Raw genomic sequence first — 57,671 nt, 5'->3', positions numbered from 1 at the left:
TGTGACAGTACCGTAACAACGCATACACACAGCCATCATAAAAGGTGGAGCTAAAACTACGCCCATATCAGGTTGTGGGCATACATGAGCGCCCATGAAATAAATAATATTTCCAATCACCGACAAAATTGGTAGGCTAGACGCAGCTAGAAACGGTGCTACAAGTGGTCCTATTACCATTCCTGAAAGAATGATATCAGCGATCGCACTCACCCAACGAATTTGTAACCGTCTTCTAAAAACGACTTCTTGCATATCAGATCTTGAGACTTGGTAGTTCACTCAAATTGTACATATGAACCGATTTATCTTATATTGTGAACGGTCACGAACAATGATGAATTTGGTAATCGTAGCCGTTGACTAAAGGAAAAGAATGAGTCTCAACAACACAGCCGTTAAGTTCCACTGGTGCATGAAAGTTGACTAGCCACACATCCAAAGGTCGTGGTAACTTTGCTAAAGTCTCTTTCAGAGTAGTTGTTGAAGTATTAGAATCTTGATCTTGATGGGCGAGAAGAAATAGAGGAGTTGTGGCTGAACCTGAAAGCTTGAAGACACGAGCTAAGCCCATCATTTCTCCAGTCTGTACATGGGTTTTATGGGTTGTAGCAATAAGCATAGGTGAATGGGACACCTTTTGCATCACTGGAACTAAAAGATCAGGACGGTAATATTTTGGGTAACCGAGATTGGAAACAACACATAGCCCGCTGATAAGTCCCATCGATAAAATTATCGCAACAGAGGTTTTCCCTGAGAATGAAAAGAATTTTTGCTTAATCGTTGGAGTTTTCCAGCAAACTGCAAGGCTTGTGCCAAGTAAAACTATGATTGATGGGAAGTAAACAAAGTAGTATCTTGCACCACGGGTGAGGTCAATATCAAGAGCGTATGTAAAGAAGAAGAATAAAGCGATCGCTCCTAAAACCAACACGCCAAACATCTGAGTCATCAACCTGGTTGCTGGTTGTTTGATTTGAGTCACAATACCCCGTTTCAGAATCGGGAACAACCAGATAAAGAAAAAGAGCATTATTAACCCAGAACCAATGACAACTACCAGTGACGACACAGAAACTGGCAGTAAATACAACATACTAATCCATATGCCTAAAGCCTGTAACAGAGGGCTGAACAACTTTAAGAACCCGTCGTCATTACCAATTTGAATCCAATTTGTCAACTCACCTCCACGGTTTGCCTGGAAAAATAATGGTACCCAGACCAAACATGCTATTATGGTGCCAATAGCAGCTACCAAGATTTGCCACCAAGGGAGGTAATTAAGATATTGTTTTGGGTTGGCGTTAGCTCTTAGCTTTCCTCGGAACTGAGAAAAAGCAAGAACAATTAACCATAAAGCTTCTGTGCCAAGGGTGAGAGCAAAAAAATAATGTGTCGAAACACCCAGAGCATTTATACAAATCCAAATAACTATCAGCCAGTTAGGTATGGGTATGAGGCGTTGAATTCGTTTTGTAGCAATAAGCAAACAACTAACCGAAGCAATCACCCACAAAATACCCAAAGTGTAATGACGGGCTTCTTGAGCAATAAAGACGCCGTAGGGAGAGACTGCCATAATAGCAGCAGTTAGTTGACTTACTAACGTCGAGCGAAAGGCAAGCCAGGTTAACCCATAGATAGCTGGTATGGATAAAGAACCGAATAAAACACTCAGCGATCGCGCCGCCCATACAGAAGCTAAATCTCCAAAGCCAGGAGGAAACAGCCGCATCCACCAGTGAGATAACACAAAATATAAAGGTGGATGATTCGTCTCACTAAATAAATGCTGAAGTACATCGCTAACTCCAGCATTTTGGTTGGGTTGTATTGGTTGTAAAAGGGTATCAAGAGCGATCGCGCGATCTAACGGTACACTGCGAAAACTATTGCCAAGACTAAAAACGATAGTAGAAAATTCATCAGTCCAAGGTGGCTTTGCCTCCAACTGAGTTAAGCGCAAAGCAGTACCAATTAATAGCCACAACGATAGCAACAGCCACTGCTTTTGCCTCACCTTTTACCTTCTGTCAATTTTCTTGCTTTTACACTCCAGTTGCCATCCTAACACACACAATTAGCACTCCCTTCTCTAACTTTAGACGTGAATTCTTAACAATTCGTTTGAGGACTGGTCGCACCTATCTGTGAAGGGGCAAGCCCATGCTGCTGCTGTCGGTGTTGTAAAATACGTTTGAGGAAGAGGAAAACACACAAATGAGTATGTGGTATCAGCTCGGCTTGAGTCAAAGTCTTCTATCAGAACTCCCAACTGACCAGAAATTAGAGGTCTTGAAGCGATTTTGCCAAGCATATAATGTACCTGAACTTGCTGAGGTTATTGATAGTAAGGTATACATGTTCTGCTACGATGAGAGCCAAAACATAATTCCAATGTCCTACAATGAATATTTTGACGGTGATGTAGGTAACTTCATCAGTAAAAGTTATCATGACTGGTGTGGAAGTGTGCCATACGGGCTTGATATTTTACCAGACATGAATGCTCATATCTTAATTCCGTTTTGGCAAAGGGCTGAAATTAAGATCGAATTGCCTAACACTCCACTGGATGGCTTATTTTGCTCTGGAGTGGAATGTTATCTCTTACCCCAAGTCCGAGAAAATATTGAACTTATGGAACAAACGTATCCCTTTTCTCGTGTTAGGTATACACAACAGGAGTATATCGAGATTAATTCGTCGCTTGAACAGATTTGTACAATCGCACAAAACTATAGGATGTGTATATGTTGGTCATACTAAAGTATAATGACGCGCTTCTTGAGCAATAAACACTCCGTAGGGAGAGACTGCCATAACAGCAGCAGTTAGTTGACTTACTAACGTCGAGCGAAAGGCAAGCCAGGTTAACCCATAGATAGCTGGTATGGACAAAGCACCGAATAGAACACTTAGCGATCGCGCCGCCCATACAGAAGCTAAATCTCCAAAGCCAGGAGGAAACAGCCGCATCCACCAGTGAGATAACACAAAATATAAAGGTGGATGATTCGTCTCACTAAATAAATGCTGAAGTACATCGCTAACTCCAGCGTTTGGGTGGGGTTGTATTGGTTGTAAAAGGGTATCGAGGGCGATCGCTTGATCTAACGGTACACTGTGAAAACTATTCCCAAGACTAAAAACGATCGTGGAAAACTCATCAGTCCAAGGTGGCTTTGCCTCCAATTGAGTTAAGCGCAAAGCAGTACCAATTAATAGCCACAACGATAGCAACAGCCACTGCTTTCGCCTCACTTTTTACCTTCTGTGAATTTTCTTGCTATCTTAACACCTGGCTATTTTGAATCGCTTATCTGCGTATCTGCTGGATGAGGGTTTGCACTTGTTGATAACCTGCAATATTTCCTTGTTCTTGAAAGAGTTTCGCCGCCACTTGTAGATCGTTGACAGCATGTGTACTGTTTCCTAGAGCATAGAAAGCAAGTCCCCGGTTACTGTAAGCATCAGCCCGATTCGCATTGATTTTTAGTGTTTGGTTAAAGTTGGCAACAGCCAGCTTGTGTTTTCCTAATTTCAGGTTAGCAAGTCCCAGGTTATAGTACCCGTCTTCAAACTGTGGATCTACCTTGATCGTCTGATTGAAATCAGCAACGGCTGCTGGGATATCTCCTGTTTCAGCATAAGCAGTTCCCCGACCATTATAAGCTTCTGCATGGTTGGGATTAAAATGTAGAGCCAAAGTAAAATCAGCAATTGCTGTTTTTGAGTCTCCTGATTGGGCTCGTGCCAAACCTCTGAGACAGTAGCCTTCGTAATATTGAGGTTTCAATCGTACTACTTGATTGAAATCGTTAATAGCGCTGTTAAAATTACCGATTTTAAGTTTTTCTAGCCCTTGATTATAGTAGTCCTGAAAATTGACTGGCTTGGTAGATATTTGTGGAAGTTGCGCATGAACGACAGCAGGTATTCCTCCTAAGACACTTGTTATTCCCAGAATTGCGATCGCCTGCTTAATATAGTTCATAACTTTGCCCTCCTCAAGCAACTTTCTCTATTGTAATAGAGCAAAAGTTACCCCACCCAAGTTTGGTACTACGAGTGGGGTGCGTAAGTTAATGTCTTGTGGGAGAGATTTCAACCTACATCGTCATGAGCAAAGCGGTTAAAGAGGAAATCTAGAGCGTAGTTACGGAGTTGATAATATTGTGGATCTTCCATGATGCGAGCGCGATCGCGAGGACGGGGGAAAGGAATTCTCATAACCTCCCCAATTTTCGCATGAGGACCATTGGTCATCATCACCAATTTGTCTGCTAAAAACAACGCTTCATCAATATCGTGAGTAATCATTAAGACAGTGCAACGGTTCTGGTTCCAGATTTTCAGCAATTCTTCCTGTAACTCTTCTTTTGTGATAGCGTCTAATGCCCCAAAAGGTTCATCTAAAATCAAAACTTTAGGACGAATTGCCAAAGCACGGGCGATAGAAACACGTTGTCTCATCCCACCCGATAATTGAGTTGGTTTTTTATCACCAGCATCCGCTAGTCCTACCATTGCCAGATGCTCCCTCACAATAGCCCTTTTTTGAGCTATTGGCTTTTCAGGGTAAACAGCATCAACAGCCAAGTATATATTTTCAAAAGCCGTGCGCCAAGGCAGAAGCGCATAGTTTTGAAACACAACCATTCTATCTGGTCCTGGCTTAGTGATGGGTTGTCCTTCTAATAAAACTTGTCCAGAAGTTGGAAAATTAAACCCTGAAACCATGTTCAGCAGAGTTGATTTACCACAACCAGAGTGACCAATCACACAAATAAACTCACCCTGGTTTACAGTAAGATTAACTCCATCAAGTACAGTAAAAGGTCCTTTCTTTGTAGGATAAATTTTTGAAACGTTCTTAATTTCTAGGAATGCGTTTGGAATTTGAAGTGTAGTTGCCATTTTTTTTGGGATTGGGGATTGGGGATTGGGTATTGGGGATTGGGTATTGGGGCATCCCTTCGGCTTCGCTCAGGGCAAGGGGGCATGGAGGACTGAGTATTATTCGCTCCTCTGCTCCTCTGCTCCCCTACTCTCTCTTTAAGCTACAAGCCTTCTAGGTTGATCGATAACTACTTCTGCAATTGAAAAATCGCATTTAATTTTTAGATTGTTGAGATAGGTGATTGGATCGTCAGTGTTGAAAGGAGCTTCGTCAAATAGTTGGATCGGTTGACGGGTGTAGCTAATATCTAATCCTAGTTCTCGTGCTGCGGTACTGAACACACCTACTCGGCAGACTCTTTCTACAATTTCAACCCAGTTTCTAGGGAAGGGTGTGTCACCCCAACGGGCGAGTTGAGTCATCAACCAAATTTGTTCAGTTCTACTAGGACGGTTTATTGCTGAGTCTGCATAAAACTGGTGGTGGGCGTATTCTCGCATTGGATGATCCAAACTACACGTGGTGTTGTTCGGATCTTCTATTTGGATGTAAGAGATATCTGTACTCACATACTCTCGCTCAGCAAGGATGTGCCTAATTTCTTCGGCATTTTCTGGAAGCGAACAGTAATAGCAAGCTTCTAGCAAAGCTTTTGTTAAGGCGATGTGGGTGTTAGGATAAGCTGCTGCCCAATCTTCTCTTACACCAAGAACTTTACCGGGGTGTCCTAACCAAACTTCCAAGTCAGTAGCTATGGTAAAGCCTATTTCTTCAACGGCGGCGCGGATATTCCAAGGCTCACCCACACAATAACCATCAATACTTCCTGCTTTTAAATCAGCCACCATTTGCGCAGGAGGAATAGTCTTAATGTCAACATCTCTATCAGGATCTATCCCACCCGCCGCAAGCCAATAACGTAGGAGTAAGTTGTGCATTGAGCTAGGATGTACTACCCCCAATGTGTGTCTTTGGTCGCTTGTACGAAGCAGATACTGTTTAAAATCAGCAAGAGTGCGCACCCCTCGATCATAGAATTTCCTTGATAGAGTGATAGCGTTACCATTGCGTGTCATAGTAAGGGCTGTTACGACAGGCAAGGATTGGTTTTGGTGTCCTCCCAATGTCAACCACATTGGCATCCCTGAAGGCATTTGAGCAGCATCTAAATACCCTCCACTCATACCATCAACAATACCACGCCAGCTGGTTTCTCGTACCAAGTTAACTTCATCTAAACCATGCTTAGTGAAGAACCCTTTTTCTTTTGCTATTGCTAGGGGTGCGCAGGCAGTTAACGGCACAAAGCCTATTTCCAAATTGACTTTTTCTAAACCATGACGAGCAATGTCTGCCGTTTTTCTCGCCCTAATTTTTTTGACACGTTTTTGCTGATTGAGGAAATAAATCATTTCGCTGCGCAAGCTGTAGTAACTTGGATGTTCTACAACTTCCATGCGCTTACGTGGTCTGGGTATATCTACTTCTAAAATATCACCGATTTTGGATTCTGGTCCATTAGTTAACATCACGATTCTGTCAGAAAGCAGCACCGCTTCATCGACGTCGTGTGTTACCATCACGGCGGTAACTTGGTTTTCGTCGCAAATTTGCATTAACTGCTCTTGCAAGTTACCACGTGTCAGAGCATCTAACGCACCAAATGGTTCATCTAATAGTAACAACTTAGGACGAGTTGCTAAAGCGCGCGCGATCGCCACCCTCTGTTTTTGTCCACCTGATAACATTCCAGGTTGTTTGTCAGCATGGGGGCGTAATCCCACCATATCAATGTGTCTTTCTACAATTGATCGACGTTCCCCGGCTGGTAAATCCTTCATCACTGCATCCACAGCGAGGGCAATGTTTTCCCGTACAGTTCGCCAAGGTAACAGCGAATAATTCTGGAACACGACCATTCTATCTGGTCCAGGCTTCGTGATTCTTCTTCCTTCAAGAGTTACCAATCCTTCAGTTGGTAAATCTAAACCGGCAATCATATTTAATAAAGTCGACTTACCGCAACCGGAATGACCAATCAGGGAAATGAATTCTCCCTTTTTAATATCCAGATCAATTCCTTTAAGGGCAATATATTTGCCGCCACCTTTCAACTCAAAAACTTTTTCAATTTGGTCAACTGCAACGAATATAGACATAGGTATTGGGGATTGGGGATTGGGGATTGGGGACTGGGGATTGGGGATTGGGGTGTGGGGCGCGGGGTATAAGTCTATAGATGGGGAAATTGCAACCATTACTTATTGCCCGTTGCGCATTGCCCTATGCCCTATGCCCTATGCCCCATGCCCCCTAATTTATTTTTGTTCTGCTGGTAGAATCAGTGTTTGAATCCAAACCATGAATTTGTCTAGTAGTAGACCAACAACACCGATATAGACGAGAGCTAAAATGACTTCACTTACAGCGTTGTTTTGATACGCGTTCCAGATAAAAAAGCCAATTCCGACGATACCAGACATGACGATTTCTGCTGCAATAATTGCCAACCAAGCTAAGCCAATTGCGATTCTTAAACCTGTAAAGATGTAAGGAAGAGCAGCAGGAATCAAAATGTTGAGGAAATATTCCTTCTTGCTGAGTTGTAAAACTTTGGCGACGTTATTATAGTCTTGAGGGATTTGAGTAACGCCGACAGCAGTGTTGATTAAAATCGGCCAAATTGCTGTGATGAAAATCACGAATAAGGCGGCTGGTTCGTTTTGTCGTAAAGCGGCTAAAGAAATCGGAACCCAAGCCAAAGGTGGTACTGTTCTCAGTAGTTGAAAAATAGGGTCTAGAGCTTTGGACATTGTTTGATTAACACCGATTAAAATGCCCAGACCGATACCAACAATTGCTGCTAGCGAATAACTGATTGCTACCCGTTGTAAGCTAGCTAAAATCTGCCAAAATAAACCTTTGTCAATACCACCTCTATCATAAAAAGGCCAGAAGATTAAGATCCAAGTATCTTGGATAACTTTAATAGGACCTGGTAGCGTAGCGCCTGGAGTCCAAGAAAACAGTTGCCATACAACTAAAAAAATCAGAATTGCAATAGCTGGAGGTATAAAATTAGGGAGTTGTTTTTGGAGACGAGATATGAAACCGTTATCAAAAGTGTTTACTGCAGGGCGTTTTTGAACCGTTGTCATAGATTTTGTTATTTTTTATTTGTTTAGTATTGTTGAACTAAAAATCACTTAAACACTGACTTTTTTGATTTTCAAACTTCTCAGATATTCTTCTGGTTTTTCTGGGTCAAACTTAATGCCGTCAAAGAATTCTTCTACTCCACGAGATGTGCTAGTGGGAATGTCAGCAGCAGCAATACCTGCTTCTTTTGCTGCTTGTTTCCAAATATCTTCGCGGTTGACTTTATCAATCAGTGCCTTAGCATTTTTCAAGTAATCTTTTGGCAAGAATCCCCAACGGACACTTTCGGTTATAAACCACAAATCATGGCTCTTGTAGGGATATGAAACGCTACCTTTTTCATCTTTCCAATAATAAGGAGCTTTTGATTTATCATTAATAGTACGACCATCACCCATATCATACTTACCAGCGAATGGTTCTATTAGGATATCTGGTGATGACAAGTTGAAGTAGTTGCGTTTAGCAAGAATTTGTGCTGCTTCTTTGCGGTTGTCAAAATTATCCAACCATTTTTGTGCTTCCATAATCCCTTTCAACAGTGCTTTGGTCGCTTTGGGATTTTTATCCGCCCAATCCGCCCTTAAAGCAAAGTATTCTTCTGGATGATTTTTCCAAATTTCTGCGGTTAATGCAGCCAAGAAACCAATCTTATCTTTGACGATTCTATAAGGCCAAGGATCACCTGTGCTAAAGGCATCCATTGTACCTGTCTTCATATTGGCAACAGTTTGTGCTGCTGGTACAGTGGCTAGCTTGATATCAGCATCTGGATCGATTCCACCAGCAGCTAGCCAGTAGCGAATCCAAAAATCTTGATTTACGTGTGGAAAGGTGTATGCTGCGGTAAAAGGGCTTTTTGAGGATTTGAGTCCAATAAATAGTTCCTTTGACTTTGCTGTGTCTACAGAAAGGTTTTTTCCTAAATGCTTGTTTGCGATCGCAATACCATTACCATGAGTAACTAACTGCGCCAATAGATAAAGAGGAAGCTTCTTATTACCCTTGGTGATTAAACCTTCAGTAATCAGATGTGGCATTGGCATCTGATATTGACCACCGTCAACTCCACCACCGGCTGAACCGATTTCAGTGTTATCTCGCATTGAACCCCAAGAAGCCTGTTTAGAAAGGTCAACTTCGGTCATGCCATACTTAGCAAAGAACCCTTTTTCTTTAGCAATGATAAAAGGAGCTGATTCAATAATAGGGATATATCCTAATTTGACTTTAGGAGTTTCTGGCTTTTGTTCTGGGGGAAGGTTTGCACTTTCCTGTGCCGTCTGCTGAGCTTGAACGCTAGTACCACCAGTCAAATTGTCAGGGGGATTACCTAAGCAACCCTTTAAAAGTACAGCACTTGCAGATACTCCTGCCGTTAACAAAAACTTACGACGAGAAATTTGATTCAAAAATTCATCCATAGTATCTCCTTAAGTACTCACTGTTAGCACAATATTCAATCTTGATGTCTTGATCGGGAATTACCATCTGTAAAAACAGAAGCAATAGTTTCATGATTTGGATCACTGGAATGGTCTGTTAACTCAGATGATGTATTTGTTGATAAAACCTGAGTTTTACGAGAAAAGTAACGTTCTGGATCAATACCCTCGAAAGTTGGTGGTAACCAAAATCGAACTACTAGTAAGACTCCCATCACCAGTAAAAAGGCACATGCCGATAAAATCTGGCTCCAGTGTGCTTCTAACACTCCTCGGACAATTACTTCTCGAAGTACGGAGACAATAGATACCTCGACAGCTACACCAATAGATACTCGTTGCTCCTGTAAGTAAATTATCAGTAATCGAAATAACTCGACTAAAATCAACAAAAAGAGGATATCGGAGGTAACAGCTTTAAAGTCAAGTGGAGGCAGCAGCGAGTAAAACATTGCTCGCAGCTGAATCACCATAACACTGAATAACCCAATACACAGCGAAATAATAATTAGGTCCTGCACAGTTTCAAGACACTGCACAAGTCGATTTCGACTGATCCATTGGTGCCGATTATTTAATGAGTTCTTAATAAATTCTTGCATGTTTGATGTCCTTTTACAACCAGAATTCAAAAATTAAATATTACGAGTCAGTATGAATTCTGTAAGAATTATCGATAGATAAATGGTCAAAAACCGTAGTAAAATCCAAGACGGTGGCTTCTATGGGGTGTAGGACATTCATTTCATAGAACGCTTATGTTGGGTTTAGGGAAGTTCAATTCCGATTTCCCCTACCCCCTACACCCTGTTTTTAATACTGCCCACCCGATTTCCGGTGATAAACTGCTGTCATACCTCCAGGTTGTAGGACTTTACCACTGTCTACCACTGCATAAACTACCCAATGGTCGCCACATTCTACCCGGCTTTCAACAGTGCATTCCAAGTAAGCAAGGGCATCGCTGAGGATAGGACATCCATTTTCTGCTTCTTCAGTTTTCAAACCTGCAAAGCGATCTGCCCCTGGAGCGAAAGATTTGAGGAAGTGTCGCCGCAGGTTCATACCTTCCTGCAAAATATTCAAGACAAATTTATCCTTGGTATGCATTAGAGGTTCTACTGCTCTGTCTTTGGCAACAGCAACAGTCAAGCCGGGAGGGTTGAAGCTTGCTTGGGAAACCCAAGAAGCTAGCATGGCACCTGTAAGAGATCCTCGCTTGGCAGATACTACGCACAAAGGACTAACAATCCGCCCCATAGCTTGCTCGGTACGATCAATTTGGGAATCACTAACTGGTTGTCTAATGGTGCGGACTTTCTTTGCTTTTTTCAAAGCCTGAGCAAAATCTGTTCCAGCTTCTTTACACTGTTGAAGAGTTAAATCATCAGGTTTAAACTTCACCCGAATCGTGTCAAACCCAAATCCATAACCAGCATCCTGTAGTTTGCTTTCGATTTCATCAATTGCTTCTCCACTCCATCCGTAGGAACCGAAGACGCCTGCTAACTTACTTTTGGCAGCAGTAGAAAGCACAATTCCCAAAGCTGTTTGTACTTGGGTGGGCATATGACCTCCAAGTGTAGGAGAACCGATGATAAATCCATCACACTTTTCAACAGCGGCTTGGATTTCTGCTGGCTCACTCGATTCACAGTTAATTAATTCTACACGTACACCAGATTTATTGATACCCTTGGCTATAGCCTGGCCTAAAGTTGCTGTATTTCCGTAAGCAGACGCATAAATAAGTGCAACGGTTGTTTCTTTCTCTTTCTGTTGTTGACTCCACTGCCGATAGTCGTGGGTTAGTCGACTCTTGCTGTAGCGTACAATTGGACCATGACCAGGAGCATAAAACTTGATAGATAAAGGGGCAAATTTGTCAAGTGCTGTTTCTACTTGTCTTGATTGAGCAGCATGAAGACAATCATAGTAGTGTTGTCGGTCTTCATCTAAATGTTTCCAACCCTCATCAAAGATTTGATCATCGCAAACATGAGTACCAAATAGCTTATCAGTAAACAGGATGCGAGTTCCTTGGTCGTAGGTATAAAGTTCGTCGGGCCAGCGCGGGGTAGGAACTGCGATAAATTGTAGTTGATGCCCTTTTCCTAAATCTATAAGTTCTTCTGCTCTTGGTACGTTAATTTTTAGCTCTTGTTCTTTGAAAGCTGTACGTAGAGCAACTGCACCTGCTTTGGAGCAGATAAAGGTAACTTGAGGAGCTAATTCTAGCAGCGCTTTTAAAGTTGCACAACGATTGGGGTTGATATGACCCAAAATTATGTAATCTAAATGCTGTAAGTCAAGAAGGTGCTGTAAGTGATGCAGGTAAATTTCAGTGAATGATTCGCCAGGAGGATCCAACACAGCTGTTTTCTCAGCTTGAATCAAATAGGAATTTGCTGTGGTACCTCTTTGCAATGAGTATTCTACTTCAAATTTGAGTCGCTCCCAAGTACGCGATCGCAGGATGGTAGTATCTGCATCAATTGAAGCGATTTGCACATCACGGGGTTTAGTGTTTGACATAGTTTTTGGGGGATTGGGGCATGGGGCATGGGGCACGGGGCAATGGGCATGGGGCATGGGGCAATGGGCATGGGGCATGGGGAGAGGAGAAGAAATTAGGTTCCCCAGCAAACCGTACTTAGTCCTGAATACCTAATTCTTATTGCGCTATGCCCTATGCCCAATTCCCTAATAATGATTTCCAACTTGACGATGGTGTACGGCGGGTGAGGCGTCGGGTTTGGAAACACGACCAACAGAAACAGTGCTGTAGATTAACCAGTGATCGCCACACTCTACGCGTCTGCTGACTTCGCATTCCATGTAGGCAAGGGCATCAGCTAAGATAGGAGAACCGTTTGTTGCATCATACGTTCTGATTCCTTCAAAACGGTCAGCACCAGGGGGGAAGCGTTTGAGGAAGTGCTTCATCAATTGCTGATAATTGCCTTCTTCTAGTATGTTAAGGACGAAGCGATCGCCTACATGGAGTAAAGATTCAATGGCACGATCACGAGCCACAGCAACTGTCAAACCCAAAGGTTTAAAGCTAGCTTGTGCTACCCAAGAAGCAAGCATGGCACTACTAACATGGGCTTGGCGAGTTGTAAGAATATAGAGTCCACTACTCAGCCTTCCCAAAGCTTTCTCTAAGTCGTTATCCAGTGCTTTTATTTGTTTAAGGGTGCGCTCACGAGACAACCATTGTCCCATGTCTGTTCCAGCTTCTTCACACAACTTGTATATTGCTTCTTTTGGCGCTTCTTTCACTAAAATAGGTAGAAAAGCAGGCTTAAGTCCTAAATCTCGGAATTTGGACAACAATAGATAAACCGATTCGCTATCCTCTCCTCCAGATTCAAAGACACCAACAGATTGCTTGGCTTTGGCGGCTGCCAAGATAGTGTTGATAGCAATTTGAGCAGTAGCAGCGATTGCTCCAGAAATTGGTGGGGTGCCAATCACTAATCCTGAGGCAATGCTAACCAATTCTTTCACCTCTTGAGGGTCGGCGGATTTTAAATCCATTGTTTCAACCGCCACACCTGTTTTAGTGATGCCATAGGCGATCGCTTGAGATAGACTGTCACTAAAACCATAGTCGGAAACATAAAAGACTGCAACTGTTGTTTCTGCTTTCGCTTGTTCTTGGCTCCACTGACGATAGCGGTCTACCAGCTCAATCACGTTGTGATAAAGTAAAGGGCCATGACCTGTAGCAATCATTGTAATGGTGGGTAACTCATTCATCCGCTTAATTGCAGATAAAACTGAACGAGCGTTTGGTCCCATTAAGCAGTCATAGTAATATTGAAAATCTTCTAAAATCAGGTCTAAATCTTCATCGAATGTGTGATCGTCGCAATAGTGCATGCCAAACGCATCACACGTATATAAAATTTGCGTTTTGCTATCGTATGTGAATATTGTATCTGGCCAATGCAAGTTAGGTGCGATTACAAATTCCAGGATATGTCCTTTACCCAAATCCAGGCGATCGCCATTTTTCACAATTTGTTTTTCAAAAGGAGTATGAACCCAATTCTCGAGAAACTGGATTGCTACTTTTGAACCAACAACAGTCACTTGAGGCGCTAGCGCCAGTATATCCTTGACCAATCCACTGTGGTCAGGTTCAGTATGACTAATAATTAGATAATCTAGTTCAGCTGGATTAATTACCCCTGCCAAGACGTCTAGATATTGTTCACGAAATTTCTCATGGGAAGTATCGATTAAGGCTGTTTTTTCACCCTTAATTACGAATGAATTATAGGTGGTGCCATTTTGTAGCCCAAATTCAATATCAAAGCGATCGCGGTCCCAGTCTAAAGATCTAATTGCTGTCGTATCATCTGCAATGTCACTAAACTGTATGGTTAATCTGCGTCGAGTATCAGCAAGCGCTACCATTGGGAGCCTCCTTATAATTTTTATGAATTAGGTATCTAAATATGCGGTCAATCCATTAGAGGTATTAACCGTAAATTCAGCTTGGCGATATCCACCGTCATTAAGTTGTCAAGAATTGTAAGTTTTCTTTGCGATTGATCTCATAATACTCCGAAACATCTATAGTGAAAAGTCATTAATTCATATATCTGCTATAGAAATATTCTATAGGTCTGTTTTTTTCCAAAAAAGTTTGATAAACTGTCGATGCTATAAATACTTGAAAATGTGCTAAACTGTGCCTAAGTGCTGTCGTATAGCCCGCAGCATACCTGTGCTACCTTTACTATTCACTAGAAGAATAGCGGGAAGATGTGATGGGCGATTCGCTTCAATAAAATCTGTGGCTGCGTGCTTGGCACTAGCTGTCACGATCACAACCAGGTCAGAATTGATTACCCATTGACGTAGTCTCTCATTACCACCTTTATCATGGCTGAGATAAACTTTAACTTCTTGGCAACCAGCTTCTAGAACATTTTTCACCCTGATTGCTGCTGTTTCTGTTAAGCTGTATATGAGTACTGATTTCCCTTTCAGTTTTTGGAAGATATTTTCCTCATCTTCAAAGCTTGGTGTAACTAAATTTAGTTCTTCACCCAGCAAATCTGGAAGAGTTTGTTCTAAATTTAAGTCTTGAATCAAAGAGCGAAAAATTCCCCATTGCTCTTCATCAATACGGTTAGCATGACGACGCAAGGTTTCTGCTACAGCAAAGACGAATTGCGATCGCTTTTGGTCAACTGCACAAGGGTATAATATCAGGACATCAAGCAAGTCAAGTGCCCAATCAACCTTCTTGGGAGCGGCAAAGCGTTTCCAGAGTTCTAAGGCATAATCCAGAATCTCAATGTACTTTGTAGCATCAAGTCCAAGCTTGAAAAGGGCGATCGCTAAATCATTGAATAAAACTAAATCAGCATCCCCACCCTCCGTGCTAAGAACTAGCAGTTCTAACAGTGAGTGATAAAGGGTAAGAAACTCACCACGAGGAAATTCTTCATCCTTCTGGAAAAATGCCAGCAAGTAGGGAAGGGCATTATGCAAGACAGACTCCGCTTTTGAGCCTACTTTATCTAATAACTCGCCAAACTCTACTACTGCTCGTGGTTGGGTAAGCAAAATAGACACATCCCATTCGGTAGAACCTTGGCGTGCAGTATGCAGTGCTCTCTCCCAACTTGGTTCTTTGTCTAGCTTTAACAGCCATTCTAGCCAATTTACCGGTATTGTTTCTGCTGCTGTTGTATCCTTTGTTGTTCCTTGCTGACTGCCCCACAGTTGAGTCAGATAAGCTTGGTTCCACCGTATCTTTATCAACACGTTTTGATCGTCAACACTAAGTTCATCAAAGGCTTGTAATGCAGCTTTTTCAGCTGCTAAAGTTTGCAGCTCGTAGGCACATTGAAGAAGCAAGCGAACTTTTTCTTTGGATGGTGGTGCATCACAAAGCAATGAAAATGCTTGGTCAAAATCTCCATTTTTCGATAGCTGTTCAGCTTCTTGCACCACGTTTCCTTCGCGAGGCGGCTGACTATCTGGTAGTAGTTCGGCTAACTTTTGTAAATAGCTGCGGTGATTATCCTCAACGTCTAAAATTGCTAGCAGTTCGTCTCGGAGAAAAGGTCGAGGTGGTTCTCCACCCACTGCTAGTAGCATAAATAATTTCAATACTTCTGGTATTTTACTACCTGCACGGACTGCAAAAAGATTGTTGTAGCGCTGAAAAAGCACTTCTTTGAAATAAGTAACGGCACTTTTAGGAGCCTTCTTGTCTTCAAACTGTTGCAATTCGGTGCAGTAGACTGCTATAAGTAAAGCCTGTGTAACCGCGAAAGGTCGGCGAACCTGCAAGAGATTACCCAGTTCGGGAAGGGCAAGTAACTCATTCCACCGTTGCAATTCTGCTAAAAGTTGCACCCGCAAAAACAGCAGATTGAGGGCATCTAAACGATGTTGATCTATCAGGTATTGTAGCGACTGTTCTGCTGAATTGCGATCGCCTGCTTGAAGTGCCATGTAGAAGTCGCGTAATACACGCCCTGTAGGACGGGGATTTTCTCCAATGTACTTTCCCTGTCTTCCACGAACTTTACGCATCCTCTCTAGTCCTTCCCAAACTTTGGGTGGTTGTCCGAGCAATTTAATCGCATTACCCTTAGTAAATTCGTATACTGCCAGTTCTATGGGATCTTGCAAATTTAGCTGTACTCTTTGTCCTCGAAATGTCGAATACGTAGGACCAACAAACGCCATTAATTCTTCACTCAAGCGGCGTAACTGACGTTCTGAAAAAGTAAGGCCATACCAATCTACGGTATCGTTGTGCCAACAGGGAAGAACTGTCGATTGTGGCTCGCCTTGAGTCAACAACTCTACCCAAGGACGAATTTTGACCTGTGTACTTCCATCTTGTTGAATCTGATTCAATTTAAATTTGTTACCACTACCAAAAAAATGATTCAGGAAGTGGCGGATTTCAGCATCAGTGGGACTGTTCATCATGCAAAACCTCCCCAACGGTTAGTAAAAATAATCTGTTGTTCGGCAATGATTTCTGGTGATGTCTCATAAGTTACAGCTTCTTCATTGACCGTAATGCCGTTGTAGGTGAAATTCATTGACCCAGCAAGATAATACCCATCTCCTAAGATACCTTTTGTATGTAGTTCTTCAGTAATGTGGAATTGTACTTTGTAGTCCTGATATTCAATTCTGGCTTTGACTTTTTCAATAAAACTATGGTTGTGAGAATCGGGACGAGTAGCAATATGTATAGTACTTCCACGTTCCGCTAGGGTTGCAAGAACTTGGGAAAGTCGAATGTGAGTTCGACTCCAAAAGGGTTCTAAGCATAGAAAAGTGTTAGCTGTGTTATCAATAACTGGGATATCTGATATCCAGGGAGAGACAAGCCAGATACATTGGCTGGGGTTAACCAGTTCAGCCACGAAAATTGTCTGGAGTAAGTCAGGAATTTGACGAGAACTTAAGCGTGAATGAATGTATCGGTTCGTGTACATTTTATCTGATTATGTGAAATTGAAGATTGTAACTACTGCACCGCATCGCGCACTCGCAACCTCACTGCAAACCCTTGGGAATGCCACTGCACACCTTCTACCAAGGGATAAACTTGCAAAAACCCAAGTTCTATTGGTTCCACTGCTAAACTCAAAATCGCCGACTTCAGATCTCCCCGCGCATCAGAACTTGCCAACAGCAAAACCGACGCTGCACTTTTCAAACTCTCTTCTACCTGTTCACGCCAGTTAGGATCATGTAGCTGCACTTTACGTTCTTCCATTTGTAATACGTCCAGCAAAAGTTCTCTATCTGCATCGGGAAGCACAGCAAAAGGATTGTACGAAGCAAAGGCACGAGATCGTACTATATTACCCCTTGCCCACAAAAGCCCATAAATCACCTGAAACCGCCAATAGGGATTAGGCTGAACCAAACCAAAATGGAACAATGCTTTATCCAACTGGTCATCATTACTAACTACATAGGCAAAAACCCGCGCATCAATCTCAATGCCTAGCCGTTCTTCTTCCTCATGCCACAAACGGATCAAATTTAGGAGTAATTCGTCGGTTTGGCTGGTACTTCCAGGACGCAAAACCCGGGCGTTAATTGCAGTCATAACGGGATGTGTGACCAAAATACCTTCAGATGACAAAACTTTGCGGAGGCGATCGCTTGCTTGTTTCAATTCATCATATCTCTGTGCCAACCGCACATTATTCATTGCATCAACAACCTTATCACTGGTTTCGGTTAACTTTAGTAACCGGGTAAGTTCAGAATCTACAATCTCAAAATCTGAAGGTTCTAACGCACTCCCCGCCAACCGGAAAAAATTGGCAGGATCAGCTGCATACTGCCTTACAATTTCCTCAATCACCCCGCCGCCGCCAACGGTAGACTCAGTAATCCAGATTTCATCTACCCTCTCTAAAACTGTAGATGCATCTGGTGAACTTGGACCAGGATCAATATCCAAAATCAGGTCGCCCAAATCAAACTGAGGACACAACTGCCCGCAAGCATCCAGTAACGCCCCTCCCAAAGTTGCTTTGAAACGTAATGCTGCCCAAGAATTCCACTTCTCATTCGGTTCTGACCAAAGCACAGGCGCAAGGTCATTTAATATAGTTTGAATTATATCTCTCCTGCAAAGTGCTAACAGCCTGTCATGTACTTTTTGTCGTCCTTGGCTCTCGTCTGGTGCTGGTTCACCTTCTTCTAGTAAAATTTCTTCTACGTTTAAGGTCTGGAAGATATTATCCAGAACGCTTGCCATTTCCTGACCCAAATCTTGATTTAAAAGAACTTCAAAAGCTTGACAGAGGGAGATTTTATCTGCCAAGGCGCGGGTAGTCAGCATTGATATATATATTTGATAAAGCCAGTCCCGTTGAAAAACATTTGTCAATTCACACAATCGCGCATCTGTCAATATCCGATGCCGAAAATATGCTGTGCGAAATGACCGAATTTTATTTTGGTTGGGATCACTAGGGCTGATATTGAAGTTAGATGGAATACAAAAGCGAAATACTAGGGCGTCAACAGATTGAGCAAATCCAACAGCAGCAGGGTTACCATCCTGTCTCTGAGTAAAGCGAATAGTGGTATCAAGTTCTTGACCATTTTGGAAGCGGATGTTGGCGTGGGATGCTATTGCAAACCGCCGCACTTCTACTGGAGACTGTTGAGTGTGGGTGAAGGATGAAACTTCTGTCAAGATTTTGCACCAAGGCGAACCTTGAGGTAGATCCAGTTTTGTTCCCTCATCTGGTTGTATGATCTGAGTGCGCCATTCTAGTTGGGCATTGGACGTAATTGAAATTGTTTGTGGGACTTGAGTGGGATTAATCGCCCAAGGGCGATATGTAGGAATATTGATAATCTGTTCATCTTGCCAAAACTGAAAATTTCCCATCTCTTCAGTTTCGGTACAGTAGTCTTCGACTGATAGCTGCTGTTCTGTTTGTCCCAAGTTTGGCGGGGCAACCCAGTGTGTTGCATGAATATGCTCCACCCCAAAGCGCCGTGTACATCTACCTGGGGCAAAGGTTCTTAGGGCTTGGATGATAGGCATGGAGTTAACATTTGGATCACTGTGGCGTGTCTGTGGCGGCGTAGTAATCCTAACTTCAGGTAATAGAAGATCACTAAATAAGTTTGGGGGAACGAAATCAGGGAATGGATCGTTGGTGTGGTAATCCTGTTCTGATTCATTTTGATCGGAAAATCGCTGCCAACGAGAGGAAAGACGACGCAGCAAAGTTGGAAGCACCGCCATCATCAATGATCTTGGTGGTTCCCAGAGAATTGCCTGGACTTGATCTCTAGTAAGGTGTAATGCTGATTGCAAATAAGCTTCTAACTTTTGTTCTCCCTGCGCTGTTTCGAGGATTTTGCGGATCAGTGCTATTTCTTGTTGCTGGCGGTTGAGATTATATGAAGTAGAAAAAGCAAAGTCATTCCAAACAGTTCCTTTGTTAGTAGTGATTAATTGCTGCGCCACCCAGTCCATAAAGGCGAAAACGGCTTGAATGCGGATGACATAACGGTTGGCTATGGGTAAAGAACGCTTTTGCAAAATAGGGTTAAACAGCATATCGTAGCCTTGATAGGCAATGCGATCGCGTCCATAATCAGAAAGCACTACCACTGTCCAAGGTCGCATAATTCTGCGTCGTCCTGCCCGTCCTTTACGCTGAAGAAACGACGCCATATCTCGTGGTGCTTTGTGCTGTATAATACCTCCAACTTCTGGATCGTTAAATCCTACTTCCAGGGAGGCAGTAGCAACAATCACATCTGAATTTGGGGTAACTCCGGTATCTTGGGAACTGGTGCGACCAATCATCAAAGGTGATGCTAGCCCATGACCGATTTCTTCGCATAAAAGCCAAGATTGACCAGCAATAAGCCGTTCTCCGCCGTCGGCAGCGCTATGTATCCGCAAAGCTGCTAATGGCGATCGCCAGCGCAAAGGACGACTCCAACTATCCCGCCCTTCGGCGTCTAAAAGGTTGTGGAATAAGCGATTGGTAACATCTAAGTCATCTGTGAAAGCGAAAACACGGGAACCATAGAAACCTTTACTCGGGGGTCTATCAGATGGATCGAGTATGCGCCGCAGTAGCATTGCCGATTGGATACTTGTGGATAATAGACTTGTTCCCGAGACTGGATCTCCTCTGAGAACTAGTTGATACTCCATGCCCTCAGCAATTTTGTCTTCAACAGGAAAAATTTCTTCGATTGAATTAAGCTTTAAGCCTGTAAGTTCACTGAAAAACTCCGCTGCGCTTTCTAGTGTTGCTGAAAGTCCAGTAAAATGAACTTTTTTCTCGATTATTCTCTGCCAACGTCGCAACAAGTAAGCCACTTGTGCCCCGTGTACACCCGTATAGGTATGCACCTCATCTAGCAAGACTATTTGGGGAGTTTTTGCTGCTGCTATGCCAAAGATATGAGCATAGCGAGAGTCACCCATAGAACGGTTTAACATTTCTGTGGTTGTAAAAACCAGATCTGGGGGAGTTTTCGCCATGCGATCGCGTGTGAGAATTACCTCGTCTTCTGGAATAACAGCACCACAGGAAGGTTTGAGACAAGAAAGTTTCTCTTTACTTGCTTCCACATCTGCCCGTAGCCAGTATAGAGAACCTTCGCATCTGGGACACCGTAGGTAAGGGCAAGTAAACCCACCACCGTCAGCTTCCCATTTATCTTGTACCTGATCTAAAACTGCGCTTCTAGGAGTTAGACCAAAAAACGCACCAATGATAATTTTATGCTTACCTTCTTTCTGGAGGACAATATCAAGGCGGCGTGCTTCCTGATAAGTTTCAGAAAATTGGTCTTTAAGAAGTTCATTTCGGGGATAAATGGCAATTCCCTTGCTCCAATATTCATCCTTTTTTACCAAATTCGCAATATGCGCCAGGGCGGGCAAGTAAAATGCCAAAGTTTTTCCCGTTCCAGTTCCAGCACAAACAATCATTCCCCGACTTTTGCCACTATTTAGATCTCGTAGCATCTGACGTGTGGCACGAAGCTGGAAATCTGCAAGTTGAACTTCACCACGCGAAGGTGAATTCAGTATAGCTGCAACAGCTTGTTGTCGGATGGGGGTTAGCAGTTTGTCTGCCTCTAGGTGTTGAATTATTTTTTCTGGCGTAATTTTCCTCTTTGGGTAAATTCTTGGACTGATTTGCAAGCGGTAATCAGCTACTAGAGTAGGGGCAGTTTGCCAATTCCTGTTAGGAAAGAGTTGACGAAGTCGCGCAAATAATCTTACCGATTCTGCCATTCGGGTACGAAAAAGGCGACGTCCTTTGAGATTAAATTCAAATAGCAATCGCCTTTCTAGCATTTCATTTATCAAATCGCCATCGATATCAACCTCATTATTAATCACGAATTCCTGGGCGATTTCATCAATTTCTTCTTCTGTAAATCCCCCATCAACAATTCCCCAGGTTAAGAGTTTTACCTCTTTTCCTTCTAATATATTTAGAAATTCTTGAATAATGCTGTCTGGGAAAATTTCATTCATTCTCGCTCAATATGGATTTTTTGGTAATTAAAGAATCTTTTAACTCAATCGAATTCGTAATGACTTATCAAGTCTATGCTCAATTAGCCATTCTTTCACTTCGGTAGTTAGGAGATCAATAGTTGCTCCTTGATTAGCAGCAATTTTGAGAAATTTTTGTACATCTTCGGGTATTTTGTCAGAACTAAGGCTATCTAACAATTGCTTTAATTGCCCGATTAATCTATCTACTTCGTCAAATTCGTCAACGTTTTTGGGAAATTCAATTTCTTGTATTCGTTTATTTAATGCGTATATTTTATCAATAGTTGGTTTAAGTGACTCCAATTTACCAAAAATATCTAACATTTCCCTGTTGATGGTGGGTAAATGCTCCTTAAGATAATTTTTCCAAGCTAGAGATAAGTCTTGTTTGATGCTATTTTTTAGCGTATCTATCCTGGAATTAAAAGTATTGGCTTTAAAATTATTATTATCAAGAATCCACTCAGGATTTTTTCGAAAATTGTCTTGGATAAAGCTAATAGAATTTAATAAAATATCTACTTTTTGATTCAAATCAAGATTAATAATACCTTTCTGACTAAAAATTTTCAAAGCAATAACAAGGGGTTGAATTTCTCGAGTAGAGTTAGTAATTATTTTTTGTCTTGCTGTAAAGCCTTCAAGCTGATCCGCGTACTTTTTTAAATTAATTTTTCTTTGAGATAAATCAATAAGTTCTTGACATTTTTCTTTTAAAGATTTTGATGCAGAATCAGAAGAACGATTAACCATATTTTCTGTTTCTGTTGAAAAATTTAACTCGTCGCTGTTGTCCAAGTTTTCTACGCTTTCATAGACTAAAGGTAATTGTTTATTTGGTACCTTATTCTTTAAAGACAGATGTACTTGAGCTAAATAAACAGTATCCATTTTCGCATAGTTTAGCTGTTTTTGGATCAGAGGTCGTCTTCCCCAATCACTTGTTCCTTCCTCTGAATCTACATCAGTAAAATTGCAAAGCTCTCTGGCTAAAGTTTTCAGTTTTAAATCTGATGTTCCTAGAGAATAGCGTGATATTTTTCTTGCCATTTTAAGGGTACAGGTGATATTCTGCGCCTGAGTACCCCCTAAATATTTGAGGTCAAAATTAGAGTTGTGAAATATCTTTTCAATATTGGCATTTCTCATAATTTGAGCAATAAAATATTCTACTATATCAGGCTGGTTAAACACATCTAATAGATAAACGCTTTCGCCGGTTAAATCATTAGGATCTGACAAAACCTGAATTAAAGATAATTGTTGAAATGGCGTAAAACAGTCAGCAACTTCTGTATCTAACCAGAGTATTGAACAGGATGCTATTTCGTTGATAGCTGCTTGAATTTCTGAATCTCGAGTTAGGTAAAACATTGATTTTAACTACTTAATTATAAGTTGGTTTCCTCTTTAATCTGAGTTAGCAAGCTACACAATTCGACTAACCCATCCTGAATTATTTGGTGACTTAATTCGACTGTTGCACCACCAGATTTTTCTAGCGCTTCAATCTCTTTGTCTACTGCGGTGAGAGAAGCATCAGCAAAATTCCTTGTGCTTGTGACAAATTCTGAAGTAAATGACATAGCTTTTTGATAATTTTCGCTCAAATACTGAAGCAATTTTCCTGTTTCCTTATCTGAGTTTTCTCTCTCTTTTTGTAAACGCTTCATTGTATCTATGTAACTAGAAAAGTTAGTTTTCTCAAACTTTTCTAAAAGTAGATTCAGTTCATCAAAGCTCTTTACTCCACGAAATACAGCAGCGTTTCTTGCTGCTTGCATTGACTGTTGCACAATATTAATGATATCCTTTTTCTTAATATCTTCCCCTAACTCAGAAACCAGGGAATGATACAAAGTAAGTTGACGATCACACTCTTCCTGAATCGCTTTTTTTAGGAGTTCATCTACCTGTTGACGTACCTTATATAATTCTGCAAAATTATCGCGGATATCTTCCGGAATTTTGTATTGAGGTTGCCACGATTTAAGAACTTGTTTTAAAGGTTCTATAATTTGAACTGCGTCAATAACCTGGAATGTCGAATTACTACCTTTAGTGCAAGGAATTCTACTTTTGACAATTTCTAATAGTGCTTCTCGATTTTTCTTGAAAGAATCAAATAGCTTTTTCCAGCTTGAGGCACGATTTAAATCTTCTTTATTATCTAAGCCAAGAAACAAAGCATTAATAACATTTTCGAGCGTATTGGTAGAATGTCCCGCCATTGTCGCCGCGATCGCCAGTAACTCCACCGTTGCTGGTACAGGGTTCCAAGGTTCTCCAGATTCACGGGGATAAAGACGAATTTGCTCTAAGACGTATTGGCTCCACCGTTCCAAATACCTAGTGTAGGTACGAAAATAGCGATCGCCATCGGGGAACTTCCAGTTCTTGTGGTGACTATATAATAAAATACCTTGAAAAGTAAATGCAGTTTCTTTAAACTCATTAGAGTCGTTCGGGTTGAGGGGGAGTGATAAAACAAACCCAGAATAAGTCCCTCTTTTAACCTTTGGATTGTGGAAAATAATATTTCTTTGCTGAAACAGTTTACCACTACCCGCAAAAGTACTCTTCAGCAGCATTTCTGTATCCCATTCAATTCTCTGCGCTATAGCTGGAAAAATAAACTCACGAATATCTTTAGCAATCGAGTCGGGAAGGATTTCTTGATTGTTCCAACCGTCGAGATTTTTGAGTTTTGCTGTCAGTGTATCCGGCAGTTGTTTTACTTGAGGATTTGTGTAGGATTCTGGTTGATTTCCATTACCTGAGCCAGGCGGCGCGGTGCCATTTGCTGGTGGCTTTTGTGAAATTTCCGTCTCGTGAATCTTAACTCCTAAGGGAGGTAAATCAAAAGCTGTATGAATTTCTGTGCGGAGATCCCAAAGTTCATTACCATCAGTCCAAAGATCTAAGAGTGTTTCACGACGCTCAAAGTTTTGTGAGTCTTTAGCTTTAATATCTAACTGTAGTTTAGCAGTTAGTCTCATTTTACCAAAATGTTGTCGCAGAGCAGTTGAAGGAAATTGGCCGTTTTTAATATCCTCAACAGAATTTTCTAAGGTGTACTTAAGAACATCTTTAATTAAAATTCGTGGGTTAAAATTGCCCGGGTTGACTCGACTAAACATCTGTTCTAAAGCCTTTGGCGTGAACGGGTAAAACCCTACCCCATTCATATTGCCGAATCCTGTATGACAAGCTAAGCGATTTTCACATTCGTTACAAGCACTTGTGAGAGGTTCCCCTTGATAATCTTCCTCTTGATTGTCGGAGTTTACCCAATTCTCAATCATTTGTTCTTCTAAGCGCACAGCATTTAAATATCTAGCAACAAATGCTTGGATGTCAGCCTTAGTCATTAAAGATTGTTCGCCAACCGTACCAATATCTAGATTGACGTTGAAAGTAACACGTTGTTTTACTGTATCAATTAAACTTTCAAAATAACCTGTCGTACAAGCCAGTGCTGTGCGGATAGCGCACAGGGATTTGCTTCCTGGCTGCTGAGGGCGTGCAAGAACTGCTTCCAATACTTCTCTATCGATACCCTGCAACTTAGCAAAATCTTCTATTAGTAAAACTAACTCAATACCTTGTTCTGCCAAAGTTTCACGCACTTCCCGCATTAACCTTTGTAAATCTTCCCTACCTAAATTCAATACTTGGGTGATAGCTTCATCTAAATGCTGGTTTAACCAGTTGACAGCGGTTTTTTGAAAATCATGATTAGCGATGAGAAACGCGTAGAACTCTCGAGCTTTTGTGCCAGCTTTTTGCAAACTCAACACATCAAGAGGTAAGTCATCTAGTGAAAATTGACGTCGTTCCTCAATAATTTCTACCTTATCTTGATACCCTAAAATATGGATAACCAAGCGATGAATAATACCCTCATCTCTAAGCCAATGTTCTCGAAAAAACGGATCATATAATAAAGAGTCAAGTTCGTCAACTAAATAATTTTGCTCATCAGTGAGTTTAGAGCGATCGCGCTTACCATTATCACCAACTGCTGCTGCTAATTGGTTAAGTAGTTGTACACGAGCTTGAGTTTCACTTAACGTATTAGTTGCTCGATTTACACGTTGACGATATTCATCAAACCTTTCACCCTCTATTCCTTCAAGAATCAGGCTGATAATATCCTTTAAATTGGTTCCGATTTTCGGAATAAGCAACACCTTACGCTGAGGCGTAGATTTGATATTAGCCGCTAACCAACGAATGAGGTGAGATTTTCCTGTTCCAGAACCACCTAAAACAGGCACAAAAGCAAAATCTTTTTCAGCAATAAAATCTATAAGAAACTTCTGCTCGTCATATTCAACCCGTGATGATGCCTTAATCAATTCCTGGCGGTACATTGCGACTGGGTAATGGGTTGCTAAAAACAGATGATTTGCAGGTTGGGTAGCTTCTACATCCATTACCCGCCGAACCATGTCAGTATCCCAACAAACAAATTTTTGAAAAGTCATGATCTTTCTCCTAGCCAGGTAATATGAGAAATGCGCCCGTTGTCATCAACTTGATTATTCACTCCAGGTAAAATCATCAAGTCCGCATCCGATTTTCTCTCCAGTTTTATATATTCTTCATCTTGAAGTCTAAATAAGGCAAAAGCTGTGCTAGTGGAAAGATAATTAGGTTGACGACGACCAATTTCTGCTTCAACTTCTTCTCTAAATCTACCTGTTTCAAACAAAGGACATTTCTGTCCCAAACGAGTTATGAAATCTTTCATTAAAATTTCTTGCTCTTGATTAAACAAATGCTGGAGATTACGTTTAAGATAAGCAGTAGGATCAGGAACAGTTACTCTTTTTCCTCCTAGTGAATGTCCCCACGCAAAACCCATATAACACATCCAGTCATCCATTTGACCATAAAGGGCGTTATTTGACATTTTTAAAAAATGACCAACGTTCTGCTTATGTACTTGTTTTTCTACTTCTTCCCAGCTTCCTGGTGCCTCATAAATTTCCTGTGCTAAATACCAAGCGCAAGCACGACCAAAGTCTTCTTCATCTTCGTTTCCAGACGCAAAAAATAGTTCTGCGAGAGTATCAGGTAAAAGCTTATCGCCCAATTGAGGATTTTGAGAGTTCTCTGGTAAATCTGGGTTGATTGCTATTTCCTCATCCTCTCTTATTAAAAGACGTGCTTTAAGAACTTCGTTGATTGTGTCATTAAGCATAAGACGTGGAGAAGTTGCATTTTTTAGCAGTTTATCGGGAGAGAGAATCTTTTTTAGCACTTCTTCTTTTTCTCGTTTTTCTTTCGTTTGCAGTAAGTATCTAAAAATGCCCCTAACTCTGCTGGGTGTTGCTACAGGTTCTTTTAAAACACTCATATACTAATCTCCGTGCAGAAGGTGTCAAATTTAAATTGCCGTCCTGAGAAAATATTTATTAGTAGGCGATCTTCTCTATTTGGATCTAATGTATTTACAGGCACGAGAATAATACGTTGTATATTGTTATTTGATAAATATCGATAGGGTAAGGATCTTCCGGGAGGATGAAAAATTAGAGTAGGGATATGTGGCATTTGAATCGGTTCGTAATTTTCAAATAAAAAAAAGAAAGTATTCTGTATTCTACGCACTTCTTGAATAAATTGTTGTTGTTCTAAGGGAATGACAATATTCTTCATACCCTGGTCTATTAACCATTTAAATAATTTCCTACCTCTTTGCATCTTACTTAATTGTTGAAGGGATTCGTAAAAAATAAGCATTAAATTATCTCCAGCAAATAGGCGTTGAAGTTCTGTCCCTAAAAATAATTTTGTTTCATGCCAAACTGGTTTTGAAATGGGCATAATTCCTGGAAAAGGTGTGACTCCATTTTTTCTACAAACAGGACATCCACCACAAGCACGAGACACCTTCACTGGACGAGTATTTCCTGAGTAGCTTTCACTAATTGTGTAAGCTTCAGCAAAGATTTCTGAAATACAACGCTTTGTCCGTAAAGCTTCTGTCATTAATTGTAAGTTTTTCTGACTCCATTTTTGACGTTCTTTGCGAATTGGTTCCACTAGAGATTCCCAAATTTCTGGCTTGAGATGGTATTCATTACGGATGTGAATCAGTCGAGAATTTCGATAATTTTCTAATGCTTTAGAGTAAGCTTCTTCAGATTGGGATTCAAAGTCTTTCCTTCTTGGGGGTTCTTCCGAATCCATTTCAATTAAACCTGCCCGGCTCATTAAGATGAGGGTGTGGATGTTCCAAGCTGTATTTTGTGTACTATTCATATCTATATCTCCTTCTCGGAAAGAAGGAGGTATATTTATAGGCAAGCGAAATCCTTTTCCTGGTACTGATATTTTTCTGTTAAACATACTTTGCCATCGCTGAATACCTCGCTCGATGGTGATTGTTGATTTTTCATTAATTCCTTTGGCTACGTCTAGATCCCCACGTGTATATAACGTCAGCGATATCGATGCTTTACCATCTCTGCCACTTCGACCAACTTCTTGGTAAAAACGGTCAATATTTTCAGGAATACAAACATGAATAATTGTTCGGACGTCTGACTGATCCACACCTAGTCCAAAAGCGGACGTGGCAATAACTATATCAACTTTTCCTTCTCGCCAATTTTGAATGAGTTGTAATCTCTGTTCGGGAGTTGATTCACCAGTCATCACGTCATATCTCTTGAATCCAGCACGACGTAATTCTCTCGCCCAATCTTTCACATCGCTAACTTTTGTGCAATAAATAATCAGTGGACGCGGTAGGTGATAAACTGCCTCTATGAGACGTTGCTTTCTGATTTCTTCATTTTCACAATAAGCAAACCAGTACCCTGGTTCTGGGCGCAGCTGTACTGCGGATATAACTTGAAATTCTCCTGGGCTTCCAAATAATGTTTCTAGAGTATCTAAACAAGATGCTGTTAAAGTTGCAGTTAGTAATAATGTTGTAAAGGGAGTTCTACGTAATAAATCTCTTCGTATACCTGAAAGTTCTTGAAATGCAGTCCGAAAATCATCACCCCACTGTTCAACTATATGAGCTTCGTCAATTATGAAATAGCGCAGCAAACCCAAATTTGCGGCTTCATAAAGAGATGATGCTAGGGACTCTATCAGACTTTCTGGGGAAGTGAATATAATCCTTTGTGTTCCTGCACGGATGCGCCGACGAATTTCTTCTCTTTTGTTGTGTCCTTGTAAGGATTTATCACTGTAATATGCTGTATCATGTTTGATCAATGGTCTCAATGCCCGCTCTTGATCAATTGCTAGTGATGTTGTCGGCACAACTACAATACTAACCCCAGCAATTTGAGATTCCGAGAGTGCAGGAAGTTGAGCACAAAGGCTTTTACCTGAACCAGTGGGTAAATTCACTGTTAAAGTTGACTTAGGAGGAGCAGTTAGAATCGCACGAATTGCCTCTCGTTGTCCGATACTACGGTATGTCTTTAGCTCGACAAGTTCCAGAAATGGATCGCCTATGACTGGTTCATAACTACGGCGGTTCTCTTGTTTATATAGAGGAACCTCTGGAGGATACTTACTGCTAAAATCTAGCCATTCTGGTTGCCAAGGATTTGCGCTAATCAGATAATGATTTGGCTCCTCTGCTAGCAAACTTATGCCAGCTTGCTTCCAGATATTCCCCTCAGGAAAAGGAGATCTCTTTTGAACCCTAAGCAGAGTTTGGGATCTTGCTCCTTGTTTTTCATCTTCCCGTCGTAGCACATCGCGCAAAAGAGAGGCAATATCGCCTGACTTCGGTGAGTCATGCAGTGCATTGAGTAAACGCCTTTGGAAAGGTTCTAAAAAATGGCTCATATCCCCAGGGATATTACCTGTTTCTAGAATCTCTCTGAGTTCTGCAAAGGAGTCAGTCATGGATCATCTCCTGTCCACTGAGTGTTAGGCGATCGCCCAGATACAATAATGAACCCGACAGAATCAAGTTTAAGGAGCGGCTTTTGAATTCCCTCTAAAATGGCTGCACTTAGAGCACGTTCTATCTCCAATTCTTCAATAAGCGTACGATCCCAGCTTTGTCGGTTCAGGCGCAGTTGTAATTGTTCTACTCTAGTGCCTAATTTCTGTTCAGCAAGCTTAGACCATCGGGAGCACGATGAGAGAAAATCGGGGCGATTAGAGAGTAATTCCCGAGAGGTGTGACTGGCGTGATAGCAAAATTGTTGCCATTCACTAGGGCTTACAAAATTGTCAATAATTCCTAAGCTTTCCTTTGCCAAATTATAATCTCGGTTTTGATTGCTAGTTTTATTATATGGACGTCGCAATATCCGTAAAATATCTTCATCTTCAACAAGACTTATTGGCTCATGACGAGTATCAATAAATATTGTTTCGAGAATTGGGGGAAATAAAGCATCGGCACGTCGTTGTAATATTTTATATTTAGAATTATCTAGGTTGTAATCTCTTAAAACTTGTTTGGCAATTTCTAAATCTGTCTCGATTACATAATTGCATCTGAAGCCAAACCATTCCATTGCTTCGCCTGCATCCCAAGACGTATCTGTACGCCACATTGCAAAGGCTTGTCCTCGATCATCCCAGTTTATATAACTTAACAGTGCTTCTACAAATCCTTCCCCTATGCGAAAGAGTTTAATCCCAGAATTTTGGTTTGCTACCCTACGGTTATAAGTACCAAAATGGTTTATGTGACTGTTGGAAAAGCGAGTTGTCAAATCATCCACAGGAACTAAGGTATGGGTGGTGGGTTGATAACGTCGTGCTTCTAATAAATTTGGGTTATTGATTTGTTTAAATCTCAGCGCATCACAAACCCAAGCTTCAATTGCTCCTTCAATTTCTAGATGACAAGCATCATAATTATCTAATTCTTGAAAATACTGTGTTGCAACTTCATCACTAGCATCAATTTCATCTAAAGCGTTCTGTTCACTAATTTTTACTATTTCAGCTTGAATTTCTGACTGAATTGGCTTAATCATCTCCGACAGTCCAGCCGCACTCGATTGAAATAAAGCTGTTTCTAATTCTGTAAGTTTCTCATCCACATAGAATTGTAGACTCGCAATTGATTGCTGGAAAATACCAAATCCATCCTTCAGGATTGTATACCAAGCGTTGTGGGGGCTGTCGTCTAAATATGGACCAACGAAGACACAGGATTCAACTTGAATTTTGCTGCCAATCCGGTCAATTCGTCCGATTCTTTGCTCTAATTTATTAGGTGACCAAGGAAGGTCAAAGTGAATTAACCAGTCAGCAAACTGGAGATTACGTCCTTCTTCCCCAGAGCGATCGCATACTAGAATAAAGCAATTTGGGTCATCCTTGAACCTACTTATGCTTTCCTCAACCTTTTCTCGCGATTCCCCGCATTGATGGCTAGCTAAGCTTCTTTCCCCGAAGATATCAGATAAAGACTGCACGATTTTGGAACAAGTTTGCACAAAATTGCTAAATACCAGAAATTTTGGCAACCTATCGCCAGGAATTGGTCTACGGATTCTCTGCTGTATCCTTGCTAGTAATTCATTTTTATTTCTCCGAACTGCGCTCGGGATTTTGAAGTACACAGCTAGCTGATTCAACAGCACTGTTCTCAACTGTTCCGTACGCTCTCCGTCTTCTACAGGTTGGCGGATAATTCTCAGCAAAGATTGCAGAATCTCTTCTTCCTCTGAGAATTTAGGAGTTGCAGTCAAGATATGAGCATCATCTTCGCCAAACTCCAATATGATTTGAGAATGGGGGTTACTGCTTAAACGTGCGGTAACCACCTGTTCTAAAATACCCAGCCAGGTACCCGCCGCCAAGAATAACAGCAAAAAAATTCGTTGATACGGCTCCTCGTTCGGGGCGACAGTACGCCATTCGTCAATGAGTTCGTGGATATCAAGCGATCGCTCATCTAAGTCATATTCTACTTTAGGTGTAATATTGCGATCAAAAATTACATTTTCTACTGAAGCGCGACGATTGCGGAGCATTCGACGGTGAAGCCGATAGATATCACTGATGTGAGTGCGGATTGCTCTGACAATTTTATCTCTGTCTTGGGCATTTGCTTGCAAACAATTTTGCAATTCGTCTGCTTGTTCAAGTAAATATTGATCCTCAGCAAATAGGCTACGAAGTTTTCCGAGGTTAGTTCTGAGAACGAAGGGGTTTGCGCCTTCTTTAAAAGAGAGCAATATTCTACCAATGTCTTGTCTTGTTTCCACCCTATGACGAAAACCTGCTAAATCGTTTAGCTGATAGGTTGTCGGATCAAGCAGGTGAAGCATTGCGAGAAAATCCTGCTCTTGGTTAAGCACTGGTGTAGCAGAGAGTAGAAGTAAGCGATCGCTTTTATGGGCTAAGTCTCTGCAATATTGAAAACACTTGCGCTTTAATGATTCAGAAGACGATGCCATTGCTGCAATGTTGTGGGCTTCATCTAAAATTAGAAAGCCCAAATCAGAATTCTGGCTAATTTGATTCACATCCTCAACAGCGAGTACTTTCACCCTATCTGGAAAATGGGAAATGTAAAATTTGTTTTCCAACTCGCTTACCCATTGCGCCACTAAATACTGCGGAACTATCACCACCGCAAGTCCGGAAGGTTCATCCAAGAGGTATTGACGAAGAATAGCACCAGCCTCAATAGTTTTTCCCAGCCCTACCTCATCTGCTAACAAGTAGCGTTGAATTGGATCTTCCAGTACCCGCCGAACCACTTCCACTTGGTGAGGGAAAAGGTTAATGTTCGCCGAAATCAGTCCAGTCATCCCGCAACTAACCGATCTTTGTCTAATAAAGCATTTGTGTAGCGCTAATCTTCTGTCGTGGAAGTATGGCGTTTCTTGACCCTTCATTGCTAGACTTTCAATGGGATCTGCACTTGGTAAATTGCAACGGACGTAAATTCCCCGCTCAGTAGCAAACGCCGTTTTGCGATCAGGTAGATCAATTTGATACTTTTGCCTTTCTTCGTCCCACGCACAAACTCTGCCAATTATCCATCTATCAAGAGTTTCTGAATAAATGTAGCATCGAGTCTGAGGCTGAAGTTTGACTTTCTTCAATGAATTTAGTGGTAAGGTTTCTGGGATACGGTTTCCTAGTGAGCAGAAGTACTCGACTTTTACATTCACAGGAGATAGTATTTGAGTAACTTTTCCTGTCCCCAAATTATTGTTAAGGGACTGTACTAGTGAACCAGCCTTAATCATAGTGACAGCCCCATAACAAGCGAGCATCCCAATTTTTTAAAGGTAGTGTGAGCATCTTGCTAACATTACGATAACATCACAGCTACAAAGATTATTGACTCCAGAACTAGCTTACTTAAGCTGTCGTTCAGAATTTTTGTTATTTCGCCAATTTATACGAAGTATAAATAATAAAAATATTCATACCACACCGATACTACTCTTGTAAAGATGATTGCCCCAATATTAAGACAGGTATCAATACTGCACGGGTTTTGCCAAAAATGGCTTCCCGCAGGGTACCATAACCAGCGAGCAAGATGCTCGCACTCCCAAATCACAGAATGGCAGGAAGTCCTACTTTCTGAGGTTCGACGAAGTTACCATTAAAACTTATTGTTCTATTTTCAAAAGTTCTGGCTGTGGCTAAATCCTTACGTAGTTGGGCACGTTCCATGTTATCTTGAATACCACCCAAAATATAAATTAATAACCTTGTTGCCAGATCCCGTCCAGCAACCTGTATCCGTTTTTTGTTTGGATCATACAAAACGCCATACCATAAAGATTTGGGGTACTCCATTCCACTAAAACCCCCTTGTTGATCAAACTTATAAAGCTTCTTGAAAATGTCATCTAGGGAGAAGCCTTTTTTAAATACCAAGGTGCCGAGAGCTTGAGCTAATGCAACTTGCCCAACAGGACGGAACAGCATATTTCCCTCACCACCATCCTTTTCAAAACTGAAGCGCCGCAATATGGGCGTATCGTCGTAATCGAGAACTTTGTAACTTGGTAAGGTTGATAAATAATTAAAGAGTTTGTGAAATTCTTGAATTCCGTCTTCTAGTTCTTCATCTTCTGGGCGCAGAGGAATTAAACCTTTTTCCAAAGGTTTCCAGTGAGTAAATTTTTGCCCCAGGTATCTCTCAGACATTTCTTTGAGAGCTTGCAAAGTTGTCAAAACTGTTGATTTTGATGCGATCGTCCCACTATTCCAATTAACACGAGGATGACGCTCAGGACGCTGTTCGAAAAGCGGATCAGTTGTAGCGATTTTTCTTGCGACGATTGAAAAGCCATCATCCTCATTTAGCTGCACTATTTGACCTTTAGTTAAAGGTGCAGCCATAAGGTTAACATGAACAAAAATGGATCTGACTCGTCGCCTCGCTTCAGTTCGAGTTTCTCCCGCTGCCACTGCGCAAATAAACTCAATACCAATTTTTTCTTTTGGCAAGCTTTCTAAGTAAGCAGGCTGTAGTTGGTAATGCTCTATCAAGGATGATACAGTAATGAGTGTGTCATCAGGAGATTTATCCTTTTTATATCGCTGAAGTTCGCCTGTTTTGAGCAATTCCATCAATCCCTGGACTCCCATCAGTCGGTGTTGACCATCCAGTGCATAAATTGTTACATTTTCCTCACAAAGATTGAGTAGACCTAGGTTCCCATCTTTATCCAGAGGGGTAAATTCAGTAGTAGATTTTGTTGCTCTCCCCTTCTCATCCCACTCAGGAGCTTTAGGATTGTCTACCCATGGTTGATTAATTACTACCAAAACAGGCGGAAACTTATGGTTCTTGCGAACTGCTAAATATTGTGCTAATGGTAGTTGGCGAGACCAATCCAGTGGGCGTTGTTGAATTTCATCAATACTTTCTGCGTCAATCTCGACGTTGTCTGTTTGTGAGTTGTACTTTTGCTGTAGTAAGGGTAAAGCAGAAGCAAAGCGAACTCTACCAGCAAACCATTCTAGGGTAGTAGAGCCTATATAAGCCTCGCTTCCACCCATTTCAGTTTTTTGGACAAGAACCTGATCCTTTTTTCCAATAGCTTTATCAAGCAGTAAAGCAAGTACCTGTTTATCCTCGTTCTCCCTGTTCAGGTGCTCGCTAGCAATATCATTACTCAGATCAGACGTGCTTTTACTCATGCCAATTTTTAAAAACTTTTGCATTTCTGATGATAAACTGTTCTAGAAATTTAATTTACAGGGATAAGTTTTTAAAAACTATAAGTTTACAATACTAGAGTTGACCTCGCAGTATACCTGGAAAAAGGGCATCATCGTTCGTGTTTTTAAAGGAAAGTAAAAATGGCTACAGCATATCAGCCAGAAAATAAAACTAAGCAAGCCCGTACTGTGGGGGAGTTGTTAGACGATATTGAATCTCTCACTACTGAAATCCAAGAGCTATACTGCTCAGATGCGATCCCCTGGATTATCGGAGTTTCCTGGGGGAAGGATTCTAGTACTGTATTGCAGCTTGTATGGAATGCGATCGCCGCTCTTGCTCCAGAAAAACGAACTAAAACAATCCATGTAATTACAACCGACACACTAGTAGAAAACCCTGTAGTATCTGCTTGGGTTCGTAAATCAATGCAGGATCTCAAGACGGCTGCTAAGGAACATGGAATACCTATTGAACCTCATTTACTTCAACCAGTGGTTCAAGACGCATTTTGGGTAAATCTAATTGGTAAAGGTTACCCAGCACCCCGTCTCCAGTTTCGCTGGTGTACTCAACGTTTGAAAATTAATCCTGCTAATTATTTCATCCGTGAAATGGTGAGGGCTAATGGCGAAACAATTTTAGTTTTAGGTACTCGTAAAGCTGAAAGTGCTAAACGTGCTGCTACCATGCAGAAACATCAAATCGGTAGGGTGCGCGATCGCCTCAGTCCAAATGGCAGTCTTCCCAACTCCCTAATTTACACTCCTATCGAAGACTGGAGTAACAATGATGTTTGGATCTACTTAAATCAATACGAAAATCCTTGGGGACAAAGCAATAAAGAATTATTTACTATGTACCGAGGTGCAACAGCAGATAACGAATGTCCCCTTGTAGTCGATACTTCTACCCCCAGTTGTGGTGATTCCCGCTTTGGTTGTTGGGTTTGTACAATGGTAAGTAAAGATAAATCAATGGAGGCGATGATCCAAAATGATGAAGAGAAAGAATGGATGCAACCTCTATTAGATATTCGTAATGAATTAGATGTTAAAGATGATCGCGACAAGAGAGACTTCCGACGCATATGGGGTGAAGTCCAACTTTTTGAACGCAATGTGGATGGAGAAACTTCAGTTGAACCAATACATGGTCCCTATACCAAATATTGGCGGGAGTATTGGCTAAGACGAGTATTAGAAGCGCAAACACAAATCCAGCGTACAGCACCACAAAATATGCGCGACATAAACCTAATTACCTTAGAAGAAATGAGCGAAATTCGGCGTATTTGGTTAGAAGAAAAGCACGAGTTTGATGATAGTTTACCCCGTATTTATGAAGAGGTAACAGGTGAACCTTTTGTAGATCCACGTCCTGGTGCTGGCTATAGTTTATTAGGTGGCGATGAATGGGCTGTGTTGGAAGAAATTTGTGAGGGTGATGCAATGCATTTGGAACTCATGGCAAAGCTCTTAGATACAGAACGGCAGTATCGTAAAAAGTCTCGGCGTGTGGGAATATACGACGCACTACAAAAATGTTTTGATACCAGTTCTCGTTCAGCAGATGAAGCGATTAAAAATGCTCATTTGAGAAGGGATTTGAAAACAGCAGTTGATCAAGGTGATGTAGAAAAAGTCAAGCAGTTAACGTTGGCAGATGTTATTACCACTGAGCCGGTTCCGAACCAGTCTACTTGGGGAAATATTAAATTCAAAAAATAGATTAAAGAATTCAGGAGTCAGGAGTCAGGAGTCAGCATGAATTGTTTGACTGCATCTTTACATCGCCGAATTTTTATTTATAGAATAGTACTGTGATATTTCTTGAACTCGTATTGCAAAACTTTGGTCCTTATTGTGGTCGTCAAGTTATTGAGCTTGATCCAAAAGGTAGCGAACACCCTCACCCTATCATTTTATTAGGTGGTATGAATGGAGGCGGAAAAACTACTCTAATGGATGCTATTCGCCTTGCACTTTACGGACATCGTGCTCAATGTTCAACTCGTGGGAACCTTAGTTATAGCGATTTTCTTACACAATGCGTTAACAGTCACGCTTCACCAGTTGAGAAAACCCGCATTGAATTAGCTTTTGAACATATAGAAAACGATAAGCCAATAAGATATCGGATTGTGCGGACTTGGGAAAAGAACCCTAAAGATGGAAAGGATCACTTAGGAATTTTAGATATCCGAGAAGATGATGAATGGCTTGATACAGCTTTAGTCAATATCTGGGATGAGTATATTGAAAATTTGCTACCTCTAGGAATTTCTAACTTGTTTCTCTTTGATGGGGAACAGGTTAAGGAACTTGCAGAACAGGAAATACCTCCGCCAATTGTGGTTGATGCTATTCGCGGACTTTTAGGGTTAGAATTGGCAGAACGGTTAGCTGTTGATATAGAAATTGTAGCCAATCGCAAGCGCAAGGAGCTAGCAGATCTACAGGATTTAGCAAACTTGGAAGAAATTGAGCAAAAATTAAAACAGCAGCAAGAAGATCACAATAAAGAGACGCAATTAATCAATATTTTACAAGACAAGTTACAAGAAGCAGAGAAAAAACAACAAGAAACCTTTGACAAGTTCATTTCTGAAGGTGGTAAAATCGCAGGCGATCGCAGTCAGTTAGAAAAACAGCAAGCACAAACAAATACAGAAGTCGAGAATGCGCGCTCTAGTATGCGTGAATTAGCCGCAGGTATTTTACCTATGGCGTTGATTCAACCTTTGGTTATTCAAGCGCAAAACACAGGAGAAGAAGAAATTCGCCGTCAGCAAGCACAAATAGCACAAGCTCTATTAGTAGAGCGAGATAAACGCTTAATCGATAAAATTGCTTACTTGGGTATATCAGAAGAGCAATTAGACAAAATTAAATCATTGATTGACGAAGAAAATCAAGCTTTTGAATCAGAAAAAAATCAAGAATCATGGTTATTAGCTGAGCCAGAAAGTTTGAATCAACTGAAGAATCTTAATAACTACTTGCTGGAAAACGTAAAAATAGCTGCTCAACAGCAGTTAGATATTCTCAAAATCAAAGAAGACGAAATTATTAATTTAGAAAGGCAGTTACAAGCTGCCGCGTCTCCTGAAGATTATCAAAAGTTGGTAGATGCAGTCGCAGAAGCACAAAACGAAGTTAGTGAAGCTAAAGCTAATTACGAGACAGCAACTCGGCGCTTAGTCGAATTAGAGGCGGCTATTGAAAAATGTAAAAAAGATTTACAACAATATACCAAGCAAAATCTTGACATTAAGAATAACGAACATATTATCACCGCATCTGCAAAAGTTCAAGAAACGCTCAAGCTTTTTCGCGAGCGCTTAACTCTGAGAAAACTAAACAAACTAGAAATAGAAGTTACAGAGTGCTTCCGCTATCTGCTACATAAATCTGACTTAATCCATCGTATTGCTATTGACACCAATACCTTCAGCCTATCGTTGTACGACGTCAAAGGTAAACTGGTTCCGAAACATCGTCTTTCGGCTGGAGAAAAACAACTTTTAGCGATCGCCTTCCTTTGGGGATTAGCACGAGTTTCTGGTCGGCGCTTACCAGTAGCAATTGATACACCGCTAGGTCGTTTAGATTCTTCGCATCGGGGTAATTTGGTTGAACGTTACTTTCCCTGTGCGAGTCATCAAGTGATTTTGCTTTCTACCGATACTGAAATTGGAGACAAAGAAGTAAAAACATTGCGGGAAAAGGATGCGATCACCCGTGAATATCTTTTGAAATATGATTCATCGACTCGCCAGACAACTATAGAACCAGGCTATTTTTATTAATCAGGGTGTGGGGTGTAGGGTATTTCCACAAATCAATTCAGGGGCTTTAAACTGATTGGGTGTAGATTAGGGTGTTCCCTTAAATTAAAGGATAGATACTTTCCCCACTACACCCAACACCCAACACCCTAGTTTTGGTAATGCTATCTACCTAGTACGCTCGAAGATTCTCTTGACTTACAATCAGTACAAGCGATCGCTACAGGGTACAAGCAAGTTTACCAGGCGCTAGAAGTAGAGACGTAACTGGGTTCCGGAATTATCTTTGCAATTCGCTCAGAGTTTATCTCATCTTAGCCAAGACTCACTGGCTAAAGAACATAAAACTTGGCACTACTCACAGTAGCTATAGCGGTTCTCATTTGTGTTAACTACACCCAAATGTGGGGGCGTAGCCTCCGGCTTCTCGCAGAGTACGGCGTTCGCCCCTACAAATGTATTGCACTCAATCGAGAATCGCTATAGGACTTACGCATTGACAGAAATCATCAGATATGAGGTAGGAATTAATCGCGTCTCAACGAGAGATTTTTCCAAAAATAAGGGTGTTCCCGTCCATTGTAGGGGCGCAAGCATGAGCGCCCCTAGAAGTCTGAAACAACCATTATCCGTTAATCCACATGATGTTCGATTTGTATAGTGCGTAAGTCCTACCTTCTAAAACTATATACCTATATATTTTTGTTAAAAACAAATGTGATGGTGAATACAAAATCATATCTATCTATCTAAAGATAGATATTTACCTATACCTAGTGACATAAAATTCTATTTGGTGCATTATGGAAAGCAAATGACATTATCAAAAATATATGTCATTTTCGTGAAAAAATGACATTATCAGAAAGATATGACATTTTCGGAAGTATATGTTGTGGTGTTCGCACAAAGCTCAGAGGCTAGAGACGTATAGCGATGAAACGCGAAAACTGTAAATCAACCTGTGGTTGTAACAATGAGGATAGTAGTCTTGATTGCTTTTCTTTGACAGTTTGTAAAACTTTGATTAGCTAAGATAGCAAAGCCTGAGTGGGCAAAATCAGGGTTTAGCTGCCTGCTCAATATTAAAATCTTATAAAAAAATATACCTTTATTTAAAAAAATCAGTAATAATACTGATACAAAATCACTAATGAGATGAAATAGTAGGTCTAGAAAATTCCGCTATAAAAAGTCATGTCTACAGAAGTTACACCGGATCCTGTCCGGCAAACAGCCTTAGCTGCGCTGACAGCTAGTTTTGAAGCGCAAGGTCATCCGACTCAGTACGCTCAAGCGATCGCAACTTCAATTATTTTTCAAACAGACTTAGATTTAAGAAATGCTCAGCTTTCTCGCTTACTAGCTTGGTTAAAGCAGGAGCATAATAATATTTACGCGTCTGCGCTGGAAGTCACTGAAAAAACTCGTGAAGAATTTGAAAAGCGAGTTCAACAAGGTTAAGGTTAGTAGCCTTTCAAGTAGAAACGAAATTGAGTTGACAAGGTATAATTAATTCAGCAGCTTCATTAAGAGTGCTGCTAGTCTGGTTCACAAAATTTTCTCTCTATCTCATAGACAGTAAGACTTTGCCCGTTTTATCAATGTCAAAACAATTAAAAATTCAAAATTCAAAATGTTAACCCCATGTCTAAAGCCAGGGGCTTGAATAATGTTACTTCGTTTTTTCTTCTCCATTAATAAATTAAGGGGCTTGTATCCTTAATTTATTAATTCAAAATTATTTCTTCAATGAGCGAATTTTGCACTTTGAATTTTGAATTCAAAAAATGGTCAGATTTGGGGCGTTTATTTCAAACTCGTTGCTAAAAATAGTCGATTGGTCCTCGCCTCAAGGGTATCCAGTTTAAGCACTTCCAATTTAGGAACTTCCAGTTTAGGAAGTCTCAATTTACGATTGCAGCTGTTCAGACCTACCTGTACTAGGTTTAGATAGGTAAAACAATATCAGAACCCTAGAGCATTAAAGAGCTAATCGATCGTTATGTCAGCATCAACCTTAAAATTGGGTTGATTATACATCTAATATTTGACGGCACATACTCTTGTTGTCATCTTAATCTTTTTCTTAATTGTCAGTGTCTGAAAAACTGGCTATGCTAAGCAATTGTAAAGTTTTTGGTTTTAGCAAGCTCTAGGAACTAGAGAAAATCAGTCCTAGCACCTCTTTAAGAGGTATATTTTTCGCGCGCGAGTTATAGATATTTTACTCTCTCTTATCAAATATTAAAAAAAATGGACTCATAAAAAAATGAATAATCTTATAATTTCTATATAGAAATAGTAGGTTGTAAGAGATACTCTATAAAGTAAACATTAAGACTTTGTAGGTTGGGTTGAACGCTCGTGTTACCGAACAAAATCCTAAAAATGTTGGGTTTCGTTCCTCAAACGCCAGATTCCTACGCCGGTAAACCCGGCTGCAGAACTGGCTCCCCAACCTACGCAAATTAATGGTTTTTGGTACTAACGATGCCTAAGATTTACTTTATAAATAGCCTCTAACTCTGCTTTTACTTGTTAAAAGTCGGTGCTTTAAACTTTATATCAAAATTCCAACACTGAATTGGTAAAGTGGTATAAGCTTTATCTATAGTTTCTAATTATTATTTCAAGAAGTAATAATTAGGTGTGAATTTAATTTTCATTAACTAACCATTGAAACGGTTGTTAGAGATAGTCATTATCTATAAAAATAAATAATGACTATCTTCTTATGACATTAGAATTTGGACGCTAAAATAATTACAGTGCAGTAAGTAGAGTGCTTCGAAAAAAACACTATTACTTCTATATTGGTTTTAAGTAATTTCCTCACAAGTAGGAAATTACTTAAAATCTTATGAAATGTCGCTTTTGTTTTTTTATCAGTAAATTCTCTGAATTTCTTTCCCATTGATATCTTAGAGGCTAAAAAAAAGATATAAAACCTTAGCTAATTAAACATTATTTTGATTGAGATGCAGTCAGACCAAGGGATTTATTTTGTCTATGGTTATAAAAAAAAAGAAAAGTTTTTTTTGTAAACCCTTTACATTCTTGAAAATAGTATATAGAATTTAGGTGGGCAAAAGGTTAAGGCAATCGCCAACCTAAAGCTCAAAAAACAACAATGAGTTAAAGGAAAAAACCATGGCAGTTGAAAAGACAAATTCTTCCTCTAGTTTAGCTGAAGTTATCGACCGTATTCTTGACAAAGGTATTGTTGTAGACGCGTGGGTTCGTGTTTCATTAGTTGGTATTGAATTACTAGCTATCGAAGCTCGTATCGTTATTGCTTCTGTTGAAACCTACCTCAAATATGCAGAAGCTGTTGGTCTAACTCAATCAGCTGCGATGCCTGCTTAAGAGTTCAAAAAGCTCTCAAATCTCAAGTAGTCTGAAAAAAAGCTTTTGCTTTTCTTGCTCTGAAGAATTCGTAAAAAAAATTAATATACGAATCCAGAAATAGAAAAGCAAAAGTTTTGCTGAGCCATTTTTACTGAACAGAAATAATCAGTATTCGTGGTTGTTTGACGCTTTTAAAATTAGAACGAGTATTGAGGAAATATGACAGGATTACTAGAAAAAATCCGGGCAGAACATCATCAACGAACCCAAGATGTTAATGGGTTTCTAAATGATAGAAGAAAACAAAGAGAAGAACAAGGTAGAAAGCAAGCAGAAGAGTTGCATGAATTCGCTCAACAACTCCATGATGAGACACATGATTTCTTAGAGAATGCTAGATCACAAAGAACAGAGCAAGCTAAGAAACAGGCTGAGGATCTACAACAGTTCTACAAAGAATTGTTTCAAGGAACTCATGAGTTTTTAAAAACTACCAGTCAAGAGCGGGCTGAACAAGCCAAAGAACAGGGACAAAGATTACGCCAATTCCGCATGGATTTATTTACTAGCGTTTTTGGTATGAAATACTAGTCAGTCTACTGAACAAAGCAGTCTGTCTATTCAAGACTTCAACTAAAAAAGAAAACCCCCTTAAATACAGGGGGTCAAAGTTAAATTCAACAATGAGTTTTAGGTTTAAACTGTGACAGCAATTGCTGCGACTTTATTTTGCAAAGATCTAGTCTAACAGCAATCTAGTTCACCTCCTGGAGACAAGCCTTCCGTTTTTGGTTAAGAAAAATTTCTTAACCCCATACAGACAGCAGCAATAGATTGACTGCCATTACGCGCTCCAAAGAATTTTTGGTGAAACTCTCTATCTAGCAGCTTAAGTAAAGTATAGCACAAAGATGCGAATAACGCATCTCTCTGAAGAATTCATCCTCATATCTATCATTTCAACTATGACTGTTGCCGAAATCAATAGCAAAAGATCAGTTCTGCGTGTGCGTCCAGGACAGTTCGTGACTACACCCGCCGTTAAGCAAATAGCAACCCGAGCATTACGCTATCTTCACTCAGGTTTCTCTGTTCATTTACGTGGTCCTGCGGGAACTGGAAAAACCACCTTGGCTATGCACCTAGCAGACTGTCTTGCAAGACCAATTATGTTAATCTTCGGAGATGATGAATTTAAATCTTCAGATTTAATTGGAAGTCAGTCTGGCTATACTCACAAGAAAGTGTTGGATAATTACATCCACAATGTACTCAAGATAGAAGATGAACTCAAACAAAACTGGGTTGATTCTAGATTAACTTTAGCTTGTCGAGAAGGCTTTACACTTGTTTACGACGAGTTTAACCGCTCTCGTCCAGAAGTCAATAATGTTTTACTGTCTGCCTTAGAAGAAAAAATTCTGACGCTTCCTGCTATCAGCAATCAGTCAGAGTATTTACAAGTTAATCCTCAATTCCGAGCTATTTTTACCTCTAACCCAGAAGAATATTGCGGAGTTCACTCAACTCAGGATGCTTTAATAGATAGACTAATTACTATTAATGTACCAGAACCAGACGAATTAACTCAAACAGAGATTTTGCTACAAAAAACAGGCATGGATCGAGACAATGCTGAGTTAGTTGTACGGTTGGTGAAAGCATTTAGACAGAAGATTAACGTAGAAAAAGCTTCCGGGCTCCGGTCTTGTTTAATGATTGCTAAAGTCTGTGCAGAACACCATATTGTCGCAGATCCTGAAAATCTTGATTTTGTCGATGTTTGTGCAGATGTTTTATTTTCTCGAACCAATTTATCTCATACAGACGCTATGAATATGTTTAAGGAGGTAGTTGGTCAACACAAAGCAGAAGAAAAAGAAACCTTGAAAAAAACTGCATTAGTTAGCTCCGCTCTCACTCATCTTGACAAAGAATTAAATAAACCCACCACCTTGTTAGGTTAAAGCATTTCTGTTTTATAAAAGAAAATGTTGGAAGATAATTAATCTATAGCAATCTTTGGTAGGTTGTGAACATTATTTAAATCGCCAAGATGCAGCAGTGAGATGCAAATGTTTCCTCTCTTGAGGTTTAACAAAAAATGTATCTCACAAAAAATGCTCTTATAGTATGAAAGTAAATTTTATTGTTTACTTTCATACTTAAGAGCAAGAAGGTTTATTCAACAGAAAAAATAATTATTGAGTAAATAAATCATGCCTTCTAGTTCAATGCTCTCAACACGCCAACAGTCGAATACTAATAAAACTATTAGTACATCGACTCAGGGATCGACTCTGGCAGATATACTCGAACGAGTATTAGATAAAGGAATTGTCATCGCTGGCGATATTTCTGTTTCTATTGCTTCCACAGAACTTTTACATATCCGAATTCGCTTATTGATTTCTTCAGTTGATAAAGCACGAGAGATGGGTATTGATTGGTGGGAAAATGATCCGTACTTAAGTAGCAAAGCTCAACGTTTACATGAAGAGAATCAACAACTCCGGCAACGACTGGAAAGTTTAGAAGCACAGTTGCGATCGCTCAATCCAGTAGCTGTTAGTAGCGAGCTTCCAGCTAATGTAAATACTCAAGATAACTTACACACAGTTAATGACGAGAATAGCTAATTGTTACTTGAATAGTACAGCAATTTTTTTATGTCGAAAAACACTTTATAACTAAGTGGTATTATGGCAATAGATTGCACCCCAATTGAAAATTCGACCGAGTTGCAGCTTGCTACATCCCGTGACAAACAACCAACAGGCTTAGCACCATTATTACTAACTATTGTGGAACTAATACGCCAGTTGATGGAAGCTCAAGTGATTCGTCGTATGGACGAAGGGTTGCTAAATGAATCAGATTTGGAGCGGGCTGGGGAAAGTTTACAAAAATTAGAGAAAGAAGTTCTTCACTTATGCGAAGTATTTGACATCGAACCCTCAGATTTGAATATAAATTTAGGTGATTTTGGTACTCTTTTACCACACCCTGGAAGCTATTATCCTGGAGAAAACGGGAATCATCCATCTTTGCTAGAACTACTAGACCGAATTTTAAACACCGGAGTCGTTGTCAACGGTGATATAGATTTAGGAATAGCTGAACTTAACTTAATTCATGCAAAACTAAGATTGGTTTTGACTTCAAAACCAATTTAAATTGAGTAAACTATGAATTAAAAAATATTTATTCATCAACAAGGAAGTTAGTGTCTTATGAATTGTGGTCTTTATCTATATGGAATTTTTCCAAATACATTTCTAGATAAATTGGAACTTAAAGGATTAGATTCACAGCCTGTTTTTACTGAAAATGTTGAGGGATTTACTTTTTTATATTCTGTTGCACAGCAAGAAAAGTATTTAGCTTCTCGCCGGAATCTCATCCGTCATGAGAAGGTATTGGAAGAAGCAATGAGTGAAGGGTTTCGCACTCTTCTTCCTTTACGTTTTGGGCTGGTAGTCAAAGATTGGGATACTGTAATAACTCAACTGATTTTACCTCATAAAGAACAATTAACCGATTTGTTTAAGAAATTGGCGGGGCGGCGAGAAGTCAGCCTCAAAATTCTTTGGGATACAAAAGAAGAATTACAAGCATTAATGGCACTCAATCAAGATTTGAAGAGTAAGCGAGATGCAATGGAAGGCAAAACATTAAGCATGGAGGAGATAATTGAAATTGGACAATTAATAGAAAGTAATTTACAAGTTCGTAAACAAGAGATAATTCAAGCCTTTCATCAGGGATTACATACTTTAGCAGATGATATTGTAGAAAGCGATCCCATGATGGAAGAAATGATTTATAACGGTGCGTACTTAATTCCTTGGGATGCGGAATCTGAGTTTAGTACCAGAGTTGAAGAAATTGATAAGAAATTTGGCGATCGCTTACGTATTCGCTACAACAATTTTACTGCTCCTTATACATTTGCACAAATTTAATAATAAGAGGAAATTATGCTATTAAAAGCTTTATTACTTCCCATTACTGGACCAATCGATGGGCTTTTCTGGCTTGGAGAACAAATTCAAGAGCGTGTTGACACTGAGTTTGATGCTCAAGAAAATCTACATAAACAGTTGTTATCCCTACAATTGAGGTTTGATATGGGAGAGATTTCTGAAGAAGATTTTGAAATTGAAGAAGAAGAATTACTGTTGAAAATCCAAGCACTGGAGGAAGAAAACTCTTCAGATGAAGAAGAATATATAGAAGCTGAATATCAAGAAGAAGCTATAGAAGATGAAAACCTAGCTTTAGTTTGAAAATTATCACTCTTGCATGTACGAATGAGGAAACCCGCAACAGAAGCGGGTTTCAAGATCAATTTGAAGCAGACTGATACTTTTAAAGCTTAGTAATCCAAATAAATAGTTTGGAAGCTATTTAAATCTTCAACAACATCATGACTCTGTATAATTGTTGGTTCTTGAGATTGTTTTTGAGTTTGTGAATCTGTTTGACGCATTTTCCGAATATTATCTTCAGCTGTTTCTATTTGGTTATCGACGATATTTAAACAATGTTGTAACTGATGAACTCGCTTTTGCATAGTCTCTAACTCTTGACGAATTCGTTGTTGTTCTGCTACCAGCTTATAAAGTTCAAATTGACTCAAAGCTTGAGATGGTTTACGAATCATCGTGCGAACTTTAACTCTATTTGACATACGGTTACGAAAATTTTTCATAGGAGAATATCCTTATTGTTTGAAAATATTATAACTAGTTTTTTCTATATGCAAGTGCCAAAACTTATTATTTAAATAATAAAAAATACTTTTTAATAATTAGATGAACATGATTGCACAATTACCTCTAGAAAATCTTTACACTTATGCTTTTTTAAAGACACCTACGGTAAAATTAAATTTACCTAAAGGTATTTTTAATCAAGTCGTATTAATTGATAATTCTGGAATATCAGCGGTTGTAGAACCTGAATTATACTTAGATAATTTAGTTAAAAATGATCAACAACTAATACAAATAGCTTTAGATCATAACAGAGTAATTTGTGAAATTTTTTGCCAAGTTTCAGTTTTACCATTACGCCTTGGAACCTCTTTTAATAGCTATGAAGCTATATTGAACTATTTAAAGTCTCATGCTGATGCTTATAAAGAAAAACTAGATAGTCTTGAGGGAAAAAGTGAATATCTTTTAAAATTGATTCCTCGAAAATTGGAAGAAACCGCTCCAGTAATAGAAACAGCAGGGAAACAATATTTTTTAGCTAAGAAACAACGTTATAAAGAGCAGCAAGATTTCCAGAATACTCAAATGAATGAAAGGGATAACCTTATTGATTATATTAACCAGTTGTATTCCTCATCTACTATCACTCAAGCAGAGTCTAAGGGTGAAGAAGGACGAATTTATTTTTTACTTAGTCCGCAAGAGGAATCTTTACTTTTAGAAAATTTATCAAGTTGGCAACAAGCATATCCTCTTTGGGATCTGCAATTAGGAGAAGCTCTTCCCCCCTATCACTTCATTTAACTATCTTTAAGTTTCTTCATTTTATGGATGCTTATCTGAAATTAAACGAGGAAATTATCTACCACTGTATACTCACTTTTTTATGAACCACTACAATACACTTAATTTAGCCATGTTTAGCGGGAAAGGTGGAGTTGGAAAAACCACGCTTTCTTGCTGCTTTGCGAGGAATTGGGCAAAGCAGTTCCCTAACGAAAAAATTTTATTAATGTCTACAGATCCAGCCCATTCGTTAGGAGATATATTGCTACAAAAAGTCGAGGATCATGCTTTACCATTAGCTGATTTACCTAACTTGTGTGTCCGAGCATTAAATGCTCAAGAACTACTACAGGAATTTAAAGCGAAATACGGTAAATTTTTAGAATTACTTGTTGAAAGAGGAAGTCTAGTTGAAGGAGAAGATTTAACCTCTGTTTGGGATTTAAGTTGGCCGGGTTTAGATGAATTAATGGGTTTACTAGAAATTCAACGTTTACTGACAGAAAAAGAAGTAGACCGAGTAGTGGTAGATATGGCTCCTTCTGGTCATACGCTGAATTTACTGGGATTGAAAGATTTTTTAGAAGTTATATTAAATTCTTTAGAACTTTTTCAAGAAAAACATCGAGTTATCTCCAAAACTTTTAGTGGTCATTACACTCCAGATGAAGTTGATAATTTTCTAGTAGAATTAAAATTTAAACTTGGAGAAAGTAAACGCTTACTGCAAGACAAAAATTTTACAGCTTGTTTAGTCGTTGCACTTTCTGAACCAATGAGTTTATTAGAGACAGAACGATTTTTAACAAGTTTAGAAGCATTAGAAATTCCCCACGGTGGCTTGTTAATTAATCGAATATTAACAGATTCTAGTGTAGATCCAGACCGCTACAGTGAACAACAACAATTATTAGAGAAATTCTTAAATATTTCCAAAGATAAACCAGTTTTTATTGTACCACAACAAACTGCTGCACCGTTAGGTGAATCAAGGTTAGATGGTTTGATGACTCAAATCGTAAAAATTGACAGTGTTACCCTTGCACCACCACCACCTATTAAATGGCCTGAAAAAGTACCACCTTGTTTCAGCGATTTTGTGAGCGAAGGACGCAAACTTATTATTGTTGGTGGTAAAGGAGGTGTAGGCAAAACAACAGTAGCAGCAGCTATAGGTTGGGGTTTATCTGACCGCTATCCGGATAAAAAAATCCGCATGGTTTCTATAGATCCTGCCCATTCTCTAGGAGATGCTTTTGGAGAAAGATTTGGACATGAACCTGTTTCTTTAACCCCTAATTTAAGCGGACAAGAAATTGATGCTGATAAAGTTTTAGCAAAATTCCGCGAAGACTATCTTTGGGAATTAGCTGAAATGATCAGTGGAGAAGGTGTAGAGAACCAGACAGTCAAAATCGCCTACAGCCCAGAAGCTTGGCGACAACTTGTTGCTCAATCTTTACCTGGCATTGATGAGATGTTATCACTAATCACTGTAATCAATTTATTAGATAGTAACCAGCAAGATTTGATTATTTTAGATACAGCACCTACAGGTCATCTGCTCCGCTTTTTGGAAATGCCAACTGCTTTAGGAGATTGGTTAAGCTGGATATTTAAACTGTGGATGAAATATCAAAGTGTTTTAGGAAAAGTTGATTTAATGGGAAGATTACGCCAGCTACGTCAACAAGTTATGCTGGCTCAAAAAAAGTTGAAAAATTCTCAACATACGGAATTTATTGGTGTTATTCAAGGTGAATCTGCTATTGTAGCTGAACACAGACGTTTAACAGAATCTATACGAGAAATGGGTGTTTACCAGCGTTATATAGTACAGAATCGCTATGCCAAAGATGTAGAAGTTGATAGCCATTTATTCCCAGAAGAAACAATAATTCGTTTACCTAATTTACCAAGATCAGTAGAACCACTAGTACGGATAAAAGGTGCGGCTAGCCTTTTATTTTAATATAATGATGTAGAAGTAAGCGCCTCACAAATTTTTTTTTAAGCGAATCAACAGAGGAATTCTATGAGCGAATTATTTAAGGGTTTTGAGCAATTAGTAGAATTAGTAAAAACTTTGGAAGAAAAAATTGATAAAGGAGAAATTAAGACTGACGTACAAATTAATTCACGTCCTTTAAGCAGCATTCCCCGTAACACTAATTTTAAAAACAATAACAATGTGGGTAGCGACATTGGAACCACCCAATTTCGCACAAAACCACCTTCTAACCCAGGTAGTACAGACACAACAACATCTACTCCAGACACACCACCTGATACGACTAGCTATTCTCTTAAAGATGTTGGCGGAATAGCAGATGTTCTTAAAGAGCTGAAAGAACTTGTTGCTATTCCTCTAAAACGTCCAGATTTATTGACCAAACTAGGACTAGAAGCAATACGTGGTGTATTGTTAGTTGGTCCTCCTGGAACAGGTAAAACTCTGACTGCTCGGTGTTTATCTGAAGAACTTGGCGTTAACTATATAGCCATAGTTGGTCCAGAAGTTATTGGCAAATACTATGGTGAAGCAGAACAAAGACTACGAGCTTTGTTTGAAAAAGCTGCTAAAAATGCTCCCTGCATCATTTTTATTGATGAAATTGACAGCCTTGCTCCTAACCGCAATTCTGTAGAAGGAGAAGTAGAAAAACGTCTTGTTGCTCAGTTACTCAGCTTGATGGACGGTTTCGCTCAAACAAAAGGCGTTCTGGTTCTTGGAGCTACCAATCGCCCTGAACACCTTGATCCTGCTTTGCGTCGTCCAGGGAGATTTGACCGAGAGATCCAGTTCCGTGTCCCAGACGTCAATGGACGTAACGAAATTTTACAAATTCTGACTCGTTCCATGCCCTTGGATGAGACAGTCAATCTGGAAACTATTGCCGATCAAGCTGTTGGCTTTGTTGGTGCTGATTTAAAAGCCGTTTGTCAGAAAGCTGCTTACATGGCATTACGGCGTCAGGTTCCATCGATTGAAGGTCATATTCCAGATTCAATGACTATCAGCCAGCCTGATTTTTTACAAGCTATAAAAGAAGTTAAACCTGCTGTGCTCCGTAGTGTAGAAGTGGAATCACCTAATATTGCTTGGAATGACATTGGTGGCTTGGAGTCGATTAAGCAGACACTACGAGAATCTGTAGAAGGCGCGCTACTTTACCCAGAACTATACGAGCAAACCAAAGCTTTAGCTCCCAAAGGGATTTTGTTATGGGGACCACCAGGAACAGGAAAAACCTTGTTGGCTAAAGCTGTTGCCTCACAAGCACGGGCTAATTTTATTTGTGTTAATGGTCCAGAATTACTTAGTCGCTGGGTAGGTGCTAGTGAACAAGCAGTGCGAGAATTATTTGCGAAAGCGAGACAAGCAGCTCCGTGTGTTGTCTTTATCGATGAAATTGATACATTAGCACCAGTGCGAGGTCGTTTCAGTGGTGATTCTGGGGTGAGCGATCGCGTGGTAGGTCAATTACTTACTGAGTTAGATGGATTACAAACAGGGGCAACAATTTTGGTAATTGGCGCAACAAATCGTCCAGATGCTCTCGATACAGCTTTACTACGGGCAGGACGACTAGATTTACAACTAAAAGTTGATTTACCAGATTTATCTAGTCGCTTAGCAATTTTACAAGTTCACAACCAAGGAAGACCGCTTTCTGATGTGAATTTGCAATATTGGGCAGAAATGACCGAAGGTTGGAATGGAGCGGATTTAGCTTTACTGTGCAATCAGGCGGCTGTAGAAGCAATTCGTGGTTTCCGTGCCCAAGGGCTAACAGAAACCACTGAGATACGCATTACTACTGATGATTTTAACTATGCTTATCAAGTGTTGACACAACAGCGTGTCAATTAAGTGCAATCATGGGATATGCATGATTGCACTTCCCATTAAGAAATCGCTGTTTTACTGAAGCGTACAGAGTATGGTCAAATCTAGTACATATCTGTTGCTTCAGTACGGGGAGAGTCAGCTTCAATCATAAAAGTTCCAAAGAACTCTAGCCCAAGTGTTACCATTCTGGTAGCGGTGAACAAAGACAAAGCCAACCACAAGATATGATTACTGTGCAACAAAAATGCAACACAAGCCGTAGGTGCAAAACCCAGTACAGTGGCTGCTAAACTGGCATTGCGGAGGGTATGCCCTTGTGCTACACCCAAAAAGTATCCCTCCAAAGACCAAGTAATTGAGGCACATACTAGCACAAGTAGTAACCAGGGAACATAAATATTAATGTGTTCGATCACTTCTATGTGATTAGTAAAAAGCCCAAAAACAGTCTGAGGAAATAGCACAGACGCTCCGCCGAAACCAATACCCACCAGTAGACTGGTTACCACAGCAATTACAACTAAAGGTACTAACTGCTGGTTATCTCCTTTGCCTTTAAAATTTCCAGTCAAGATTTCTGTACCGAATCCTAGCCCTTCAATAAAATAGTTACTCAATATGTACACCTGTAAAAGTAAGGTATTTTCGGCGTATGTAATCTTCCCCATTGCTGCACCTTGGTAATCAAATATTACAAAGGCAATGAGAATCACGAAATAGCTCACAAAAATATTTCCATTTAGAGTAAAAACGGATTTTATCGCTGACGCATCCCAAATCTCTCCAGCTAGGCTTTGTACCTCTTTCCAGTGAACGTGTTTGCACAAAAAAATTAATCCTATTAACAGTGCGAGATACTGACTAATAGCCACAGATAGTCCAGCACCCGTAGTTTCCCAACCCCACCCAACAATAAAAAGGTAGTCGAGTGCAATGTTGACCGCATTACCAACAAAGGATAGCAATACAACTAAGCCGTTTTGTTCCTGTCCCAAAAACCAACCAATCAGAACAAAGTTGAGTAAAATGGCGGGTGAACCCCAAACCTGAGCGTTGAAATAGGCAATAGCTGAGGCTTTGATCTCTGGGGAAGTATTAAACAGAGCAAATCCGAATTTTCCTAAAGGATACTGCAACAGTATAATTACGACACCCAGTATCAGAGCAATCATGCCATTACGCAGTCCTACCAACACTACCGCCTCTCGGTCATCTTGTCCTACAGCTATTGCTGTTACCCCTGTTGTGCCCATTCGTAAAAAGCCTAAAAGTATGTAGAGGTTGCTCAGGACGTTTCCAGCTAAGGCTACCCCAGCTAAATGATGGATTTCTGACAAATGACCTAAGAAAATCACACTGAGCGTATTTGCCAGTGGTGTCATGATATTGGAAATGACATTTGCGATCGCCAGTCGGAAGAACCGAATCAGTAGATCATACTGACTCGTAAATATCGCCTTCATAGATTGACTCAAGTTGCTAGTCACCAAAATTCTTAATTTTTTACATAACTTTAACGATTCTAGTCAAATCGATACATTTTTTGTTGATTAAGAGCCGAAAGATACAACTTAGCTAGCCCTTACCTCTATTGACACTACTCAGACTCTCTCCACTTTGTGTTTTATATAATTGCTTAACTGGTATGTGTATAAAATATTTGGGTGTACATATAATGCTCCCTGAATGCGCCCTAGACATTTGTGAGTTTTGCATTCACAGTCAAATGCTTGATCCATAGACCATTCAGTAGATGGGTAAAAGAAGGTTATTTCTTCACCCACTTCAATTTTCCTTAGACAGCGAATCACTAAATTTATGGTATCAAAAAACACATTTGGTTCACAACTATGATTTATGTATTGCAAATACTCCGGAGCAAGCATAATATGCTCATGTTCATTCAATTGAACTGACAGATAATTCGGTTTTGTCAATGTTTCTTTAGCTTTAAAAGTAGAAACTTCTTCACCAGGCATAAAAGTAACACTTGAATGGAGTGATTTATAACCTGTTATAGAACACTTCCATAGCTCTGCAAAAGATGAAACTTTGATGACTTCAAATTTAATATCGGTTAGATTTTTCTATGGTACAATCACTAGCTTTCTTATCAAAGATTCTTACGTAAGTTTGCTGTTTTTAACTTCTATTCGCGCGAAGTTACAGAATTAGAAGGGATTCCACGAATAATTTTTCGGCACTTAGGTGATTGACATTGACACTCAAACTCCAACGTACCTTATGTAATCGGAGTTATCGCATTTATACGCTTATAGCATTACCTCAGTTTACAGTTTTTCTAACTTTTTGTAAACTGCATCCACCTCGTTGTAATAAGTTAGTTAAGTATACTTCTGAGTTCAAAAGCCCCGGCTGTACGCGGGGCTTTTGAACCTCAATAGATAATTCAATCCTTCTTCATCCAGCTAAACATAGCGCGTAGATCCTTCCCAACCTCCTCAATTGGGTGTTCAGCTTCTTGACGCCTCATAGCAGTAAATCCTGGCTTACCAGATTGATTTTCCAATACGAATTCCCGTGCAAATTGACCTGATTGAATTTCTTTAAGAATTCGACGCATTTCAACTTTTGTTTCGTCGGTGACAATTCGAGGTCCACGGGTAAGGTCACCATATTCAGCAGTGTTGGATATGCTATCGCGCATTTTGGCTAATCCACCTTCTACAATCAAGTCAACAATCAATTTGACTTCGTGTAGACATTCAAAATAAGCCAATTCAGGTTGATAACCTGCTTCTACTAAAGTTTCAAATCCTGCTTTGATTAACGCGCTCAAACCACCACAAAGTACTGTTTGTTCCCCAAATAAATCGGTTTCTGTTTCTTCGCGGAAAGTGGTTTCGAGAATACCGCCGCGTGTTCCACCGATACCTTTAGCGTATGCCATAGCGCGATCGCGTGCTTGACCACTTGCATCCTGATACACTGCAAACAGACTTGGCACTCCCTGCCCTTGTTCATATGTTCGCCGTACTAAATGCCCTGGTCCTTTAGGCGCTACCATAATCACATCCACGTGAGGAGGTGGCACAACTTGTCCAAAATGAATATTGAAGCCGTGGGCAAACGCTAAAATATTACCTTCTTGCAAATGAGGTTCAATTTCATTTTTATAAATTGTTTTTTGTACCTCATCTGGTAGTAAAATCATGATCAAGTCAGCAGCTTTAGCTGCATCTGCCACATTCTTCACAGTTAGTCCAGCAGCTTCGGCTTTTGCTACTGATTTACTACCCGGATATAGGCCAACAATAACATTCATGCCACTGTCTTTAAGGTTGAGGGCATGGGCGTGACCTTGGGAACCATAACCAATAATGGCAATGGTTTTTTGCGCCAAAAGGTCTAAATTTGCATCTTCGTCGTAGTACATCCGGGCCATAGCAGCGTCTCCTGGTTGCAAGTATCGTGATTTATTATTGCAGAGTTGTTATTTTACAGGATTATGATGCTCTTTACCGATCAATTTTTTCAACTTTGCCGCAAGACCAACTATTCATGAGATAGAAAAAATTGGTGTTGATTTGGGTGTTAAACGGTTAGCAACATGCTCGGATGGTTCAACCTATGATATGCCAGATACTACCAAAAAAGCGAAAGCCAAGCTCAGTAAACTCCAATGGCAATGGCACAATCGTAGAAAAGTTTTATTAACCCACCAGCGCTGGGTCGTTTTTCATGTCCTAGTCTAAACTCCAGTTATCAAGTTCAATATCGTTTGATGTTGGTCGAGGCATAAAAGACATCCCAAATCTCTTCGCGATTGTAACTCGCGAATAAAATCGGCTTTCTGCACAATACCGTTGTAAGAAGCGATGTGGGTTCGCACATAAAGTGACAACGTTGTTCAAAAGTTGACAATTGTCGCGCAAAAGTTGACAAGAAGCGAGAGTCCGGTTAGGATGACGAAGTCTAAGTAAAGTGAGGCAAAAGCAGCATTGGCAGTTGGTGTAAGAAAAATAACGAACACTGGAACCAAGAAGGTGATTGGCAAGTTCCCAAGAAAGTGCTTTACTCCAGTTGCTTTTCAGAGGAGAACTGGAAATCAAGGAAATTGCTCATCCGAATAATTCAGCCAAGAAGAATAACTATTTATCAGCAGATTTTTCCCAGATTTCTTCCTTACTAAAGGAAGAAGCTAAAAGAAGATATAAATATACCAAACGGGTCTTAGAATTAAATTTATCCAAAAGAACGAGCGAGTCACTTACACCAATCATCCAACAAGTTTCAAGAGAAATTGTAGATGAACACCCTCCTAAGTGGAGAACCCTTTGCCGATGGTTGTATGACTATGAAAGTTCAGGACAAGACATTCGTTCGTTAGTGCCAAGACATAGTGCTAAAGGGAATCGTCGCCAGTTGGACGAAGAGTAGAAATTGACCATACTAAATTGCCGTTATTTGTTGTAGACCTGGAAACCAGAATGCCAATCGGTACCCCGTGGTTGACTAGCGTTCTCGACAAGTATTCGGGAATGGTTCTCGGCTACTACGCATCGACAAATTCTAGAACCTTTTAGATGGAGCGCTGATGCTGGAGAGGAATTTCGCAGCTTTCTGCACATAGCTGAATCGCAACTTCCTCTCATGGATAAATCTCATCTAGCAGACGAAGAGATGGCTTTCCGTTTCTTTTATGCCTCCGATGGAATTGTAGGTTACGTGATGAAATTAATTCGTTATGGCTCCTATTTAGCAATTAAGCAGGGGCAAGAAAAACTTGATCTAAATGTACTCGCTGAGGCTTTTAATCAGCATGTTTTGGCAGATAAACCTCAAAAGAAAAACCCTTTTATCACTGATGATTTTCTCAGCGATTGTTTAATGGAGTCGGAATTGCCGACTTCTCCCGTTATCAACGCTACCAGCAATAGAGTTAAGCCAAACAAGAAAAAGTTACGAGCATCTGATGTCCTTAATCGATAAAATTCTCGTCAGATGCTTTTCTATTTTTATACAAGAAAAGTAGTATAACTTTTCCCTTGGTCTCTAAGAGAAAGTCAAATTAAGATAAAGGATAAAAGAGTGAATACAAGCTTTCAATTCCTGCTTCGTACAGCTTCTCCATATAAAGATGAGAGCCTTGCTGGCTATATTCTTCGACTTACAGAAAAGAACTACTATGAGTCCCCACGTTGGATTTGGCAACTAGCAGGTTTATCTCAATATATATGTAATCCTAATCGGTTGTTTCCACCGCAGGATAATCTTGACCGATTGAGCCAAGCTACTGGTGTTAAAGAAGATATTTTGTGGTCAATGACATTTCCACCAGTTAATCCTCAAACTGGAATACTTAGCAGCCCCTTCAGCAAGGTAGCTGTGTTTAACCAAGTAACGTTACGATATATGATTCACACGCAAACTACAAAAGTTTGTTCACAGTGTTTGGTAGAATCGCTTTACGTGCGCAAGCTTTGGGATTTATCTTTTGTCACAGCTTGCCCTGTGCATCGCTGTTTGCTGATAGATCAATGTGTGAACTGTAGAAAATATCTGACCTGGTGGCGGTCAAAAGTGGCACAATGCCCATGTGGGTTTGATTGGCGAGAACTAAATGTTGTTCCACTACCAGAGGCTGAAGTTGTCTTCTGTAAATACGTGCATCAACTTTGTGGTCTGACTGTTGCTAGAAAAAACAATTGGCAACAGGATCTAGAAAGTAATTCTCACATCGAATTGAATTTAGAAAATTTAATCGGAGTGATTGTTTCGCTGATTGAACAAGATCTTAAATCAAGGTCAAGCCGAGACACCTATCTGAAATTCCGTCCGAATCAGGAGCGACATTTACTTATTACTCAAGCAGTCAGCGCTCTGGCAACCTGGTTTGGTGATTTTTCTGGGTTTTTGGGCTTTCTCACTAGCGACAGCCTCACTAATGCTCGTAGTCTTAAATTTTCTCCTCTAGGAAATTATTTACGTGAGTTGAATAGTAATTTGCTCCGAAAAACTACAGCTTTTTTATTAGAACACCCCCGCCACATGACCCAGAACTCAGACTTTAAACACAACAGTGAATCTGCGAAAAAGTTGACTCCTCGGGAACGCCGAGTACGGAATCGCCTTGAACGAGCCCATCAACTGCGTCAGGGAATTGCCAGCCTTCAAATGGAAATTGAGCGAGTTCAAGCATCCGGAGAAGTCGCTCCTCCCGGATGCTCGGTCAATTTATACCAAGCTAGAGGTAACAATAATTTCTTTTGGTATTACAAGTTACAAGCAAAACAGCCAATTTTTCCTAGTACCAAGAACCCAGGCAAATTCACCAAGTATAAGCACTTGGGTGCATCTGGGACTGAGGCACACTTGAGAGCCGTACTAGCTGTAGCAAGACGAGAAAAAATTGATATGTTAGAACGCACGCTCGCTTCTTTAGAACAGAGCTTGGAAATCATTCGCCAAGAGCAGGA

41 protein-coding genes and 1 pseudogene (2 of these 42 cut by a window edge) are annotated in these 57,671 nt (G+C 40.1%); 18 read left to right on the top strand and 24 right to left on the bottom strand.

Annotation, left to right across the window (positions count from 1 at the left end):
* Together G4P69_RS03375 and G4P69_RS03370 are read right to left on the bottom strand one after the other, a co-directional pair.
* Nucleotides 1–255: the 5' end (the start) of a DUF2085 domain-containing protein gene (locus G4P69_RS03375; protein ID WP_208344437.1), read on the bottom strand. 285 nt of this gene lie to the left of the window's left edge; the window shows 255 of its 540 coding nt (coding positions 1–255); its start codon is at nt 253–255; the stop codon falls past the left edge of the window.
* 70 nt (nt 256–325) lie between these two features.
* Nucleotides 326–2,026: a glycosyltransferase family 39 protein gene (locus G4P69_RS03370; protein WP_208348456.1), complete on the bottom strand. Its 1,701-nt coding sequence runs from the start codon at nt 2,024–2,026 to the stop codon at nt 326–328.
* Nucleotides 2,027–2,226: 200 nt separating this feature from the next.
* On the opposite strand from G4P69_RS03370, the gene G4P69_RS03365 reads away from it, so the two are divergent.
* A complete protein-coding gene (locus G4P69_RS03365) occupies nt 2,227–2,775 on the top strand; it encodes a hypothetical protein (protein WP_208348454.1) in 549 nt (182 codons plus the stop codon).
* Here the strand turns inward: G4P69_RS03365 and G4P69_RS03360 are convergent.
* From G4P69_RS03360 to G4P69_RS03275, 18 genes are all read right to left on the bottom strand, one after another.
* Entirely contained in the window at nt 2,767–3,270 is a 504-nt protein-coding gene (locus G4P69_RS03360) for a glycosyltransferase family 39 protein (protein WP_243902876.1), read from the bottom strand. The two genes, G4P69_RS03365 and G4P69_RS03360, sit on opposite strands and share 9 nt — an antisense overlap.
* 55 nt (nt 3,271–3,325) lie before the next feature.
* On the bottom strand, nt 3,326–4,003 hold the full coding sequence (locus tag G4P69_RS03355) for a tetratricopeptide repeat protein (protein WP_208348451.1): 678 nt from the start codon (nt 4,001–4,003) through the stop codon (nt 3,326–3,328).
* A gap of 110 nt (nt 4,004–4,113) precedes the next feature.
* Nucleotides 4,114–4,926, bottom strand: coding sequence for a nitrate ABC transporter ATP-binding protein (locus G4P69_RS03350; protein WP_208348439.1), 813 nt, complete (start codon nt 4,924–4,926; stop codon nt 4,114–4,116).
* A gap of 138 nt (nt 4,927–5,064) precedes the next feature.
* Entirely contained in the window at nt 5,065–7,068 is a 2,004-nt protein-coding gene (locus G4P69_RS03345) for an ABC transporter ATP-binding/substrate-binding protein (RefSeq protein ID WP_208348430.1), read from the bottom strand.
* Between the two features lie 159 nt (nt 7,069–7,227).
* Nucleotides 7,228–8,067 (bottom strand): nitrate ABC transporter permease, encoded by an 840-nt coding sequence (gene ntrB, locus G4P69_RS03340; protein WP_208348428.1) that lies wholly within the window; start codon nt 8,065–8,067, stop codon nt 7,228–7,230.
* Between the two features lie 48 nt (nt 8,068–8,115).
* Nucleotides 8,116–9,492, bottom strand: coding sequence for a CmpA/NrtA family ABC transporter substrate-binding protein (locus G4P69_RS03335; protein WP_208348426.1), 1,377 nt, complete (start codon nt 9,490–9,492; stop codon nt 8,116–8,118).
* Between the two features lie 35 nt (nt 9,493–9,527).
* Entirely contained in the window at nt 9,528–10,115 is a 588-nt protein-coding gene (locus G4P69_RS03330) for a phosphate-starvation-inducible PsiE family protein (RefSeq protein ID WP_208348424.1), read from the bottom strand.
* A 211-nt stretch (nt 10,116–10,326) separates the two neighbouring features.
* The gene (locus G4P69_RS03325) at nt 10,327–12,048 is read right to left on the bottom strand and encodes a diflavin flavoprotein (RefSeq protein WP_208348422.1); all 1,722 of its coding nucleotides are present in this window, start codon (nt 12,046–12,048) and stop codon (nt 10,327–10,329) included.
* Between the two features lie 168 nt (nt 12,049–12,216).
* Nucleotides 12,217–13,941, bottom strand: a complete 1,725-nt coding sequence (locus G4P69_RS03320) for a diflavin flavoprotein (protein WP_208343844.1) — start codon at nt 13,939–13,941, stop codon at nt 12,217–12,219.
* 270 nt (nt 13,942–14,211) lie between these two features.
* Entirely contained in the window at nt 14,212–16,485 is a 2,274-nt protein-coding gene (dpdD, locus tag G4P69_RS03315; RefSeq protein WP_208348410.1) for a protein DpdD, read from the bottom strand.
* The gene (gene dpdK / locus G4P69_RS03310; RefSeq protein WP_208343846.1) at nt 16,482–17,003 is read right to left on the bottom strand and encodes a phospholipase D-like domain-containing protein DpdK; all 522 of its coding nucleotides are present in this window, start codon (nt 17,001–17,003) and stop codon (nt 16,482–16,484) included. The genes dpdD and dpdK overlap by 4 nt, the downstream gene beginning before the upstream one ends.
* Before the next feature lie 32 nt (nt 17,004–17,035).
* Complete coding sequence (dpdJ, locus tag G4P69_RS03305; RefSeq protein ID WP_208348407.1) at nt 17,036–21,559, bottom strand: protein DpdJ; 4,524 nt, start codon at nt 21,557–21,559, stop codon at nt 17,036–17,038.
* Between the two features lie 39 nt (nt 21,560–21,598).
* On the bottom strand, nt 21,599–22,957 hold the full coding sequence (locus G4P69_RS39845; RefSeq protein ID WP_208343848.1) for a 3'-5' exonuclease family protein: 1,359 nt from the start codon (nt 22,955–22,957) through the stop codon (nt 21,599–21,601).
* Between the two features lie 17 nt (nt 22,958–22,974).
* Nucleotides 22,975–26,073 carry a protein DpdH gene (gene dpdH / locus G4P69_RS03295; protein ID WP_208343849.1) on the bottom strand — a complete coding sequence of 1,033 codons (3,099 nt, stop codon included), beginning with the start codon at nt 26,071–26,073 and terminating at the stop codon, nt 22,975–22,977.
* Complete coding sequence (gene dpdG / locus G4P69_RS03290) at nt 26,070–26,948, bottom strand: protein DpdG (RefSeq protein WP_208343850.1); 879 nt, start codon at nt 26,946–26,948, stop codon at nt 26,070–26,072. Before dpdG ends, dpdH begins: the two co-directional genes overlap by 4 nt.
* Entirely contained in the window at nt 26,945–29,470 is a 2,526-nt protein-coding gene (gene dpdF / locus G4P69_RS03285) for a protein DpdF (RefSeq protein ID WP_208343851.1), read from the bottom strand. The genes dpdG and dpdF overlap by 4 nt, the downstream gene beginning before the upstream one ends.
* Complete coding sequence (dpdE, locus tag G4P69_RS03280; RefSeq protein ID WP_208343852.1) at nt 29,467–32,793, bottom strand: protein DpdE; 3,327 nt, start codon at nt 32,791–32,793, stop codon at nt 29,467–29,469. Before dpdE ends, dpdF begins: the two co-directional genes overlap by 4 nt.
* A gap of 316 nt (nt 32,794–33,109) precedes the next feature.
* Nucleotides 33,110–34,708, bottom strand: coding sequence for a DGQHR domain-containing protein (locus G4P69_RS03275; protein WP_208345814.1), 1,599 nt, complete (start codon nt 34,706–34,708; stop codon nt 33,110–33,112).
* A gap of 162 nt (nt 34,709–34,870) precedes the next feature.
* Between G4P69_RS03275 and dndC the strand changes: the two genes are divergently transcribed.
* From dndC to G4P69_RS03225, 11 genes and pseudogenes are all read left to right on the top strand, one after another.
* The gene (dndC, locus tag G4P69_RS03270) at nt 34,871–36,460 is read left to right on the top strand and encodes a DNA phosphorothioation system sulfurtransferase DndC (protein WP_208348402.1); all 1,590 of its coding nucleotides are present in this window, start codon (nt 34,871–34,873) and stop codon (nt 36,458–36,460) included.
* A 92-nt stretch (nt 36,461–36,552) separates the two neighbouring features.
* A complete protein-coding gene (gene dndD / locus G4P69_RS03265; protein WP_208343884.1) occupies nt 36,553–38,541 on the top strand; it encodes a DNA sulfur modification protein DndD in 1,989 nt (662 codons plus the stop codon).
* A gap of 147 nt (nt 38,542–38,688) precedes the next feature.
* A pseudogene (locus G4P69_RS38970) lies at nt 38,689–38,860 on the top strand (WD40 repeat domain-containing protein); the annotation flags it as partial.
* Between the two features lie 857 nt (nt 38,861–39,717).
* On the top strand, nt 39,718–39,984 hold the full coding sequence (locus tag G4P69_RS03260; protein WP_208343883.1) for a hypothetical protein: 267 nt from the start codon (nt 39,718–39,720) through the stop codon (nt 39,982–39,984).
* Between the two features lie 1,689 nt (nt 39,985–41,673).
* Complete coding sequence (gene gvpA / locus G4P69_RS03255; protein ID WP_010996411.1) at nt 41,674–41,889, top strand: gas vesicle structural protein GvpA; 216 nt, start codon at nt 41,674–41,676, stop codon at nt 41,887–41,889.
* A gap of 201 nt (nt 41,890–42,090) precedes the next feature.
* Nucleotides 42,091–42,462, top strand: coding sequence for a gas vesicle protein GvpC (gvpC, locus tag G4P69_RS03250; RefSeq protein WP_208343882.1), 372 nt, complete (start codon nt 42,091–42,093; stop codon nt 42,460–42,462).
* Between the two features lie 374 nt (nt 42,463–42,836).
* Complete coding sequence (gene gvpN, locus G4P69_RS03245) at nt 42,837–43,838, top strand: gas vesicle protein GvpN (protein ID WP_208343881.1); 1,002 nt, start codon at nt 42,837–42,839, stop codon at nt 43,836–43,838.
* Between the two features lie 252 nt (nt 43,839–44,090).
* Nucleotides 44,091–44,510, top strand: a complete 420-nt coding sequence (locus tag G4P69_RS03240; protein ID WP_208343880.1) for a gas vesicle protein — start codon at nt 44,091–44,093, stop codon at nt 44,508–44,510.
* A 69-nt stretch (nt 44,511–44,579) separates the two neighbouring features.
* Nucleotides 44,580–45,047: a gas vesicle protein K gene (locus G4P69_RS03235; RefSeq protein WP_390691841.1), complete on the top strand. Its 468-nt coding sequence runs from the start codon at nt 44,580–44,582 to the stop codon at nt 45,045–45,047.
* A gap of 57 nt (nt 45,048–45,104) precedes the next feature.
* The gene (gene gvpF, locus G4P69_RS03230; protein ID WP_208343878.1) at nt 45,105–45,836 is read left to right on the top strand and encodes a gas vesicle protein GvpF; all 732 of its coding nucleotides are present in this window, start codon (nt 45,105–45,107) and stop codon (nt 45,834–45,836) included.
* Nucleotides 45,837–45,851: 15 nt separating this feature from the next.
* A complete protein-coding gene (locus G4P69_RS03225) occupies nt 45,852–46,160 on the top strand; it encodes a gas vesicle protein GvpG (RefSeq protein ID WP_208343877.1) in 309 nt (102 codons plus the stop codon).
* 89 nt (nt 46,161–46,249) lie between these two features.
* Here the strand turns inward: G4P69_RS03225 and G4P69_RS03220 are convergent, their stop codons facing one another.
* Nucleotides 46,250–46,585 carry a gas vesicle protein gene (locus G4P69_RS03220; protein ID WP_208343876.1) on the bottom strand — a complete coding sequence of 112 codons (336 nt, stop codon included), beginning with the start codon at nt 46,583–46,585 and terminating at the stop codon, nt 46,250–46,252.
* A 109-nt stretch (nt 46,586–46,694) separates the two neighbouring features.
* Here G4P69_RS03220 and G4P69_RS03215 point away from each other — a divergent pair, with 109 nt between their 5' ends.
* The 3 genes from G4P69_RS03215 (at nt 46,695) to G4P69_RS03205 (ending at nt 51,252) form a co-directional block, all read left to right on the top strand.
* Complete coding sequence (locus G4P69_RS03215) at nt 46,695–47,396, top strand: GvpL/GvpF family gas vesicle protein (protein ID WP_208343875.1); 702 nt, start codon at nt 46,695–46,697, stop codon at nt 47,394–47,396.
* 112 nt (nt 47,397–47,508) lie between these two features.
* Nucleotides 47,509–49,350, top strand: coding sequence for an ArsA family ATPase (locus G4P69_RS03210; protein WP_208343886.1), 1,842 nt, complete (start codon nt 47,509–47,511; stop codon nt 49,348–49,350).
* Nucleotides 49,351–49,413: 63 nt separating this feature from the next.
* Complete coding sequence (locus G4P69_RS03205) at nt 49,414–51,252, top strand: AAA family ATPase (protein WP_208343874.1); 1,839 nt, start codon at nt 49,414–49,416, stop codon at nt 51,250–51,252.
* 80 nt (nt 51,253–51,332) lie between these two features.
* Here G4P69_RS03205 and gntT read toward each other — a convergent pair whose 3' ends face one another.
* The 3 genes from gntT to ilvC form a co-directional block, all read right to left on the bottom strand.
* The gene (gntT, locus tag G4P69_RS03200; protein WP_310834054.1) at nt 51,333–52,718 is read right to left on the bottom strand and encodes a guanitoxin biosynthesis MATE family efflux transporter GntT; all 1,386 of its coding nucleotides are present in this window, start codon (nt 52,716–52,718) and stop codon (nt 51,333–51,335) included.
* Between the two features lie 114 nt (nt 52,719–52,832).
* A complete protein-coding gene (locus G4P69_RS03195; protein WP_208343873.1) occupies nt 52,833–53,210 on the bottom strand; it encodes an SET domain-containing protein-lysine N-methyltransferase in 378 nt (125 codons plus the stop codon).
* Nucleotides 53,211–53,641: 431 nt separating this feature from the next.
* Nucleotides 53,642–54,658 carry a ketol-acid reductoisomerase gene (ilvC, locus tag G4P69_RS03190; protein WP_310834052.1) on the bottom strand — a complete coding sequence of 339 codons (1,017 nt, stop codon included), beginning with the start codon at nt 54,656–54,658 and terminating at the stop codon, nt 53,642–53,644.
* 584 nt (nt 54,659–55,242) lie between these two features.
* Here ilvC and G4P69_RS03185 point away from each other — a divergent pair.
* The 3 genes from G4P69_RS03185 to G4P69_RS03175 form a co-directional block, all read left to right on the top strand.
* Nucleotides 55,243–55,632, top strand: coding sequence for a hypothetical protein (locus G4P69_RS03185; protein ID WP_208343871.1), 390 nt, complete (start codon nt 55,243–55,245; stop codon nt 55,630–55,632).
* Between the two features lie 213 nt (nt 55,633–55,845).
* Complete coding sequence (locus tag G4P69_RS03180) at nt 55,846–56,184, top strand: hypothetical protein (protein WP_208343870.1); 339 nt, start codon at nt 55,846–55,848, stop codon at nt 56,182–56,184.
* A gap of 99 nt (nt 56,185–56,283) precedes the next feature.
* Nucleotides 56,284–57,671 carry the 5' portion of a TniQ family protein gene (locus G4P69_RS03175; protein ID WP_208348392.1) on the top strand. The gene runs 10 nt beyond the window's last position, so 1,388 of the gene's 1,398 nt are visible here — the first part of the coding sequence; the start codon lies at nt 56,284–56,286; its stop codon lies beyond the right edge, outside the window.

This window comes from Aetokthonos hydrillicola CCALA 1050, from assembly GCF_017591665.1.
Lineage (GTDB): Bacteria > Cyanobacteriota > Cyanobacteriia > Cyanobacteriales > Nostocaceae > Aetokthonos > Aetokthonos hydrillicola.
The sequence above is the reverse complement of the archived record's forward strand: the minus strand, read 5'-3'. Positions and strand labels throughout refer to the sequence as shown.

What these genes read in the sequence shown, in the direction of transcription:
- G4P69_RS03365 (WP_208348454.1), top strand. Translation starts at nt 2,227, where the DNA reads ATGAGTATGTGGTATCAGCTCGGCTTGAGTCAAAGTCTTCTATCAGAA.
- G4P69_RS03355 (WP_208348451.1), bottom strand. Translation starts at nt 4,003, where the DNA reads ATGAACTATATTAAGCAGGCGATCGCAATTCTGGGAATAACAAGTGTC.
- G4P69_RS03350 (WP_208348439.1), bottom strand. Translation starts at nt 4,926, where the DNA reads ATGGCAACTACACTTCAAATTCCAAACGCATTCCTAGAAATTAAGAAC.
- G4P69_RS03345 (WP_208348430.1), bottom strand. Translation starts at nt 7,068, where the DNA reads ATGTCTATATTCGTTGCAGTTGACCAAATTGAAAAAGTTTTTGAGTTG.
- ntrB (WP_208348428.1), bottom strand. Translation starts at nt 8,067, where the DNA reads ATGACAACGGTTCAAAAACGCCCTGCAGTAAACACTTTTGATAACGGT.
- G4P69_RS03335 (WP_208348426.1), bottom strand. Translation starts at nt 9,492, where the DNA reads ATGGATGAATTTTTGAATCAAATTTCTCGTCGTAAGTTTTTGTTAACG.
- G4P69_RS03330 (WP_208348424.1), bottom strand. Translation starts at nt 10,115, where the DNA reads ATGCAAGAATTTATTAAGAACTCATTAAATAATCGGCACCAATGGATC.
- G4P69_RS03325 (WP_208348422.1), bottom strand. Translation starts at nt 12,048, where the DNA reads ATGTCAAACACTAAACCCCGTGATGTGCAAATCGCTTCAATTGATGCA.
- G4P69_RS03320 (WP_208343844.1), bottom strand. Translation starts at nt 13,941, where the DNA reads ATGGTAGCGCTTGCTGATACTCGACGCAGATTAACCATACAGTTTAGT.
- dpdD (WP_208348410.1), bottom strand. Translation starts at nt 16,485, where the DNA reads ATGATGAACAGTCCCACTGATGCTGAAATCCGCCACTTCCTGAATCAT.
- dpdK (WP_208343846.1), bottom strand. Translation starts at nt 17,003, where the DNA reads ATGTACACGAACCGATACATTCATTCACGCTTAAGTTCTCGTCAAATT.
- dpdJ (WP_208348407.1), bottom strand. Translation starts at nt 21,559, where the DNA reads ATGAATGAAATTTTCCCAGACAGCATTATTCAAGAATTTCTAAATATA.
- G4P69_RS39845 (WP_208343848.1), bottom strand. Translation starts at nt 22,957, where the DNA reads ATGTTTTACCTAACTCGAGATTCAGAAATTCAAGCAGCTATCAACGAA.
- dpdH (WP_208343849.1), bottom strand. Translation starts at nt 26,073, where the DNA reads ATGACTTTTCAAAAATTTGTTTGTTGGGATACTGACATGGTTCGGCGG.
- dpdG (WP_208343850.1), bottom strand. Translation starts at nt 26,948, where the DNA reads ATGAGTGTTTTAAAAGAACCTGTAGCAACACCCAGCAGAGTTAGGGGC.
- dpdF (WP_208343851.1), bottom strand. Translation starts at nt 29,470, where the DNA reads ATGACTGACTCCTTTGCAGAACTCAGAGAGATTCTAGAAACAGGTAAT.
- dpdE (WP_208343852.1), bottom strand. Translation starts at nt 32,793, where the DNA reads ATGATTAAGGCTGGTTCACTAGTACAGTCCCTTAACAATAATTTGGGG.
- G4P69_RS03275 (WP_208345814.1), bottom strand. Translation starts at nt 34,708, where the DNA reads ATGAGTAAAAGCACGTCTGATCTGAGTAATGATATTGCTAGCGAGCAC.
- dndC (WP_208348402.1), top strand. Translation starts at nt 34,871, where the DNA reads ATGGCTACAGCATATCAGCCAGAAAATAAAACTAAGCAAGCCCGTACT.
- G4P69_RS03260 (WP_208343883.1), top strand. Translation starts at nt 39,718, where the DNA reads ATGTCTACAGAAGTTACACCGGATCCTGTCCGGCAAACAGCCTTAGCT.
- gvpA (WP_010996411.1), top strand. Translation starts at nt 41,674, where the DNA reads ATGGCAGTTGAAAAGACAAATTCTTCCTCTAGTTTAGCTGAAGTTATC.
- gvpC (WP_208343882.1), top strand. Translation starts at nt 42,091, where the DNA reads ATGACAGGATTACTAGAAAAAATCCGGGCAGAACATCATCAACGAACC.
- gvpN (WP_208343881.1), top strand. Translation starts at nt 42,837, where the DNA reads ATGACTGTTGCCGAAATCAATAGCAAAAGATCAGTTCTGCGTGTGCGT.
- G4P69_RS03240 (WP_208343880.1), top strand. Translation starts at nt 44,091, where the DNA reads ATGCCTTCTAGTTCAATGCTCTCAACACGCCAACAGTCGAATACTAAT.
- gvpF (WP_208343878.1), top strand. Translation starts at nt 45,105, where the DNA reads ATGAATTGTGGTCTTTATCTATATGGAATTTTTCCAAATACATTTCTA.
- G4P69_RS03225 (WP_208343877.1), top strand. Translation starts at nt 45,852, where the DNA reads ATGCTATTAAAAGCTTTATTACTTCCCATTACTGGACCAATCGATGGG.
- G4P69_RS03220 (WP_208343876.1), bottom strand. Translation starts at nt 46,585, where the DNA reads ATGAAAAATTTTCGTAACCGTATGTCAAATAGAGTTAAAGTTCGCACG.
- G4P69_RS03215 (WP_208343875.1), top strand. Translation starts at nt 46,695, where the DNA reads ATGATTGCACAATTACCTCTAGAAAATCTTTACACTTATGCTTTTTTA.
- G4P69_RS03210 (WP_208343886.1), top strand. Translation starts at nt 47,509, where the DNA reads ATGTTTAGCGGGAAAGGTGGAGTTGGAAAAACCACGCTTTCTTGCTGC.
- G4P69_RS03205 (WP_208343874.1), top strand. Translation starts at nt 49,414, where the DNA reads ATGAGCGAATTATTTAAGGGTTTTGAGCAATTAGTAGAATTAGTAAAA.
- G4P69_RS03195 (WP_208343873.1), bottom strand. Translation starts at nt 53,210, where the DNA reads ATGCCTGGTGAAGAAGTTTCTACTTTTAAAGCTAAAGAAACATTGACA.
- G4P69_RS03180 (WP_208343870.1), top strand. Translation starts at nt 55,846, where the DNA reads ATGGATAAATCTCATCTAGCAGACGAAGAGATGGCTTTCCGTTTCTTT.